Annotated in this window: 47 protein-coding genes (2 of these 47 only partly in view); 18 read left to right on the top strand and 29 right to left on the bottom strand. The window is 49.7% G+C overall.

The annotated features are described in order from the left end of the window. On the bottom strand, positions 1-702 hold the 5' portion of the coding sequence (locus DWW52_RS03480; protein ID WP_148315322.1) for a DUF6340 family protein. It extends 282 nt beyond the left edge of the window; the window shows 702 of its 984 coding nt (coding positions 1-702); its start codon is at positions 700-702; its stop codon lies beyond the left edge, outside the window. A gap of 442 nt (positions 703-1144) precedes the next feature. Here DWW52_RS03480 and DWW52_RS03475 point away from each other — a divergent pair, with 442 nt between their 5' ends. Next, positions 1145-1681: a hypothetical protein gene (locus DWW52_RS03475; protein ID WP_118714060.1), complete on the top strand. Its 537-nt coding sequence runs from the start codon at positions 1145-1147 to the stop codon at positions 1679-1681. Positions 1682-1984: 303 nt separating this feature from the next. Beyond that, a complete protein-coding gene (locus DWW52_RS03470) occupies positions 1985-2902 on the top strand; it encodes an AraC family transcriptional regulator (protein ID WP_118714059.1) in 918 nt (305 codons plus the stop codon). A 155-nt stretch (positions 2903-3057) separates the two neighbouring features. On the opposite strand, the gene fabG is transcribed toward DWW52_RS03470, so the two are convergent. Next, positions 3058-3804 (bottom strand): 3-oxoacyl-[acyl-carrier-protein] reductase, encoded by a 747-nt coding sequence (gene fabG, locus DWW52_RS03465; protein WP_118714058.1) that lies wholly within the window; start codon positions 3802-3804, stop codon positions 3058-3060. A 182-nt stretch (positions 3805-3986) separates the two neighbouring features. On the opposite strand from fabG, the gene DWW52_RS03460 reads away from it, so the two are divergent. The 10 genes from DWW52_RS03460 to DWW52_RS03415 all read left to right on the top strand — a co-directional run bounded on the left by DWW52_RS03460 (position 3987) and on the right by DWW52_RS03415 (position 13636). Then, complete coding sequence (locus DWW52_RS03460; protein ID WP_148315321.1) at positions 3987-4421, top strand: hypothetical protein; 435 nt, start codon at positions 3987-3989, stop codon at positions 4419-4421. A 363-nt stretch (positions 4422-4784) separates the two neighbouring features. After that, on the top strand, positions 4785-5273 hold the full coding sequence (locus tag DWW52_RS03455) for a hypothetical protein (protein WP_118714056.1): 489 nt from the start codon (positions 4785-4787) through the stop codon (positions 5271-5273). A gap of 171 nt (positions 5274-5444) precedes the next feature. Next, positions 5445-6446: a phosphate acetyltransferase gene (gene pta, locus DWW52_RS03450; protein WP_118714055.1), complete on the top strand. Its 1002-nt coding sequence runs from the start codon at positions 5445-5447 to the stop codon at positions 6444-6446. A gap of 35 nt (positions 6447-6481) precedes the next feature. Next, a complete protein-coding gene (locus DWW52_RS03445; RefSeq protein ID WP_118714054.1) occupies positions 6482-7681 on the top strand; it encodes an acetate/propionate family kinase in 1200 nt (399 codons plus the stop codon). 465 nt (positions 7682-8146) lie between these two features. Further along, positions 8147-9574 (top strand): MFS transporter, encoded by a 1428-nt coding sequence (locus DWW52_RS03440; RefSeq protein ID WP_118714053.1) that lies wholly within the window; start codon positions 8147-8149, stop codon positions 9572-9574. A 299-nt stretch (positions 9575-9873) separates the two neighbouring features. Next, entirely contained in the window at positions 9874-10470 is a 597-nt protein-coding gene (locus tag DWW52_RS03435) for a hypothetical protein (RefSeq protein WP_148315320.1), read from the top strand. A gap of 23 nt (positions 10471-10493) precedes the next feature. Beyond that, positions 10494-11198, top strand: a complete 705-nt coding sequence (locus tag DWW52_RS03430) for a hypothetical protein (protein WP_118714051.1) — start codon at positions 10494-10496, stop codon at positions 11196-11198. A 270-nt stretch (positions 11199-11468) separates the two neighbouring features. Further along, positions 11469-12059, top strand: a complete 591-nt coding sequence (locus DWW52_RS03425) for a LemA family protein (RefSeq protein WP_118714050.1) — start codon at positions 11469-11471, stop codon at positions 12057-12059. 245 nt (positions 12060-12304) lie between these two features. After that, positions 12305-12739 (top strand): TPM domain-containing protein, encoded by a 435-nt coding sequence (locus DWW52_RS03420; RefSeq protein ID WP_118714049.1) that lies wholly within the window; start codon positions 12305-12307, stop codon positions 12737-12739. A gap of 114 nt (positions 12740-12853) precedes the next feature. Further along, positions 12854-13636 (top strand): YgcG family protein, encoded by a 783-nt coding sequence (locus DWW52_RS03415; RefSeq protein ID WP_118714048.1) that lies wholly within the window; start codon positions 12854-12856, stop codon positions 13634-13636. Between the two features lie 11 nt (positions 13637-13647). Here DWW52_RS03415 and DWW52_RS03410 read toward each other — a convergent pair whose 3' ends face one another. Together DWW52_RS03410 and DWW52_RS03405 are read right to left on the bottom strand one after the other, a co-directional pair. Next, positions 13648-14112: a YqaA family protein gene (locus DWW52_RS03410; RefSeq protein ID WP_118714047.1), complete on the bottom strand. Its 465-nt coding sequence runs from the start codon at positions 14110-14112 to the stop codon at positions 13648-13650. Continuing rightward, a complete protein-coding gene (locus tag DWW52_RS03405; protein WP_118714046.1) occupies positions 14113-15177 on the bottom strand; it encodes a DUF2157 domain-containing protein in 1065 nt (354 codons plus the stop codon). A gap of 101 nt (positions 15178-15278) precedes the next feature. On the opposite strand from DWW52_RS03405, the gene DWW52_RS03400 reads away from it, so the two are divergent. After that, positions 15279-16415 (top strand): M20 family metallopeptidase, encoded by a 1137-nt coding sequence (locus tag DWW52_RS03400; protein ID WP_118714045.1) that lies wholly within the window; start codon positions 15279-15281, stop codon positions 16413-16415. A 283-nt stretch (positions 16416-16698) separates the two neighbouring features. On the opposite strand, the gene DWW52_RS03395 is transcribed toward DWW52_RS03400, so the two are convergent. Beyond that, a complete protein-coding gene (locus DWW52_RS03395) occupies positions 16699-17883 on the bottom strand; it encodes a clostripain-related cysteine peptidase (RefSeq protein ID WP_158582471.1) in 1185 nt (394 codons plus the stop codon). Between the two features lie 149 nt (positions 17884-18032). Further along, positions 18033-18575 carry a Crp/Fnr family transcriptional regulator gene (locus tag DWW52_RS03390; RefSeq protein ID WP_118714043.1) on the bottom strand — a complete coding sequence of 181 codons (543 nt, stop codon included), beginning with the start codon at positions 18573-18575 and terminating at the stop codon, positions 18033-18035. Between the two features lie 215 nt (positions 18576-18790). On the opposite strand from DWW52_RS03390, the gene DWW52_RS03385 reads away from it, so the two are divergent. After that, positions 18791-19111, top strand: a complete 321-nt coding sequence (locus DWW52_RS03385) for a multidrug efflux SMR transporter (RefSeq protein WP_118714042.1) — start codon at positions 18791-18793, stop codon at positions 19109-19111. A 186-nt stretch (positions 19112-19297) separates the two neighbouring features. On the opposite strand, the gene DWW52_RS03380 is transcribed toward DWW52_RS03385, so the two are convergent. The 8 genes from DWW52_RS03380 to DWW52_RS03345 all read right to left on the bottom strand — a co-directional run bounded on the left by DWW52_RS03380 (position 19298) and on the right by DWW52_RS03345 (position 27777). Further along, entirely contained in the window at positions 19298-21106 is a 1809-nt protein-coding gene (locus DWW52_RS03380; protein ID WP_118714041.1) for a U32 family peptidase, read from the bottom strand. Next, complete coding sequence (bioD, locus tag DWW52_RS03375) at positions 21103-21882, bottom strand: dethiobiotin synthase (protein ID WP_118714040.1); 780 nt, start codon at positions 21880-21882, stop codon at positions 21103-21105. Before bioD ends, DWW52_RS03380 begins: the two co-directional genes overlap by 4 nt. 19 nt (positions 21883-21901) lie before the next feature. Continuing rightward, positions 21902-22666, bottom strand: coding sequence for a malonyl-ACP O-methyltransferase BioC (gene bioC / locus DWW52_RS03370; protein WP_118714039.1), 765 nt, complete (start codon positions 22664-22666; stop codon positions 21902-21904). Between the two features lie 170 nt (positions 22667-22836). Further along, positions 22837-23481 carry a DUF452 family protein gene (locus DWW52_RS03365; RefSeq protein WP_118714038.1) on the bottom strand — a complete coding sequence of 215 codons (645 nt, stop codon included), beginning with the start codon at positions 23479-23481 and terminating at the stop codon, positions 22837-22839. Positions 23482-23591: 110 nt separating this feature from the next. Beyond that, positions 23592-24749: an 8-amino-7-oxononanoate synthase gene (locus DWW52_RS03360; protein WP_118714037.1), complete on the bottom strand. Its 1158-nt coding sequence runs from the start codon at positions 24747-24749 to the stop codon at positions 23592-23594. 293 nt (positions 24750-25042) lie between these two features. Next, a complete protein-coding gene (bioA, locus tag DWW52_RS03355; RefSeq protein WP_118714036.1) occupies positions 25043-26326 on the bottom strand; it encodes an adenosylmethionine--8-amino-7-oxononanoate transaminase in 1284 nt (427 codons plus the stop codon). A 28-nt stretch (positions 26327-26354) separates the two neighbouring features. Next, positions 26355-27407, bottom strand: a complete 1053-nt coding sequence (gene bioB, locus DWW52_RS03350; protein ID WP_118714035.1) for a biotin synthase BioB — start codon at positions 27405-27407, stop codon at positions 26355-26357. 70 nt (positions 27408-27477) lie between these two features. Further along, positions 27478-27777 carry a hypothetical protein gene (locus tag DWW52_RS03345; protein WP_118714034.1) on the bottom strand — a complete coding sequence of 100 codons (300 nt, stop codon included), beginning with the start codon at positions 27775-27777 and terminating at the stop codon, positions 27478-27480. 282 nt (positions 27778-28059) lie between these two features. On the opposite strand from DWW52_RS03345, the gene DWW52_RS03340 reads away from it, so the two are divergent. The 3 genes from DWW52_RS03340 (at position 28060) to DWW52_RS03330 (ending at position 32151) form a co-directional block, all read left to right on the top strand. Continuing rightward, complete coding sequence (locus DWW52_RS03340) at positions 28060-31023, top strand: PEP/pyruvate-binding domain-containing protein (RefSeq protein WP_118714033.1); 2964 nt, start codon at positions 28060-28062, stop codon at positions 31021-31023. Between the two features lie 96 nt (positions 31024-31119). After that, positions 31120-31650 (top strand): Crp/Fnr family transcriptional regulator, encoded by a 531-nt coding sequence (locus DWW52_RS03335; RefSeq protein WP_118714032.1) that lies wholly within the window; start codon positions 31120-31122, stop codon positions 31648-31650. Between the two features lie 78 nt (positions 31651-31728). Continuing rightward, a complete protein-coding gene (locus tag DWW52_RS03330) occupies positions 31729-32151 on the top strand; it encodes a DUF4405 domain-containing protein (RefSeq protein WP_118714031.1) in 423 nt (140 codons plus the stop codon). Between the two features lie 11 nt (positions 32152-32162). Here DWW52_RS03330 and DWW52_RS03325 read toward each other — a convergent pair whose 3' ends face one another. Continuing rightward, positions 32163-33419, bottom strand: coding sequence for a M43 family zinc metalloprotease (locus DWW52_RS03325; RefSeq protein ID WP_118714030.1), 1257 nt, complete (start codon positions 33417-33419; stop codon positions 32163-32165). Positions 33420-33625: 206 nt separating this feature from the next. Between DWW52_RS03325 and DWW52_RS03320 the strand changes: the two genes are divergently transcribed. Beyond that, on the top strand, positions 33626-34858 hold the full coding sequence (locus tag DWW52_RS03320; RefSeq protein WP_118714029.1) for a mechanosensitive ion channel family protein: 1233 nt from the start codon (positions 33626-33628) through the stop codon (positions 34856-34858). Between the two features lie 150 nt (positions 34859-35008). Here DWW52_RS03320 and DWW52_RS03315 read toward each other — a convergent pair whose 3' ends face one another. The 14 genes from DWW52_RS03315 to DWW52_RS03245 all read right to left on the bottom strand — a co-directional run. Continuing rightward, positions 35009-36058, bottom strand: a complete 1050-nt coding sequence (locus DWW52_RS03315) for a YwqG family protein (RefSeq protein ID WP_118714028.1) — start codon at positions 36056-36058, stop codon at positions 35009-35011. Between the two features lie 58 nt (positions 36059-36116). After that, positions 36117-38825: a DEAD/DEAH box helicase family protein gene (locus tag DWW52_RS03310; RefSeq protein ID WP_233556676.1), complete on the bottom strand. Its 2709-nt coding sequence runs from the start codon at positions 38823-38825 to the stop codon at positions 36117-36119. A gap of 362 nt (positions 38826-39187) precedes the next feature. After that, positions 39188-40609 carry an RtcB family protein gene (locus DWW52_RS03305; RefSeq protein WP_118714027.1) on the bottom strand — a complete coding sequence of 474 codons (1422 nt, stop codon included), beginning with the start codon at positions 40607-40609 and terminating at the stop codon, positions 39188-39190. 475 nt (positions 40610-41084) lie between these two features. Further along, entirely contained in the window at positions 41085-41954 is an 870-nt protein-coding gene (locus DWW52_RS21105; RefSeq protein WP_199691945.1) for a GNAT family N-acetyltransferase, read from the bottom strand. Further along, a complete protein-coding gene (locus DWW52_RS03290; RefSeq protein ID WP_118714026.1) occupies positions 41951-43075 on the bottom strand; it encodes a VWA domain-containing protein in 1125 nt (374 codons plus the stop codon). The genes DWW52_RS21105 and DWW52_RS03290 overlap by 4 nt, the downstream gene beginning before the upstream one ends. A 216-nt stretch (positions 43076-43291) precedes the next feature. Next, complete coding sequence (locus DWW52_RS03285; RefSeq protein WP_118714025.1) at positions 43292-45583, bottom strand: DUF5682 family protein; 2292 nt, start codon at positions 45581-45583, stop codon at positions 43292-43294. Positions 45584-45897: 314 nt separating this feature from the next. After that, on the bottom strand, positions 45898-46977 hold the full coding sequence (locus DWW52_RS03280; protein ID WP_118714024.1) for an AAA family ATPase: 1080 nt from the start codon (positions 46975-46977) through the stop codon (positions 45898-45900). A gap of 133 nt (positions 46978-47110) precedes the next feature. Continuing rightward, on the bottom strand, positions 47111-48589 hold the full coding sequence (locus tag DWW52_RS03275) for a DUF5691 domain-containing protein (RefSeq protein WP_118714023.1): 1479 nt from the start codon (positions 48587-48589) through the stop codon (positions 47111-47113). Further along, on the bottom strand, positions 48573-49904 hold the full coding sequence (locus DWW52_RS03270) for an SWIM zinc finger domain-containing protein (RefSeq protein ID WP_118714022.1): 1332 nt from the start codon (positions 49902-49904) through the stop codon (positions 48573-48575). Before DWW52_RS03270 ends, DWW52_RS03275 begins: the two co-directional genes overlap by 17 nt. A 443-nt stretch (positions 49905-50347) precedes the next feature. Continuing rightward, positions 50348-52636: a Gldg family protein gene (locus tag DWW52_RS03265; RefSeq protein ID WP_158582470.1), complete on the bottom strand. Its 2289-nt coding sequence runs from the start codon at positions 52634-52636 to the stop codon at positions 50348-50350. An 8-nt stretch (positions 52637-52644) separates the two neighbouring features. Continuing rightward, the gene (locus DWW52_RS03260; RefSeq protein ID WP_118714020.1) at positions 52645-53583 is read right to left on the bottom strand and encodes an ABC transporter ATP-binding protein; all 939 of its coding nucleotides are present in this window, start codon (positions 53581-53583) and stop codon (positions 52645-52647) included. 21 nt (positions 53584-53604) lie between these two features. Continuing rightward, the gene (locus DWW52_RS03255) at positions 53605-55902 is read right to left on the bottom strand and encodes a Gldg family protein (RefSeq protein ID WP_118714019.1); all 2298 of its coding nucleotides are present in this window, start codon (positions 55900-55902) and stop codon (positions 53605-53607) included. 11 nt (positions 55903-55913) lie between these two features. Then, complete coding sequence (locus DWW52_RS03250; protein WP_118714018.1) at positions 55914-56852, bottom strand: ABC transporter ATP-binding protein; 939 nt, start codon at positions 56850-56852, stop codon at positions 55914-55916. Positions 56853-57154: 302 nt separating this feature from the next. Continuing rightward, positions 57155-57671, bottom strand: the 3' end of a protein-coding gene (locus DWW52_RS03245; RefSeq protein WP_118714017.1) for a PKD-like family lipoprotein. The gene runs 992 nt beyond the window's last position; 517 of the gene's 1509 nt are visible here — the last part of the coding sequence; its start codon lies beyond the right edge, outside the window — the gene reads right to left on this strand; its stop codon occupies positions 57155-57157.

Here is a 57671-nt window from a genome sequence, read left to right as displayed (position 1 = left end):
AAGGTCAAGTACCCGGTTGCCCGTGTACAGGCGGCGTTCCTCGGGTTTCCACGTGGGTGTCATGCGCTCGGCATAGTCCACGCCACAGTCGTAGAAGAAATTACAGATCGTCGCGTAATCGTCGGTCCCCACTCGCATGTGTTCGAGGGCATCCAACTTGTCACTCCGCACGGAATCGACCACGTTCCCTTCCACGTCGTAAAGACGCACGAGGAGGTTGCTGTCAAGCGTCAGGCGAGACGAAGCGTCGATCCCGAACTTGCAGTATTCCACGGCAAGCACATGTGTCAGCCCGGTAATCTTTTTCAACTCGTTGATGCCCGCGGGAGAAATCGGCTTAGGTTCGTAGCCATCCGGCACGTAAGTCGGGGTTAACCCAAGTCCCTTGACCATTAATATCGGCCGCACGCCACTACGCAAGGCTGCACGCAGACCATCATAGAAACAGTTAACAATGTCGTCCCGTCTCAAGCGTAACGCCGTGTAGAGTTGTAATGCCGAAAGAGAATCGGCCTCGTGAATGATCTTCCGGTCGACAAAGAGGACTTGCACGTTGCCCGGCCCGAGATTCATCTCTCCCGGTTGCAACACGTCGATATTCAACACTTTATAACTACCGCAGGAAGCAAAGCAACACAACAACAGAAACGCCCCGGCTATCTTAAGCCCGGCTTTCATCCTATATTTAACATGCCTTTCCATGATTACTTGTTTATTTGTTAATGTGGTTACAAAAAGCGAGCCACAATCGCGGACATGACTTTCCGGCAACCGGTGAAATATGGTGTTTTAAAAGTAGGTATATTCCGGGAAATAACCAAAAAAACCGGGTAGAAATCGTTTCTTTGATTTCTACCCGGTTTTTGAGTTTATAAAGTTCATAAGGTTTATAAAGTTATAAGGTACATGGACCCCTGCGGGGCGCTTTGTCTACGGCAGCTCGGGCTGCCGATAAACTCCGTCCGGAGGACACCCGTAACTTTATAAACTTTATAAACTTTATAAACCTTATGAACTTTATAAACTTATTTCCGGCTTAATTGAACGAAAACATTGTCACGAATTCATTATCTATTAATGAATTAAAGTTACGGTGTATTCAAATATTCCGTATATTTGTAAATAAACTTAATAATCGTTAGCTATGATGACAGAACAACAAATCCGGAAATCCGCCGCCAGTCACGTGTTACAACTAAACGCCAACGACGCGTTCGTTCATTACTGTTACACCATTTGCCTGCTGCTGATCATACTTATTTTCACGCCGTGGTATTATTTTAATAATAATCAAGTATTTACTACTCTCACGCCGTGGGTATTCCTGATTTGCGGGATCGCTCTCGCGGGTGTACTCTACGGGTGGAAACGCAAGAAACTGGCCATGCAGGTTGTCCCTGTCTCGCTTACCCCGGAGGAAACCGAACGGGTCGTGAAACAAACGATCAACGAGATCGGCGGGATTGTGTGTGCTCAAGGAAAGAATTACATCGTGGCGAAAACGCCCACCCCTCTCGGTATCGGGTCCGGATGGGGAAGCAAGATATTCGTGTTGCTGGATGATAAACAAGTATTGATCAAATCGATATCGGGAGCGCTTCCCGGAGGTGGTACCCCGTTCTTTCATCAAGAGCTCACGAACAATATCAACAAGCTCACGAATGCCCGAGACGAAGCCTAATCCGCAAGGTCCATAAGGTCTGTTGCCCCCACGAGCGCTTAGACTATGGCAGCTTGAGCAACCAATCGGAAATAGAGTTCGTAAAACAATAATTCCAAGGATTTTATGAACTTTAGATGCCGAAGGCATGACTTTATGGACCAAAAGAAGTTGTCGAAGACAAGTAATTATTCAATATATTCACTATATAGCATCATTAAATTATTAATTTCCTTTAGGACGGTATAAATACTCTAAACGTCGATCCCTCATTGTATATATAGCGGATAATTCATTCCTTTGCTTAACAATTCAGAGGGAAGGATGAAAGAATTCAGGACGATCAGTATAGAAGAACTAAAACAGAACACGAAACCGGACTATGTTTCAGAGGGGTTCATCATTTATAATAATATTGCCAAGGAGAAAGAATTTCTTCGTCAACAGGTGGAACTTCAACAAATCTATGTCACGGGAACATTTTCTTTCTCCCTGTGCCGGCGAGGAACAACGGAGTTTATGATCGGTGACCAAAAGTACCGGATCAAGAAAAACCACCTGATCATCGTGCTACCGAAACAGCTTGTCGGCTTCAGCCAGACATCACCAGATTACGAGGCCGGATTGATCTGTATTTCGGGCGATTATTTCAGGGAAAGATTCAAGGGAATAATCCCCCTGTTCCTGACAATGAAATACCAACCGATAATCGAGCTGAACGAGGAAGAGGTCAACCGGTTGGAATGGTATCAACTGCTACTATCCAAGAGAACCGGTAATCCGAACTCGCAATTCTTCTATACCGCCGTGCACAACCTGATACATGCCCTGTTTTACGAGCTCTACGGGTTTATCGTGAATCAGTCGCGTAGCACCGAGTTTAAATTATCGCACCAGATGAACATTTTCAACCAGTTCATCATGCTAGTTGAGGAGTACCACATGGAAGAACGCAGCGTCATGTTCTATGCCGACAAACTTTGTCTCACGCCCAAGTATCTCTCGGCAATCGTCCGCAAGGCAAGTGGGAAATTCGCCGGGGAATGGATTGATCATTACGTGATCACGCTAGCCAAATCCTTGCTCGCGTCAAGCTCCAAAACAGTACAGGAAATCGGTTACGAGCTGAATTTCTCGACCCCTTCCTCGTTTATCAAATATTTCAAGCGGATCATGAAGGTTCCCCCCAGGGAATACAGGAACAGGCAAGGCTACAATTACAAGGAATCCCCTGACTTATAATTTTATAATGTAAAATAAAAATACTTCATTTTTCCCGGACAAGAAACAAGCTTCTCGATGAATTAAACGTGAAGAAAATGGAAAATGGAAAACCGAAAATCAAATTCCTACACGAATTCTCTCATTTCCAATTTTCCATTTTCAAATTACAATTGTTACATGTTCATCCCGCCACAAACATGGATGGTCTGTCCCGTCACGTAAGCCGACAAGTCAGATCCGAGGAACACGCACACTTTCGCGATGTCTTCCGGGGTACCGCCTCTTCTCAACGGAATTTTGGCAGCCCACTCCTTGCGAACGTCTTCTGGCAATTGGGCGGTCATATCGGTGATGATAAATCCCGGGGCCACGGCGTTGGCGCGGATGTTACGAGAACCGAGTTCTTTTGCCACGCTCTTCGTGAAACCGATGATACCGGCCTTGGAAGCGGCATAGTTAGCCTGTCCGGCGTTACCGCTCACTCCTACCACGGAGCTCATGCTGATAATAGAACCTGATTTTTGACGTAACATAATAGCAGAAACGGCCTTCGTGTAATTGAACACGGATTTCAGGTTGACGTTGATCACGGCATCCCATTGTTCCTCGCTCATGCGCATCAACAAGGTATCTTTCGTGATCCCGGCATTGTTTACAAGTATATCTACACGTCCGAATTCTTTGACGATCTCATCCACGGTAGCACTCGTGGCGGCAAAATCTGCCGCGTTGGAAGCGTACATTTTAGCTTTCACGCCTAATGCGGCAATCTCTTTTTCGGTCTCTTGTGCTATTTCATCGTATCTTAAATCGGTAAAAGCGATGTTCGCTCCCTGGCGAGCAAATTCCAATGCCACGGCCTTTCCGATTCCTCTTGACGCCCCCGTGATAATGGCGGTCTTTCCTTCTAATAACTTCATAATTACAGTTTTATTTAAACCTAAATTTAAACCGGAACCACCTGTCAAGTGATCCCGCGGCGGTAAAATACCGCCCGATCGAGGGACAAAGTTAGTTAATTAATTGAAAACAGGAAATGAATTGTTTATTTGAATGATAAACATTATCTTGCATTCCAAAATCCATAGATATGTCGTGCAAAATGAAAAAAATTCTTCTCCCTTTGTTAGCCGCGATCGTGGCCGGGGGATGTGATTACTGGTGTCAGGACAAATACCGGGTTATCAACAACACGGACGACACGATAAGATTCGTCATGTACAGGGACTCGCTCGGATGGTTCAAAGATGGGGTAAACGACAAAGAAAACAACCTGACGAAAGAGAACGATTCCACCCATATCGTCTTCCCTCGTTCACAAATCACGCTGGAAACGGGTGCGGAACTCTGTGGAAAGTATTATAAACCCGATGACCGACGATACGAGGATGATGGGGACTATTTCTGGGGAAAATGGATAAAAGCCACGTACGCCAATTCCCAACCCGTGGACTCGGCCTACTGGAACACGGAAAAATGGGAATTCCAATCCAAACGACGAATGCGACTTTACCAGCTCGTGTTTGACGGTCAGTAGGAATTTCTCAAACAAAACCTGTCATGTTTTCAACGAGGAAAGGAAACAACAACGCTCTTCCTCCAGTACAACAACACTTCAACAATACTCGCAAGCGTCGATGAACTGGAAGAATACCGAAGGGAAAAAAAAGGGGGTACCCTACTTTTTTTCTATATCATGGAATCATTTCACAAGCTACCTTTAAATCGCTTAAAGACATTTGCCGTATTATTTCTTTACCTACTTTCATGCCACGAGCATTCAGTTTTACGACAAATAAAAATAATACTAAACAGGAATGTTTTCATCCTATCGTGAAATATATTTTATTCTCTTCCTAATATTCCTTATATTTGTATCGTTAACATTCAATATTCACGTATGGAACAAGAAATTCAACTCAACGCGCATAACAAGCAAGAATATCCCCCGATGCACACGGCAGAACACCTGTTAAACTCTCAAATGGTAAAATATTTCCATTGCGAACGCTCTTTTTCCGCCCACATCGAGAAAAAGAAGTCCAAATGTGATTACCATTTCAAGACCGCTCCCGCGGCCGAGGATATCGCCATGGTCGAACAAGCGGTAAATGACATCATACAACAAAATATCAACGTGGAAGAAATCTTCTACCCGATCGAACAAGTGCCCGCGAGTATCAACTTGACACGTCTCCCCGAACCGGGCATCAAAACGATCCGGGTGATCCGCATCGGCGATTACGACCAATGCGCCTGTATCGGACAGCACGTGACAAACACGGCCGAGATCGGAACTTTTCGCGTGATCTCGTTTGATTTTAACGACGGGGTCCTACGCATCCGCTTCAAATTACAAACAGAAGAACAAAAGAACAAAAGGGAATAAACTTTCACCCCGTGAAAGTGAAAGCTTCTAAAATAACCGTGATTTTTCTTTCTTTTGCCCTTCTGTTCTTTTGTCTAACACTTTTTTGTAACGTCTGCATTACAATTTGATTAATTATTCATACTTTCGCGCTAACGATTGCAAGTACTATTATATAAAAATAAAATTATCATGAATCTCCTTGAACAAATCAAAGAAAACGCGAAGAAGTACAACAAGCGAATTGTACTTCCGGAGGGAACAGAAGAACGCACGTTGAAAGCAGCCGATATCCTGTTAGGTGAAGGTATAGCGCAAATTATCCTGATCGGGAACCCGGCAGAGATTAACGCTTTGGCCGAGAAATTCGAATTGAAAAACATCGGACAAGCCACGATCATCGACCCCGAAAATCATGCCAAGAAAGAGGTGTACGCTGATCTTCTGGTTGAACTCCGCAAGAGCAAAGGAATGACCAAAGAACAAGCTTTGAAGCTTGTGATCGACCCGTTGTACCTTGCCACTTTGATGATCAAGAGCGGTGATGCCGACGGAGAAGTTGCCGGAGCCAAGAACGCTACCGGAGACGTGTTGCGTCCCGCGTTACAAATCGTGAAAACATTACCGGGAATGTCTGTCGTATCAGGCGCGTTCCTGTTGTTGACCAACAAACCGGAATACGGAGAAAACGGGTTAATCGTGTGCGCCGACTGTGCAGTACTCCCCAACCCCACCGCCGAGGAACTGGCACAAATCGCCGTGGCTACTGCCGGAACAGCGAGAGCTATCGCCAAGATCGAGCCGAGAGTGGCCATGTTGAGCTTCTCAACCAAGGGATCGGCTAAAAACGAACTGGTTGACAAGGTGGTAAAAGCTACCGAACTAGCCAAACAAATGGCTCCCGACGTGATGATCGACGGAGAAATGCAAGCTGATGCCGCCCTCGTTGCATCCGTGGGTGCAAGCAAAGCCCCGGGCAGCCCCGTGGCTGGTAAAGCTAACGTATTGATATTCCCAAGCCTAGAAGTTGGTAACATCAGTTACAAGCTCGTTCAACGTATCGCCGGAATCGAGGCCGTGGGTCCCGTACTTCAAGGTATGGCAGCCCCGATCAACGACCTGTCAAGAGGTTGTTCCGTGAGCGACATCGTGAACCTCGTGGCTATTACCGTGAACCAAGCTGCGGCAAAATAAATCATAAAATCTAATATCATAAATCATAAATTATAATGAACGTACTAGTATTAAACTGCGGTAGCTCCTCCATTAAATACCAACTACTTGACATGGCCGGAGAACCAACGTTACTCGCTAAAGGATTAGTGGAAAAGATCGGTTTACCCGTTGGAAGTTTCACGCACAAACCGGAAGGAAAAGATAAATACGTGGTAGAAGAACCTATCGCCGATCATACCGCCGGAATTGACCTGATCCTGAAAGCATTGGTAGACCCGAAACATGGCGTGATCAAGACTTTGACCGACATCAACGCCGTTGGTCACCGCGTGGCTCACGGGGGTGAATTCTTCGCCAAAAGCGCACGTGTTGACGAGGATGCCAAGAAAAAGATCGCCGCTTGCTGCGAGCTAGCACCGCTACACAACCCGGCAAACCTGACGGGAATCGAGACCATGGAAAAACTGTTGCCGGGAATCCCGCAAGTAGCAGTATTCGATACTTCGTTCCACCAGACCTTACCGAAAGAAGCGTACATCTATGGTATCCCATACAAATACTACGAGGATTATCGTATCCGTCGCTACGGTTTCCACGGGACATCCCACAAGTTTGTGGCCGAAAAAGCATGTAAAATACTAGGCTGGAACATCGAGGAGAAAAAGATTATCACTTGCCACCTCGGAAACGGCTCGTCCATAACCGCTATTAATAAAGGTAAATCCGTGGATACTTCCATGGGCTTCACTCCCAACGCCGGGGTGATCATGGGAACCCGCACGGGCGACCTTGACCTGGGTGCATTATTATATATCTGCGAGAAAGAAGGATTAACCACGGCACAGGCTAACGACTTGGTAAACAAGAAATCAGGATTACAAGGAGTATCCGAGGTTTCTTCCGACTGTCGTGACCTGCAAGCCGCTGCCGAAGCCGGAAATGACAAGGCTCGTTTGGCCCTTGATATCCTCGCTTACGACGTGAAGAAATACGTGGGTAGTTACGCTGCCGTGTTGAACGGGGCCGACTTGATCGTCTTCACGGGTGGTATCGGGGAGAACGACTGCGAGGTTCGTGAACAAGTATGTACCAACATGGAATACATGGGCATACATTTCGACCTTGCCGCTAACAAAGGCGTACGCGGACAGGACAAAGTGTTATCCACTGCTGACTCTAAAGTAATGGTAATGAGCATCACGACTGACGAAGAACTGGTGATCGCTACCGACACGATGAATCTCGTGAAATAAGAAATCAGTATTTCCAACATAGAATAATGCATCCCTTCCCGGGATGCATTATTTTTTACTTCCCAAAGGTCGAAAATATAGATTAATTCGTGACATTTTATTCAAAATCGAATGTTTCAACTGAACCGCACCCCCAAATATCGCCTTGAGCATGACCGCTCCGGGAAAAAGTAACGTGAGTGTTTATCTTGACGAACAATGCACGAAACTGATCGATAAACTTCCGGTTTATCCCAAGGAAACAAGCTACGATCTGGAAGTTAGTACAACTCCCCAAGTAAAGAAAAAACATGATTATCAATCATACCCAACACTAACAATCATCTAAATAGTGTTAAATCCTTGCAAACCTGACGAGAACGTCCCCCCCTCGTCAGGTTTCTTTTTTTTAGAAATATCCACATTTCTTTCCTTTCATGGCCTGAATTCGTTATATTTGCGAATCAATCACTAAAAAACAAGTAAATGGGCGTGTTCAGTAAATTTCCCCGCACCTTCTGGGTGGCTAATACTCTTGAGTTATTCGAACGTTGGGCATGGTATGGTTTCTTCATGCTTTTTGCCAATTACCTCACGGGATCATCCGATGTCGGCGGGCTAGAATTCACGCAAAGCCAGAAAGGTATACTTATGGGCGTGGGCACGGGGATTCTTTACTTCCTACCCGTGCTAACCGGAGCGATCGCCGACCGTTACGGGTATAAAAAAGTGCTGGCTCTAGCGTTCACGATCTACACGTCTGCCTTTATCCTGTTGCCCATGTTTTCCACGTTCACGGGTGTCTTCCTCATGTATCTCTACCTGGCACTTGGAGCGGCCCTGTTCAAACCGATCATATCCGCCACGGTTGCCAAAACGACAACGAACGAAACGGCTTCCATCGGCTTCGGAATTTACTACATGATGGTAAACATCGGGGCTTTCTTCGGTCCCATGGTCACCTTATTGTTCAAGGGATCGTCAAATCTTGTATTCTACGTTTCGGCGGGAATTATAGCGCTGAACTTTATTTTACTCCTTTTCTACAAGGAACCGAACCGGGAAACCGTGCAACAGACCTCTCTCGCCCGGACATTCAAAGAGATATTCCGCAACATGTTCAGTATCGTGAAAGACTTGAAATTCGTGATCTTCCTCCTTATCGTAGCGGGGTTCTGGACCATGTACAACCAATTGTTCTTCACCCTGCCCGTCTTTATCTCGCAATGGATCGACACGAGCGTGCTTTACCACTTCTTCGAACGCTACATACCTTTCATCAGCACGAATTACAGTCCCGCACCGGGAGTCATAGATGCCGAATTCGTGGCAAATTTCGATGCCCTTTACATCATTATCTTCCAGATCATTGTTTCGAGCATCGTGATGCGCATGAAACCCCTGAAATCCATGATGTCGGGTTTCCTCGTGTGTTCAATCGGGATGGCGCTCACCCTTTTCTCGCAAAACGTGCTGTTCACTCTGGTAGCCATACTCATCTTCTCACTGGGGGAAATGGCTGGTTCCCCGAAGATCACGGAATACATCGGCCGTATCGCCCCGCATGACAAAAAAGCCCTCTACATGGGATATTCCTTTATCCCCGTCTTCATCGGTAACGTCTTCGCCGGAATTATCGCCGGGGTTGTTTACCAGAATATGTCCGACAAGGTGATCATCACCCGACAATTTGCCACCGACAAAGGACTGGTTGTTCCCGAAGGATTATCCAATAACGCCTACTTCGACAACGTGGCACAACAACTTCAATTAAGCCACAAGGAACTCACCGACCTCCTCTGGCAACAATACTCCCCATCCGACATCTGGATGGTCATTCTGGCCATAGGCCTGGGCACCACCCTGTTACTTTATATTTACGACCGTGTGATAAAGATCGAAATTACCCGGTAATCGTTTTTTGCTCGCAATAAATTATGGAATCATGAAATTCCATTGCCATTAGTGATATATTTAATAAAAAATACTAAACTATTTTTTTTATTAAATATTATTCGTATCTTGTGATTCATATACATACATAAATAATTAAATTGTAATTTATTGGAAATATAAATCTCATAAAAATAATAATACTCAATTCTATTTTACAAAGAATCATACTTACCAATAAAACAACAATTTATGATAACTAAAATTATGAATGCTAAAAGAGATTAATAATATAATTAATAAATTTTATAGAATTAGTTATGAAAAAATACATGCGAATGACAGTTTTATTTTTTTTAATAATCATATTTTGTAGTTATAATCAGATTACCGAGATAGGCGTTCAAAGCTTCGACGTGAATGTTGCTAGACAAGAAAACCCCACATGGTGCTTGTTTGCGACTTTACAAATGGCTCTTGGTGGAGAACAATGTCTATATGCTGGACAATATATTAAATGGAGTGATGAGCAAGCTGGGATTATTTCTCCACCAAATTGGGATTGTTGTCAAGTAGGTATAGGTTGTGGAGGTGTAGAATTTGACGAATGCATTGAATATTGGAATCACAAAACATCTAGTTCATACTTTAAATGGGAGATTATTCCATTTACTTTTTACAAGAATTCACCCACGCACCGAACTCTACCTACTGCTGGATTGTTGGACTTGAGATCAGCAGGAGCAGAGTATCATGCTATATGGGTGTATCATGTGACAATAACATATAATAGTGTTTGGGATATGACAACTTATAAAGTGGAATATATCGACCCTTGGACCGGAGATTATGATTTTGTTGAAAGTCAATCATCCGGTAGTGGTAATCTTTGGAGTAGAGTCTATATCATGGTATAATAACTTTTAAATACATACACACGATGAAGAAGTATACATTAATATATTTAGCATTGATTACATTTTCTTGTTCAGAACCAAAACAAGTAGCAGTAAATCAATATTCTCTTCAAGATATTTCTACAAATCTTGAAGACGAAAAATACAAAATAATAGTAAATAACTTAAAAGCTTTTTATATCACAGGAAATGAAACCAGATCATTTGGTCAGGGGCATACTAACCTTACCGAAAAATTTGTCAGTGAAATAGACAAGTACGAATTGGCAACTTTTTCTTATTATCAATTCGACAATAAAAAATTTTACGATAACCCTTCCGAAGAAAATTTGCAGGCATGTATGTTCCCCTTGGACAAATTGAACATTATCGCATTTCGAGACGGGAAACCCGAATTACGGGTTATTGTAGAGCAAGAAAAGAATACAAAGTTATGGCTTATAAATCGATTAACTCCACGATATGGTAAAACTATATCTTGGTTAAGTGATTCTCTTTCAAACGCCGGGACAAAGACATGCAAAATATTTCTACATGGTTCGACACGAGAATTTGTAACTTACGAGAAAGATGGTACTCCTTTGTATTTTAGAATTACTGGAGAACCCATTTCAGCAGCACATCTATGTGAGTATTTTATTGAAAACTATAAAAAATGGTTAACACAGGAAAAATACATCAAGGAACATTCGGAATTATTTGGAGATGATCCCACTCTCAACGAGTGAGTTGCAAAGTGAAGTGTACCCAAAAAATTACAGTAGCGTTAGTCATCTTCCTGTATTTCTGTATACATACAGTAGTGTCCCTAGTGTAAGTTGCCGATAAGTTAACGATAAGTTACCGATAAGTTGCCGATGCGCATCGGTAACTTGTCCTCGATCTTACTTTGACGTATAATCAACATACGAGCGAGACTCCGGAGAGAATCCGCTTGGTAGTCGGAAGATTTTATTGTATATTTGCGTGACACATGTATCATTAAATAAAAGCAAAACATGAAAAAGAGTTATATTGTAATTGGAATAATTATCGTCATCGTGATCGGAATCTTCATGTGGTTCAAAGGAAGCTACAATCAAATGGTGACCCGAAGCGAAAGCGTTTCTTCACAATGGTCTAACGTCGAAAACCAATACCAACGTCGTCTGGACCTGATCCCAAACCTCGTGAACACGGTGAAAGGTTACGCAGAACACGAGCAGAACACGCTGACCCAAGTCGTCGAAGCACGCGCGAAAGCCACGCAGATGCGAGTAAACTTCGATCAACTGGACGAGAAGACGATCCAAAAGTTCAATAGCATGCAAGGAGAACTTTCCTCTGCCCTCTCCCGTTTAATGGCTATTTCCGAGCAATATCCCGACTTGAAAGCCAACGAAAACTTCCGGGATTTACAGGCTCAACTGGAAGGCACGGAAAACCGTATCGCCGTGGAAAGACGCAAATTCAACGAGGAAGTGAAGAGCTACAACGCTTACATCCGTTCATTCCCAAAGAACTTCATCGCCGGGATGTTCGGTTTCACCCCGAAACCTTACTTCGAAGCTACCGCTGGAGCCGAGAAAGCACCGGAAGTGAAATTCTAAGCAATTGAAAATTGAAAGTGTAAAAACTACCACCCACCCCCTCCTTACACGGGAGGGGAGACGAATACAAGAAAATGCTTCAACCTGGTACCGTGGTACACACGCCCCCCCGTATAAGGGAGAGCTGGAAGGGGTAGTTAGAAAGTTAAAAGCTAAAAGTTTAATAACCTGTAACCTGCCAATAGCGATCTTTTGTGCGGCTGGAATCTAAACTTTAAAATTAAAATCATAAATCCAAAACTAGCATGTCTCCCGAGAAAGCCTTTACCCAAGAACAAAAAGATGCCATGGTGGCCGCAATACGGCAGGCAGAGAAAGACACGTCCGGGGAAATCCGGATACATATCGAGAACCATAGTAAAATAAACGTGCTAGACCGGGCGGCAGACGTATTCGCCGAGTTGAAAATGCACAAGACAGCATTGAGAAACGGGGTGTTGGTCTACGTGGCCTTGCTCGACCATAAATCCGCCATTCTCGGTGATGCCGGAATTAATGCCAAAGTACCCGCCGATTTCTGGGATTCAATCATGAAAAACATGGTCGAGAAATTCAGAGCCGGCAACATCACGGAAGGCATTTGTGAAGCGGTCATCACGGCCGGGGAACAGCTAAAGCAATATTTCCCCTATCAAGCCGATGACGAGAACGAACTCCCGGATGAGATATCATTCCGGTAAACACGTTTACCGGAAGTTGCAGGTTACAAGTTTATAGTAACCCATCATGACCTTTAACCTGTAACCTGCCAACTTGTAACCTGTAACTCGCCGAAGGCGAAATAACTTAACAACATGATCAAGAAACTATTCATATTACTCGCCGTTATCACCGGAATTACCGTAACCTCCGCAAGGGCTCAGGATATCCCGGAACCGATGACACCCAAACGTATCGTGAACGACTTCACCGGGCTGTTCAGCAAGCAGGAACAAGCCGCCTTGGAGAAGAAACTCACGGAATTCAACAACAACTCTTCGACCCAGATAGCGGTAGTTACCGTACCCACGTTAAACGGGTATGACATCAACGACTACGCGGCCCGTTTGGGAGAGAAATGGGGAATCGGACAAAAAGGTAAAGATAACGGAATTGTCATCCTGATAAAACCAAAAACGGGACGGGAAAAAGGTGAGGTTGCCATTTCCGTCGGATACGGGCTGGAAGGCGTCGTGCCCGACGTGATCGCCTCTCGCATCATCCGTAACGAAATCATCCCCGCTTTCCAACAGAACGCGTACTACAAGGGCATTGACAAAGCTACATCCGTGCTGATCGACCTGTCGAAGGGAGAATACACGGCGGACGAATACAAAAATAAAGACAACGGGGGTGCTTTTGACATCGTTATCGGCTTCATCATCCTCCTTATTCTCGTATCCCTGATATTCCGTCGTAGAGGTGGTAATGGCGGTTATACCCCCGGTCACAGATCAGGCGGTGGCGGTTTCTTTATCTTCCCCATGGGCGGCGGTAGCAGTAGCGGCGGTTTCGGGGGATTCAGCAGCGGTGGTGGGTCGTTCGGCGGATTTGGCGGTGGATCATTCGGTGGTGGCGGGTCTAGCGGAAGCTGGTAACAACCACCGGATCAACTGATCCACTCTATGAAACGATCGGCGTATTTGATATACAGCAACACCCACACCAGAAAGCGGGCGAAACGGCCGACAAGCATGTAGAAAGCGGACATCTTAGGACGGACACGATAGAATCCGAGGGCTATGGCAAACAAATCTCCCACGACAGGCAACCACGTGAAAAGAGCCAGCCACACGCCATAGCGATCCACGTGTCCTTTCTGTTGCTCCAGTTTTTCCCGCTTCACCTTAAACCAACGCTCGATCCAATCCCAACGTCCTAACCAGCCGATCCAGTACGAGGTAAGGCCTCCCAACCAGTTCCCCACGGTGGCAATCGCCAGACAACCCCAGACATTCCCCCCTAACGCCAACACTCCCACCAACAACACGTCTGCGCTCATCGGAATAATTGTCGAGGCCAGAAATGAACCGATAAATAATCCCCAATACCCGAAACTTACCAGTGTATCCATTTATTCTATATCTTCATTCGTTTTCTTCGAGTCACGTAGGAACTCCAGATTCCATACCTTCTCCGCTTTACGTCCCAGCAGCCAAAAAGATACGGCCAATATAAAAAAGAACAGTCCCGCGTGCATGACATCCCACAACAAAGAGAAATACAGCGTGTAAATCCCTAGCAGGAAAAAAGTAATCCCGAATCCCCGTGCCACGCAGTCATCCCGTTTCAGACCAATATACACCGCTATAACCGAGGCAAAAAGAATCAGCAAATTCCAATACCACAACTCCACCTGTTTCGTCGAATACCAGCGAATCCAACTCTCCGAATTTCCAAACACGGAAAGAATCCATAAAGATATAAACAAGTAAAGCATCCCGACGACATAAGTAGAATGATCCAGAGGAACGAACCATTTCCGTTTGGACAGTAAGAAACGACAACCAAGCAACACGGCCCCGAAAGCCACGTAGCGCTGCGGGTAATTCATCCCCCAGAAATGAGAACCCCAATCCGTCAGGTACCCCGTTTCCGCCCCATACCACGCCCCAAGCGACAGAAGGGCGAATACCCACACCTGCACCGAAGAGAAATAAAAACCCAGGAAAGCATAAATCACTGCCGCCAACAAGAAAAGCAACGAGAAATGCCCGCTCCCGTTATCCAGAGCCGCCCCGAGATACCCGACTGAGACCGCCGTCAGTATAACTCCGAGAAAAAGAATCGTCTCGTTACTGAATACCTTGTACGGCATCTTCTGCCGCCGTTTCCATCCCCAGTAATACACGAGAACTGCCAGCACGGCAAAAACCCCGCTCGCCAGCATATAAGAGGAAAGGAACAATTTTTCCAATATATCCATGATCAAATGATCGGCCAACACGGAAATCACGGCAATTACGCCGCATGCGATAGCGATCCAGAACGAGTACCTCGCCAACTCTTTCCACTCGAAAGGGCGCACCGTGTAGGTCGTTTTCAACCGTTCGGCCGTCTCCTTATCCAGACACCCCTCCGCTTCCCAACGCCCGATCACCCGTTCTAAAAAGTCTCCCTGTGATTTATTTAACTTCATCTTTCACGGTTTTACAATTCGTTGTAAAGATAATACAATTTAAGGCCCATAAAGTTTATGGACTAATTTTTCTAACTTTGCAGAGCTAAAAGATAAACACCATGCAGGAAAATATATTTAACCACATACGCCGGGAACTGCACCAGCACCCGGAATTATCGGGGCACGAGAAAAAAACCGCCCGCTTCGTGGAAGAACAACTACAAGCGTTCACCCCGACCAAGATCATCCGCCACGTCGGGGGAAACGGCCTGTTAGCCGAATACCTTTTCTCGAAAGACGGCCCCACATTACTGTTCCGGGCGGATATGGACGCGGTGGCCGTTCAGGAAGCGGACACGCTCCCCCACCATTCCCTCAATCCCGGTGTTGCCCACAAGTGCGGGCATGACGGGCACACGACAATCTTGTTGCGTTTCGCCCAAATGCTACACGACCGACCGTTAAAAGCCGGACGGGTATTACTCCTCTTCCAGCCTGCCGAGGAAAACGGGAGCGGATCGAAGGCCGTGCTTGACACGAAAGTACTGGATTACTACAAGATCGATCAGGCATTTGCCTTGCATAACATCCCCGGATTTAAATCCTCGACCGTGCTCTGCAAGGAAGATTCTTTCACCTGTGCAGTGATCAGCGTGTCGATCACCCTCTCCGGGAAAACCTCCCATGCGGCAGAACCCCAGAAAGGGATCAGCCCCATCCCGACCACCCTACACGTGATAGAAGAGCTTCAACGATGGAATAACACGGACATACAAAGCGATGATTACTTCCTTGCCACGATCGTCGAAATACACGTGGGCGAAGAAGCATATGGCGTGTCTGCCGGGAACGGTGTCATTCGGGCTACTCTCCGGGCAAAAACCGATCGGCAACTCCATGAACACGCCCAAAGATTAAAGAGCCTGATCGCCTCCGCCTGTGAAAAGACACCGGGGCTGCAACACGAGATCGAGTGGCTGGAACCTTTCTCAGCTAACGAGAACGATGAGCAGGCCGTCACCATGATCAGAAATGCCGCCATTCGCAATCATTTCGAATACATCAAACTGGAAACCCCGTTTAGCTGGGGTGAAGATTTCGGGTTATTCACCCAACGATACAAGGGAGCCATATTCGGACTCGGTGCCGGCGAAAATTGTGCCCCGCTTCACTCCCCACAATACGACTTCCCGGACGAGCTAATCGAAACGGGTGCCACGATGTTCTACTCGATCGCGGAGGAGGGAAACCAATAAAACATTTAGAATGGAAGACGAAAACGTTCCTCCTTTCCCTTACACGAAGCTACCGAAAAAGACGGCTTGGAGAAAAACAACTACCCCCTCCGACTCCCCCTTACACAGGGGGAGAGTTGATTACCAAGCGTTTTTTCCTCTCGTGTAAGAAGAAATTCAAGATAATGAACTTTTTTCTATAGTCTCCTAACGAGGGGAGACAAATGCGAGAAGATGCTTCAACTTGGTACTGCGGTACACTCTCCCCCTGTGTAAGGGGGAGAGTTAGATGGTGGAATTCCTTTCAATCCTTGTCATACACGAACTTCGCCCAATCAAAACCCCAGTAGGCATCCGTGTAACTAGACCAGCTAGGAACAACGAGAGGAATATAAGTAGATATCCCGCTGAACTTATCTTGCTGAACTTCATTTTTCCGACCATAGAAAGGCTGGGTCGCGGCCTTGTACAGCACAACCTTATCCAACTGTTTCAAATAAGCATCATATAAATCGGGATCTTCACTCGTCATGAATTTCATAAATTGTCCCAAGTCAAAAAACATATAATGTCTACTATAGGCAGCTTTCGGATAATAATAAACATCCGCACGTCCCATTTGAGCCACGGTCTCGGCTTTTCCCTGTAACACCTGACGGGTAAGATCACGCAAATGATTCAATTCTGCCGGGTTAATCAAAGCGATCGTGCCGAATCCCATATCGTAATTACTATAATATTCATAGAATATCCTACACACCTCCTGTAAATCCTTTTTCAGATTTTCACCTGTCCCCCAGAAATACGACATCAACTCCTCGTAAGGGAACCCCGGAGCGGGCGATTCTGCCGCCGAGGCTATAATATACTTTGCTTTATCCCGCAACTCGTACAATGCCTCAATAGAAGACATAAAACAAGCGTCAAACAGGATAAAATCCAATCCTCCCGGCATATCTTTTGCCATATCCCGGATATCCATTTCCACCCCTCCATCAGAACCGAAACTTCTTGATATAGGAGTTGTCATCATTCGTTGACTCTCACCACGTCCCCCTAGTCCCGGCAATATCCACCCGGTTGCGTGAGATCCAAGAATCAGACCATAAGATTCTGCCGGGTATAACTCCTGCATTTCCTTGATCACGTCTCTCAAAGTCTCCGATGAAGCGGAATTCATCTCCTCGTACGTCTTGATTTCCCGCTTTTCAAAGACTCCCTTTTTACCTTCAACAAAGGTCAGAAGTTTAGGAGCGGCACCACTGGCATCATAATAGATAACAATATTACCATTAAACCCTTTCTCCCAGCCTTTCAACATATCATTAATATTCTTCTGCAACGAACTTGAAAGATCGTTATCCCCCGCCAAGTAAACCATTAGCGTTCTTGTCTTCTTCGGTTCAACGTCATCTTTCTCGCAGGACACGAGGCAAAAAAGAAGCAACACGCTGATATATCGAATAAAATGATAGTTCCGTATTTTCATATTTCCCTTCTTTACAATAAACTTGCGCAAGATAGTAAAAATAGCCGACAATGAAACACGTTTGTAACGTCTTTGTTTCATGATTTACAAAATCATACACGCCTCAGGCGAACCTGTTTCGGTTACAGCAACTTTATCAAACCCGTTGTTTATTTTGCTCGTTTTTTGTTACCGGCACGTACGCGGCTCAGGTGCTCCGGAGAAATCCCAAGATAGGAAGCGATATATTGCAACTGGACACGTTGCAGTACTTCCGGCTTCTCCTGCAAGAGACGGGCATACCTGTCCGCCGCGGGTTCCGACAGATTGCCTATCAAATGATGTTCCGTTCTCACGAACTCCCGCTCGATCAATCGTCTTGCCCAGTTACATACCTCGATATCCGTGTGGTACAAAGCCTGTAAATCGGTCATGCTTATCTTGTACAACACCGAGTCCTCCAGGAGTTCCATCGTCTCGTACCCTTTCTCACCGTACACGTATCCCTTGGCCGAGATAACGGCATCACCCTCCATCCCCAACCAGATCGTGACATCCCTCCCGTCGACCTCCACGTAAGCCCTTGCCATACCCTTTTTAATGAAATAGATATTTCTTTCCAGTTTATCACTACTAAACAGGATATACCCCTTCGGGTAGTTCACCTCCGTCACGAAAGGCATCAACCGATCTCGTATTTTCTCGTCTATCATAAGGTCGCCTTCGGCGAGTTACAGGTTTGCAGGTTATTTTCACCTGCAAGATAACTCTTTTTTCATTCTAAACTCTAAACTAAACTCCAAATTTCTCCTCTCGTGCATTCAATAACCTGCAATTTGCAACTCGCCGAAGGCGATTCTTGATAAATATCAAGTATTTTCCCGTCCCCCGTCCCTACCTTTGCCCGGTAACATTAACAATAACGACTATGCAATGGATTCTATTAATCTGTGCCGGACTATTAGAAATAGGCTGGCCCCTCGGTTTTAAACTGGCGAGTGTTCACGAGAAATATTTCTACCTGTTCATCGGCCTCTCCGTGATCTCCATGGGATTGAGCGGTTTCCTACTCTACCTCGCACAGAAGAGCATCCCCATCGGCACGGCGTACGTGATATGGACTGGGATCGGGGCTGTCGGTACGGTATTGCTGGGAATACTGTTCTTTCACGATTCCACAAACCTTTACAGGCTCCTGTTCGTGTTCCTGATCCTCACGGGTGTAGTCGGGCTAAAACTCGTTCACTAAACGGAACGTTACGGGAAATATAAAGGCGTGTCAAAAATCTGTTTTCTTCTAAAAACTCCTCCGGCTCCCCCCCTTACACAGGGGGAAAGTTAATAATCAATAGGTTTCCCCGCCTGTGCAAGGAGGGAACAGGGATGGTAGTTCAAATGCAAATAAAACAAGACTTGTTAGGCCTTCGCTGTCCTGTTAAACGGAAATCACCTTCATGAAACAATTCTTGCAATCGAAATCGAGGCGGAACCTCCCCAGCTTGTTCGAGAGGTAGAGCGGGAATTTCAATACCTTGTCTTTCCCGGTTTTACGGCACATGCCCAGCTCGAACAACAGGCAGTAACGGGTCGTCATCACCTCCTTGCCCGCCGACCTCTCCTCCTTCTCGAAGCCGGGTTCCACCGTCTCCACCCCGTGTTCCCGGTAAAACTCGGCCGAAAGACGATTCACCACGTTCAGCCGCCAGTCGGCAATTCCCGTGTACTTCACGTCCGCATTCAAAGGCTCCTGCACCCACGTCACCCGCGACCTTTCCCGTTCCAAGCTCAACTTGTCGAGCAACAGCCGACGATAACCGTTCACCACCGAGGCGGGGATAAAAAGCACCGTGTCACCGTGATACTCGACCTCGCTACAATCGTAATCCGTGTCCCCGCTCTTGCGTAATTGCCCGGTAACCCGCCCCGCCTGTGCTGGATTCGTGGCCGGTTCAAACGTCTCATCGCTCCTGATCGTCACGGAAACCCCATCCTCGTCCGTTGCCACCAGCACTAGGTGCTCCTCTTCCGCATACACGTCAATCTTCACTTCAATCTTACGCGTGGAAGTCGCTTTCGCTAGCCGCATTACAAACTCGTGATCATAATTACGATACAACACGGTTCCCGTCTTCACGCTTAATCTCTCGTTACAATTCAAACGGTTTCCTTCCGCGGAATTCACCTTGATTCCTTGCAACTCCCGACCGTCGAAGTAGCAGAGCCCGTCGGCATTATGCACGGGTTCCAACAGGTCAACCCACATCTGGTTCCCCTTCACTTGCTTCACCACGGCCACTTTCTTACCAGTCGATTTCGGCGTGTCCATGTTCACCAGGCCCGGTTGGCGGCGCACCAGGAAATAATCCGTGTATCCCCGGTTAAAACTCCGTTCCGGGTCGGCCTCGAAGCCTGCCACCACGTGTCCTGAACCGACACGTGCCAACTCCGGCTCACGCCCCACAATCTCGTCTAGGCGGGAAGAGTAGTAATTTGTGACATTCGCCACGTAATCCGCCTCTTTCAGCCGTCCCTCGATCTTGAAAGAATCAATCCCGATCTCCACCAGTTCCGACAGGTGGGCCGACAGGTTCAAGTCCTTCAATGAAAGCACGTACTTGTCTTTCACCACCACCTTTCCCGCATCATCCTCCACCGTCCACTGCATCCGGCAAGCTTGGGCACACTCGCCCCTGTTGGCAGACCTTTGCATCAGGTAATGAGACATGTAGCATTGTCCGCTTAAACTCACGCATAAAGCCCCGTGCACGAAATACTCCAGCTCTGCCCGCACCTCCCGCCGGATCTCTTTCAACTGTTCCACCGCCAACTCCCGTGCGAGAACAATCCGCTGGAACCCCAACCGATCGAGAAACTTGATCCGTTCCAGATCGTAATTATGCATCTGTGTGCTGGCGTGAAGTGCTATCGGTGGCAAGTCCAGCTTCAAAATAGCGGGATCCTGCACGATGATCGCATCCACACCGATCCGGTAAAGGTCGTGAATTAACCGTTCCACCTCCGGCAACTCCTCGTCATACAGGATCGTGTTCAGCGTCACGAACACCCGGCAGTAAAACCGGTGAGCGTGCCGCACCGTCCGCTCGATATCTTCCAACGTGTTTCCCGCCATCTTACGGGCACCGAAAGCCGGACCACCCATGTATACGGCATCCGCACCGTTATTGATCGCCACGATCGCCACCCCGGCATTCTTCGACGGGGAAAGCAATTCAACCCGTCTCATACCCGTCCCTCCAACGCACTGATATCCAAGTCCGGGTAATCCGTCTCCCGCACCACGGGTACCTCGATCAACGCTGTCCCGGGAAAATGCTGTTCCAAATATTGCCGGAATATCGTGATTGAATCGTTCGTGATCCACTCGCTATCATTCGGAAAACGATTGTACACGAGACAAACTATCTCTATCCCCCGTGCCCGGCACACTTCAAGACTCATCAGCGTGTGGTTAATACTCCCCAGCTTCGAAGAAGCCACGAGAATCAACGGCAAACGGTGATCGGCGATATAATCAATAGTGAAATACTCCCGCGTAACGGGCACGTACAGCCCCCCGGCCCCTTCGAGCAACACCATGTCGTACATCGACTCCAATCGCCGCGTTGACTCCTCGATCCTGCCCGTGTCCAGCGTCACCTTGTCAATCTCGGCTGCCAAATGCGGCGAGGCCGGATAAGTCATCACGTAAGGGCAGGTCGTGCCGTCCACGTCCACGGGTTGCGGCTCGATCCCCATGATCTTCCGGTGTTTCTGTATATCCTCCGAAACACCGACCCATCCCGTCTGGATAAACTTCTGGGTGATCACGTTCACCCCCCTCTTTCTCAACGACCGAGCCAGCAACCCCGTCACGACCGACTTCCCGGCATCCGTGTCAATCCCGCTGACGAAAATCGTCTTCGACGAGTTACAAGTTAAGTTTGCCTTCGGCAAGTTACAAGTTACAGGTTTACAAGTTACAGGTTGCTTTCCTGTTGTTTTCTGTAATATTTCTTCCATCTTTTTATCTTTTGTTCTTCTACGATTCTGTCTTCCTGCAAACGAAATAAAGCGGGTGGTAAGTCAGCGTCACCTTCCCGTTAACGGCGAACCGGGTATTATAGTCGTTGATAAAAGCATCGACACGCCCTTTCGTCCATATTGTCGGGTTACCGGAGACATTCACCCCCGTCCGTTTCAAGTGTTGCAACACTTCCAGCGGGCTATCGAACTCGATCACGTGCAACTCTTCCGCCACCTCCTCGACTTCAAAACAAGGCGACAGCAACTCGCTCATCTCCTCCTTGCAACGATAATCCAGCCCCCCGCCCGTCGTCAGACGAATCTCCCGCAAGTTGTGTTTCCCGAAAGTGCTAAACACCATCAAGCCGCCAGTCTTCAGGCATCCCGCCAGTTTACGGAACGTCTCCCCCGGGGTCGTGAACCACTGAAACGTGGAAGCCGACACGATCAGGTCGAAACATGAGGGAAAGGCTATCTTCTCGACATCCCCCGGAAAACAACACTCCCCCGGCACACTATTCCCATCCGCGGCGTGATAGCACAAATCCCTTACCAGATCGTTCAAGTATAACCCGGCCTCCGGGAAATCCCGCTTCAACCGCCTCGTCAGCAACCCCGTCCCGCACCCAATCTCTAGGATCTTCCCATCCCGCACCCCGGCCACCGACGTGATCATCGTCTCCAACCGTTCCACCACGAGCTTCTGTACCCGTGCGTTAGCATCGTAACTCAACATGCTCCGCTTGAAACGCTGTCCTACTTCTTCTTTATTTATCTCCATGTATCAAGTCGTTAGGTTCATAAAGTTTGTAAGGTTTATAAGGTTCATAAAGTCCATGGACCCCTCGTGGGGTGCTTTGTCAACGGTAGCTGGTACTGCCGTTAAACCCTGTCCGAAGGACACCCGGAACTTTATAAACTTTACAAACTTTATAAACCTTATAAACTCATTCATATCATATCCCATTTATCCAACACGTAAAACGGGTAATGTCCCCCCGTCAGCGCGATCACCTCGCAACGGTCTTTCCACCAGTCACGCTGGTTCCCGACCGGAAAAATAACATCCTCCCCGGAAACGTACGCCCGGTTCCACCCCCATTCCGGCCTTTGCCGGGCCGATTGCTCACGGATCAACCGCAACTCATCCCGTTGCTCGTCCAACTCCCGGCGAGGCTTGTTTGCCTCGAACCGCCTGACCTCGTCCTCCCCGGAAAGCATACGGGCGAAGAACTTATCCCGCCCCTCTTCCGTCATTCCCCGTTCCGTCAAGAGGTAAATCCTCGGGTGTATCCCGTAACGCTCGTCCACCGGACGCTCGGTCCCGTTGATCGCCACGCTCTCGCTCACGGGAATATTCCAACGGTTCAACAGGACGGATGCTGCCCACACACCCATCGACCAGGCAACCACCCGGACCCGCTCGTAAGTGTCGAGTGCCGGGGCCTCCTCCTCGGAAATATCCCGGTAATCGTTGAAGACAAGCAAATCATCCTCTCCCGTCAGGTGTTGCACGGCCCGTTCGTCCATCCCCCACCCGCAAAAGAACAGGGTCACGCCCCCGCTACCTTTCCTAGTTATCCATACTCTTCGCATAAGTTTCGCCTTTGGCGAGTTACAAGTTACATTTGTCTTCGGCAAGTTACAGGTTAATATCCCACGTGGCCAAACGCTCTTTTCACTTTAAACTCTAAATTCTAAACTCTTCAGAGGCTCACCTCTATAAACTCTAACAAACACTCGTAATCCTCCTCCGGAATGGCAGCGTTCAACGAGAAGCGGATGCGTGCCTCGTTCTTCGGCACCGTGGGATATCTCACGGGAAGCACGAAGAACCCGTTATCCTGGAACGCCCCCGACATGTAAACGCTATTCTCGTTGCTCCCGCACAAGAAAGGCACGATGTGCGAGTCACCCCGAGTCTCGAACCCCCGTTTCGTCAGCGTGGCTCGCAAGCGTTCGGCAATCCCCGTCAATTTCATCCGATAGGAATAGAAATCCGGCATCCGGTTCAGTATAAAGCGCGTCCACGCCACATTCACCGGTGGCAAAGCCGTGGTAAAAATCAGGCTTCGCTGCGTGTTAATCAAGTACTCCCGAAACAACTCGTCACAAACCACGAAAGCCCCGTACGAGGCGAAAGCCTTCCCGAAAGTACCCACGATAAAATCAATGTCGTCCGTGCAACCTTGCTCCTCGCAGCATCCCAGCCCGTTCGTGCCCCGCACCCCCACGGCGTGCGCCTCGTCGACGTACAGGAAAGCGTCATACTCCTTCTTCAAATCGCACAACTCCTGCAAATCCGCCACGTCACCATCCATGCTGAATATAGACTCCGTCACGACAAAAACGTTCTCGTACCGCTCCCGGTGGTTAAAAAGAATCTCCCGCAAATGCTCATAATCCAAGTGGCGATAGCGCAACATCTCCGCATCACTCAACCGCAAACCGTCGATAATACTGGCATGCACCAGCTTGTCGGCCACGATCAAATCCCGTTTCCCGGCCAGCGCCGGCAATATTCCGATGTTAGCGTGATACCCCGAATTGAGAACCAGCGCGGCCTCCTTCCCGTACAAATCACTCAGGTCACTTTCCAGCAAGTCGTAATACTCGTGATTCCCCGACAGCAAGCGCGACGACACTGCACTATACGATAGCAACTTCACGTCATTCTCCCGGCGGAAATCTTCATATAACACCGGGTTCGACGACAACCCCAGGTAATCATTCGACGAGAGATTCAACATCTCCCGCCCATCATGATGAATCAGGAAACCGTTATGCTGCACGTCCCGCAGCATCCGGTAATTTCCCGACTCCTTAATCTTGTTCAATTTATTTATATATCGTTCTCGATTCATCATTTTATTCGCCTTCGGCGAGTTACAGGTTACAAGTTACATTTGCCTCCGGCAAGTTGCAGGTTAATATCCCGCGCGGCCAAACGCTCTTTTCACTTTAAACTCTAAATTCTAAACTCTAAACTAAGTTCAACTTTTATCTTCCCAACAACCACCTCCGGCTCCCCCTACACGAGGGGACAAGGTACCGCGGTTCCAAGTCGAAGCGTTCCCACGCGTCCACCTCCCCTCCCGTGTAGGGAGAGGTCGCGGGTGGTAGTAACTTGCAACCTGCCAACTTGCCGGAGCAACTCTCATTTAAACATCGAAATCACGTGCAACATCGCTGTCGTCAGCCGTTTCAACTCCCACTCTCGGATAATATAAGGCGGCATCACGTACACCAACTTGCCGAACGGGCGAATCCATACCCCTTCCTTCACGCAAGCAGCCTGCACGAGCGCCATGTTAACGGGCTCCTTCAACTCGACCACGCCGATCGTCCCCAACACCCGCACGTCGGCCACGTTCGAGAACTCCCTCGCGGGCAGTAACTCCGCTCTCAACTGCGCCTCGATCCGTCCCGTCATCTCCGCCAGGTCGTAACTCCTGATCAGGTCCAGCGAGGCGTTTGCCGCGGCACAGGCCAGCGGGTTACCCATAAACGTTGGGCCGTGCATGAACACGCCAGGATCTTTCGAGCAAATCCGGGTAGCCACCTTCCCTGTCGTCATCGTGGCGGCGAAACTCATGTATCCGCCCGTCAGCGCCTTCCCGATACACATGATATCCGGTACGATCCCCGCGTGATCGCCCCCCCACATCTTCCCCGTCCGGCCAAACCCGGTGGCAATCTCGTCGCAAATCAATAACACGTCGTACTGGCTACACAATTCCCGTACCTGCCGCAAATAATCGGCCGAGTAAAACCACATCCCCCCGGCCCCTTGCACGATAGGTTCCAAGATCACGGCAGCGATACGATTATGATTATTACGCAAGCACTGTTTAAATTCCCCTATATGTTCCTCCATACACACCTCGCCGTAACGCGCCTCCGGGCGATGCACGAAATATTGCATGGGCAACGATCCCCGAAAAATAGAGTGCATCCCCGTCACCGGATCACACACCGACATGGCATTCCACGTGTCGCCGTGGTACCCCTTCGTGATCGTCATGAAATGGCGTTTCTCCTCCCGCCCACTGGCGTACCAGTACTGCAAAGCCATCTTCATCGCCACCTCCACCGCCACCGAACCCGAATCGCAGTAAAATATCTTCTCGATACCCGCCGGGAGCATCTCCACCAGCTTCCCCGCCAGCTCCACCGCCGGGCGATGCGTCAGTCCCCCGAACATCACGTGCGACATGCTCCTCACTTGCTCCTCGATTGCAGCGTTCATCGCCGGGTGATTATACCCGTGTACCATACACCACCACGACGACATCCCGTCGATCAGCCGGGTACCGTCCTCCAGCTCGATATACACCCCCTCCGCTCTCTTCACCGGATAAACCGGAAGCGGGTCAATCGTTGACGTGTACGGGTGCCACAAGTGCTCCCTGTCAAACTTCAATAATTCTGCCGTGTTCATTATAAAACTAAAAGTTATAAGTTAAAAACTAAAACTCCCGTACCCCTCGTTCTCCATTATCGATCGTCGTGAACCCCAGTCGTTTCACCTTCTCCATGTCCTCCACCACCTTCGAGCCCACCGTTGTCAGCATGTCGCCCAGGATAGCCGAGTTAATCCCCGCCCGAATCGCCTCCTCCTCGATATGAGCGATCAACATCCGCCCCCCGGCGAAACGCAGGAAAGCGTCGGGATTGATAAAGCGGAAGACGGCCACGGTCGTCAGCACCTCCTCGTCCGCCAGTGGCGGCGTGCCTTCCAGCGGCGTCCCCGGTATGGGATTCAACACGTTCACCGGGATCGACTTCACGCCCAGCCCGCGCACCGTCAGCGCCAGGTCTACGCGATCCTCCATCGCCTCGCCCATGCCGATAATCCCGCCCGAGCAAACCTCCATCCCCACCTCCTGTGCGGCGCGGATCGTCTCGATCTTCTCGTCCATCGTGTGTGACGTGCAAAGCGTCGGGAAGAAACGGCGCGAAGACTCCAGGTTACAATGGTAACGCGTTATACCCGCCTCCTTCAACCGGAGCAACTGCTCCCGCCCGAGCAAACCCATCGAGGCGCACAACTTGATACCCAACTCCGCACGAATCTTCCGTGCGTAATCGCACAGGCGATCAATATTCTTGTCCGAGAGCGACCGGCCACTTGTCACGAACGAGAACTTGTCAATCCCGTACCTCGCGTTCAGCCGGGCCAGTTCCAGACAACTTCCCTCGTCAATCAGCTCGTACTCCCGCACGTGAGTCTTGAACACCACCGACTGGGAACACCACTTGCAATTCTCCGAGCAACGTCCCGACCGCGCATTCACGATCGAGCAAGTATCGAAATACCTCCCTGCGAACCGGTCACGTATCTCCCCGGCCGCCTCGTACAGCACCGCCTTATCCGTCACCGCAGCCAGAGCCAACGCCTCTTCCCTCGTCACCTCACCCCCCTCGAACACCTTCTTCTTTAACACTTCGACCACGTTCGCCCCCGGCGAGTCACAAGTCACGGACCCTTCCTCGGCCCTCTCGTGTAATGTCTCTTCCATTTTCAATTTTCCTTTTTCAATTTTCAAATAAAAAAGGCACGCCCGTAAACCGACAGACGTACCTTTCCCGTTATATCTTCAACCGGCCACCCGTGCCATCTGCATCCACCCGTGCCGGATACGAGACGAGACACGCCCGCGCCACTTTCTCCTCACACGCCTCGAACGCACGTGTCAACCACCCGAACACCTCCGACAAGTTCACGATCACGCCCTTTCTCGATGACTTGCGCAACGACATCTCGCAAATATGAATCGCCAGCGTGCCGATCCGCACCTCCCGCCCCAGCGAGGCGAAGATGGCAAACCCTTTCCTGTTCCAACGAGAAAAGCGTAACAAGGTAGCAAACCGGGTAGCACGTACTTTCATAACTCTCGATAATATCACTGTTTCATAAAACGTCGCAAGTTAATAAAAATCTTCCAACTTTCACCTTCAATCTTTTAACTTTTATCGCAAGATCACCTTCGGCGAGTTACAAGTTACAGGTTACATTTGCCTCTGGCAAGTTACAGGTAAATGCCCCGCACAATCAAACGCTCTTTTATTCTAAACTTTCATCTCTCACTTTCCCCCGAAAAACTTCACCACTCCCTTCCATTTCTCGACGGATAAAGTTATATTCGCGTAAGAACGTAAACACGCGCAATCATGAAGAAAATAGACCTGAACAAAATATACAAACGCAAGAAAAGCGACCGCGACATATTCCAGGAACTCATGCCTTTTAAGGTAAAGGAGATACTACTCGTCGCCAACTACTACGACTCGTACACCATCGAGCGAGAGGGACAATTCTCCGGGAAAATATTCGGCGAGTACCTGCAACTTAACCTCTTCATGGCCCCCCGCTTCACGTCGGTAGCCAACGAGGAAGCCGCCTTGCAGGAACTGGCAAACAAGCACTTCGACCTCGTCATCATCATGGCAGGCCTCGACAAGGAAACCCCCATCGCCACCAGTCGCCGCATCAAGGAACTCTACCCCGACATCTACCAGCTCATGCTCGTCAACAACAACGCCGACCTCTCGTACCTCACCCGCGTCGAGCCGGAAATCCGGCAATCCATCGAGCGCGTGTTCGTGTGGAACGGGTCGACCAAGGTATTCCTAGCCATGGCCAAGTACCTGGAGGACAAAATCAACCTCCAACCCGACACCCGGCTCGGCGACGTGCGGGTGATCCTCGTGGTCGAGGACTCGATCAAGTACTATTCCCGCTACCTCCCCCTCCTCTACACCGAGATCATGACCCAGACACAGGCCATCATCGACGGCGAACCCCGCGACGACGAGACCACCTTGATCCTGAGGATGCGTGCGCGGCCGAAACTGATACTCGTCAGCACCTACGAGGACGCCGTGGCCATCATCGACAAGTATCGCGACAACATCATCGGCGTTATCTCCGACGTCCGCTACGCCCGAAACGGGGTGGAAGACGAGGATGCGGGCGTCAGCCTGATCCGTCACGTGCAATCGCTCGACGACCGTATCCCCTGCCTGTTGCAAAGTCACGAGATCGAGAACAAGAAACGGGCCGAGGAAATCAACGCCCGCTTCATCGACAAGAACTCCCTCACGCTGGCGCGGGAGATACAGGATTTCATCAAGAACCAGCTCGGTTTCGGTGACTTTATCTTCCGCGACCGGGAGGGCCGACCGATCGACCGGGCCACCTGCATCGAGGAATTTCGCCGGAAACTGGCCACCATCCCCGACGAGTCGCTCGAATACCACGCCATTCGCAACGGAATCTCTACGTGGCTCATGGCACGCGGGGAGATCAACCTCGCCAAGAAACTGCGGCGATACAGCTTCAGCTACTTCAAAAGCCCTGCAGAAACCCGCCGCTTTATCGCCACCGTCTTCGAGGCCTCGGAATTAAAAAAATTGCGGGGACGAATCATCAACTTCGACCCGCGGCTCGTCAACTCGAATCGCTACATTTCCCTGCTCGGTGAGGGCTCGCTGGGCGGCAAGGGACGGGGATTAGCCTTTCTCTCCAACTTCATCGAGAACGTCTACCTCAAACGACTGATCCCCGAATTACGCATAGCCATCCCGAAAACGTCCGTCATCGGTGTCGAGGAGTTCGACAATTTCCTCGAAACCAACGACCTCTACGATGTCATCTTCACGGACAAGGCGTACGATCACATCCTTGCGGCCTTCCGCCGGGCCCGGTTGTCCGGCAAACTGCGGACTCGCCTGCGGGAATACCTCCGGGTAATGACCAAACCGCTGGCCGTGCGCTCTTCCGGATTGTTCGAGGACTCGCTCAACCAGCCCTTCGCCGGGGTCTACTCCACCTACCTCCTTCCCAACAATCACCCCGATCTCGAACACCGATTGGAAGAAGTAGAGGATGCCATCAAGCTGGTTTTCGCCTCCATCTACTCGCCCGAATCAAGGGCCTACTTCAACGCTATTGACTACATGATCGAGGAGGAGAAAATGGCCGTCATCATACAGGAAGTCATCGGCAACGAACATAACGGCCGCTACTACCCCGAGATCAGTGGCGTGGCACAATCCTACAACTTCTACCCCTTTTCCTACATCCAGCCGGAGGACGGGTTCGCTGTCACGGCCATCGGCCTGGGAGCGTACGTCGTCGGCGGCGAGCGGACACACCGTTTCAGCCCCGCCTACCCGAAGTTGCAACTGGCCTCCACGCAGGACAAGATCAAATCGTCACAGCGCTATTTCTATGCGATCAACATGCTCGACCACGACTACGACCTGTACCGCGACGGCGAGAACGCCGCAATCAAGGCCCACGACATCTCGGAAGCCGAGCGCGACGGCACGCTGGAATACACTGCTTCCGTGTACGACTTCATGAACGACCGGATCACGTACGACTTCTCGACCCGCGGCCCCCGGATCGTCGACTTCTCGAAAATACTGCAATACGACTATTTCCCGCTGGCCCCCACGCTGCAAATCCTGCTCGACATCTTCTCGCAGGCCATGGGTTCGCCCGTCGAGATCGAGTTCTCCGTGAACTTCGAGAACGGTACCCCCGTCTTCTACCTGCTACAAATCAAACCCCTGATCAAAAACGAGTACAATATCGACATCGAGGAAGCGCTCGTTGACCCGGAACGCATCCTGTTGAAAGCCGACAAGGGCATGGGCAACGGGAAGTTGCAATATATACGGGACGTCGTTTATGTCGACCCGGAGAAGTTCGACCGCCTCAAAACCGAGGAAATTGCCGAGGAAATCAAACACCACAACGCACGGATCGCACGGGAAGGCGAAAAGTACTTGCTGATCGGCCCCGGACGCTGGGGCACACGCGACCCGCTGACCGGGATTCCCGTGCAATGGTCCGACATCGCCAACGCCAAGATCATCGTCGAGCAGGGCCTGCCCGACTTCCCGCTCGACGCCTCGCTAGGTTCCCACTTCTTCCACAACGTTACCTCCATGAAAGTGGGATACTTCGCCATCCCCTTCCAGTCGAACGACGCCTTTATCAACTTCGACATCCTCGCCGGGCAAGAAGTCATCGAGGAGGGCAAGTACACCCGCCACGTACGCTTTAAAGCCCCGCTAACAGCGTGGATGGACGGGAAGAAACAGGAGGCAGTAATAACTTATTAATCGCCTACGGTGATTAATAAGTTCGTTACAGGTAGCGATAGAAAAACAGAAAGGCCAAGTTCGAAGATTTTCATACTTTTTCCTACCTTTACACGCATGATCAATAACCGCCCCGACAACCTGTCGGACTATCTCGAAGGAGAAAACCTGTCCGTCCCTCCAAAAACTAAATTATTGGAAGAAGGCAGGATTGCCGACAAATTATATCTCGTTAAAAAAGGATGCTTGCGTCTTTTCTTTCATGACGAAGGGAAAGACATAACCTTCCAATTCTTCTTCGAAGGGGATTTTGTAGCCTCATTCGACAGCTTGTACAAACGCCAGCCGAGCCTTTTTTCGTTAGAAAGTATCGAGCCCACAGAAATTCTGGCCGTGAAAAGAGATGACTTCTTTAATCTCGTTGAACAAAACCCCTTGATAAGAAGAATGTATGAAGAAAAGCTCGTCGACCGTTTCCGTGTCTACCAGCAACTATTCCTCTCCCGTATAAAGAACTCGCCACGACAGCGGTACGAAGAAATATTGAAAGAGCATCCCGGTATCATACAACGGGTCCCGCAACATTACATCGCCTCTTATCTCGGTATCACTCCCGTGTCCTTATCCCGAATCCGCAACCGGCGCTAATCATTTCTTTACAATTGTTATCGTCTTGTTTCCTTCGAAATGGTGTATTTTGTATCATCAATGTAAAACAGGAAACCGATGAAAAAGATTTTTGTAATAGATTGGATTTTGATTCCCACGTTTATCTTTTCCGTGTATACCGGAATAGAATTGCACGTTGCCGGACACGGGTATGCCCACGAAACATGGCATAATTGGGCCGTATTTCATGTCCTGACAAGTTTTCTATTTCTTATAACCATGATATTCCACGTAACAACACACCGGGGCTGGTACAGGAGTATCATAAAGAACGGAATAAGAAAAAAGAGTAAAATCACCGTGGGATTATCGGCGGTGTTCGTGCTTGTTATTATCACGGGGATTATCTTACTAGGAGTGGACGGGGCGAATTCCGATATCGGGAAATGGCATTACAGGACTGGGATTATCGCGAGTCTCCTTTCCATCGGACATATACTCAAACGTATCCCGATATTGCGCCAATCTGTGAAAAAGTAGAGAATCGCCAATCAAGAGACCGGCTTCGGCTTGTCCGGTTTTACCATGTCCTCGGAACGTGCCCCGGGGAGGTCTATCTTCGGCCCCGGTATCATCCAGGCGTTCTCCAACACCGTCCTGACCCTCGCCCGCTGGTCGGGGGTACTGCTCCACATGTAACCAATGTCATAATCCATGAAGTTCTCAGACACGAAACGGGTCCCGTCAAGCGCCACCCGTTTCACGGCTTCCCGGTAAAACTCCCCGGGGGAAGTCGTCGTCTCGTCAAGCATTACGAGATAACTCTCGTACTCATCCCAATCATAGTCGGGCGTGTCATCACAGTAATCCCCCACTTCCCCTTTACCGTTCGTGAAAGGATGCAACAACCCCAGGTAATGCCCCAGCTCGTGGGCCAGGGTTATGTATCCCCCAGCCTCGATCACGACCCCCTCCCCGGCAATCGTGTACGTGTAATCAATCAGGGTGGTATTCCATGCCATGCAATAAACAAAATCATCAGGCAGGCGCGTGGCGTACCAGTCCGTTTGAGTCAATCCCGGCACGGCAATACCTTGCGGCATGAAAGGCGTGTAAGCTACCCCGAACAGGTCTTCCGTGAACGGGAAAACCACGACGTTAATGTACTCCCTCTGGTTCCACATCATGGCGACATCGCCGAAAGCATTATCCACGAATTTCTTCCCACTCATCGGGAGGCCCGCTCTCCGCACGCGGTGTATCCCCGGCTCGTCGAGAAGCTTCCCATCGGGATCGCGTGTCGCCAGAACGAAACGGAATCCCATATCCACGCCTTTCCCGGAGGCATTCGCGTACAAGGCGTTCACCTTGTCAAGACAACTCGTTAACTTTCCAGCCGGGATGTTATTCCCGGGGGAATCATGCAGCACGTGAAAGACGATCGGCAACTCGAAAAAATAATCCCCCGTGGCGGCCGCCTGTCGTACCTCGATTCCCAACGTCCCGGCATCACTCGCCAGTTGCAGGTTAACCCCGCGTCCCTGCCGGGCGATGTTCACGGTCAAGTCCAACACCAGCGTGTCGACCTTCTCTCCTTTCACCTGCCGGAACCGGTACCACTTCCCCGCTTTTCCGGTCACTTCCCACGTCGAACTGCTCCGCACCGGCACGCGTACCTGTTGCGCATCACTCGTGATCTCGAACAGGGTTCCCGACGGGGATTCCAAACCCTCCCACTCGTCTTTACCACACCCGGAAAGGATCATTATCCCCAGGAATAAAAAATATATTACTCCACTTCTTGCCATTCTTACAGTCCTATTTAAAGTGAATAATCGGTATTGAATCTCTCGCCACGCCTCCTTATAGCCTTACATCAACGTTTACAGAAAACGGTATGCCCTCACGAACGTGAAACATGAATATTCCCTGTAAAAATAAGGAAAATAAACATGATTCCAATGATAATTATTACCTTTGTCAACGTGCATTAAACTAACTAAAAATTGTTAACATGAATATTGAACAGTATATCCAGGCCGGATTGCAGCATTTTGGTATCTATTCGGAAAGTTTGACAAATTTCATCTACGCCCTGATCTTGATTGTTATCATGGTCGTTATCGGCTCGATCGTTTATATCATTGCCAAAAAATGGCTGGCAAAAATCGTGATGAAAATTGCCGGACACACGGCAACGAACTGGGACGACCTCATGTTCGATCACCGTTTCTTCCACCGGTTGGGCCTCTTTATCGCCCCGATCGTCGTAATGACCGTGTACAAGCAAAGCAACTGGAGCGAGATCACGTTTATCGCCAAAACGCTCAATATCTGTATCTCGATCTTTTCCATGCTCATGATCTTTACCGTGCTGGACGGGATCAACCGGATTTACGAGAGTTACCCGGTGTCCAAGAACCGGCCGATCAAGGTGTTTATCCAGGTGATCAAGATATTCCTCTACTGCGCCGTTATCATTATCATCATCAGTATCCTGATAGAGAAAAGCCCGATGGCATTGCTCGCCGGACTGGGAGCCGTGTCGGCCGTGCTGATGCTGGTGTTCAAGGACTCGATCCTCGGGTTCGTGGCCGGGATACAGTTGATATCCAACCGCATGGTAAATATCGGCGATTGGATCGTCATGCCGAGCAGTAATGCCGACGGAGACGTGATCGAGATCAACTTGACCACGGTGAAAGTACAGAACTGGGACAAAACCATATCGACGATCCCTACCTACAAGCTCGTTTCCGAATCGTTTACCAACTGGCGGGGAATGCAAGAATCCGGCGGGCGGAGGATCAAACGCTCCGTGAATATAGACATCTATTCAGTGCATTATCTCACGGACGAGGATATCGAACGCCTGAAGCAATCTTCCTTGCTGAAAAACTATATCGAGGGTAAACTGAACGAGTTGAAAACATATAACTCTAACGTGGAAAATCCGCTCGATAAACGCCGCTTGACGAATATCGGTACTTTCCGGGAATACATGGAGGCATGGCTTGCCGCTAACCCAAGCATCAATCTCGAAATGACTCACATGGTGCGCCAGCTGCAACCCACCCCGACAGGTATCCCGCTAGAAATATACTGTTTCTCGGCCGAAAAACAGTGGGTCATCTACGAACGGGTACAAGCCGATATCTTTGATCACGTGTTTGCTATTCTTCCCCTCTTCAAGCTCAAGGTATTCCAGTACCCCACGAACATGGAGTGGTTAGAGGAAGGGAAATGAGTCTATAAAGTTTATAAAGTTTATAAGGTTTATAAAGTTCATAAAGTGACGGGTGTCCTTCGGACAGAGTTTAACGGCAGCTCAAGCTGCCGTAGATAAAGCGCCCCGCAGGGGTCCACGAACCTTATGAACCTTATAAACTTTATGAACTTAATAGCAATCCCAATTGTATAACACGTTACTGAAATCCCGTTTTGCCAGGTCTTCCGGGCGGATGAAGAAGTTGCACACCCCGGAATCACCCCACAGGATCGAGTAATCGTCACCGTCTTCCGAGTCGAGTTGGAAGAGCAACACGGTATGTCCCTTCAAATCCTCGTGATACTCCCGCGGGTCAAGTTGGGTAAATATCGGGTATCCCCCGACGCGGTGTCCCCCCATTTCCAGAGGACCGTACACGTCATCCAGATTGTCTTCCGGGATACGGTCCAGAGAAGGCACCGGGTTGTCGGCATGTACCTCGTTGTAAGCCTCCAGTAATATCTTGTCGAAACGGTAATCCCCGGCCATCACGGGCATCGTGGATTTCTCGAATGTCAGTCGTAACTCGTCCTCCACGGGAAAGGCGTCTTTCCATTCCACGGCATCCGTCGGTAAAGTGGAAAACAACACCGACTCGTCCTCCACCACATCCTCGTGGTAAATGACCCGGAAACCGTGCTGTCCCACCCGGTTTTCGAAATTCAAACCGTAGGAACTTTCCCCGCTGATGTAAAACTGCAATATACCTTTCGTCGGGAATCCCTCCAAGGGCGGCATCTCGCTAAAATTCAACTGTGCAAGAAAACGCAACGGCATCTTCTCGTGTTCCTCCACCTTTCCTCCGGCTTGCTCTTCAATCTCGTCCGGTTGTAAAGCGGCTTCCCGCTCGCCCGTTACCCCCGGTTTTACCGCGGGCTCGATGGGGCTATCTCCGCCCAACCCGGCAAACACGCTAGCCGTGGCTCCCGGTTTCACCGCTGGTTGCTGTCCTTCCAGCACAACCGTCAAGTCGGTCTCGTCAAGAGGATACTCGAATCCTTGCGGCATGTAAGGCATCCCGCCGATCTTGCTGTTCCACGGCTTCGTCCCCTCCTTCACCGGTACAAGTGTCACGCATTCCACCGTGGTCTTTTCCTTGATCACGTTCACGATCCTGCTCGCCGAAGTCTCTTTCTTCACTTCAGTCCCGCCACCGAATATTTTATTAAAGAATCCCATATTATCGTGTATTAATTAATTCCGGGTCAAAAATACAAAAAAATATAAATAAAGATCGTTATCTCCAAATATTTACACGTTCCACGTCATCCGATAACCGGGTTGCTAACGAATTCATCCGGCAATGCAGCAAGAACTTGCGCCCTTCCAGCGTGCGGGTGAATACCAGACGGCAAGGGCCGACCTTCTTCTCCCAATTCCACTTGAAACTCTCCGCGCTCGACTTTTTCCGTCCTAATACTTCCGGCACGGCATGAAAATCTTCCTGCTTGAAGTGATGCCACAACACGCTCTCGCGTATCATCACGTAACGGGGATTGTCCACCGGACCGATGATCTCTTGCATGGCGTTTATAAACACGGACTTCTCGTAAGTCGAACCACCCTGCAAGTGACAATAGACCGCCCCGCTGCCATCGTTGAATGTCTGCACGCTCAACAGGTTCCTGTCGGTGGTAACAATCCTTTCGCCTGCCAACGTGTCGAGCAAAGCCACGCCGATCTGGCGAACATCCTTGGATATATCCCGGTATTTTAAGTAAAGCCGGAAAGCTTTTATGCCCTTGTACCCGAAAGTACAAAAACCGACCACGGAAACGGTCAGTAGCGCAAGCCACCAGTCGCTCGACGTGCGAAGATGACGGAATTGTCCTCGTATTATGGCTTCCCACAGGCCATTCCAGAAGATAGAGGCGGCAAAAGCGATCTCCGCAAACAAATAAGCCAGCGTGTGACGCAAATAGAGTCTCTTCAACGGTCGATACTCCCTTTCCTCCCCGAACGGAACTTTTATCTCCTCCACGAGGTTTACTCCTTGTTTCAGGCCATTCTCCCAACGCCTACGCAGGGAATCGCGGGAGGCCGCTTCTTTCAACGTGTCGTCGTTCTTCCGGTCGATCGTTTCCCGGTCGCACAATGATGCCGGGATATCCAAACGCCTCACGCCGTTCTCGATTGTCCCGTCCGCCCGGCTCGGAATCCCGATAAATCCCCGGAAACGACGCCGCAACAACTCCAGATCATCGCCCCCTGTCGGGGAAGTCGAATCCACGCAAACCAAGTGCCAGATATTTCCCGTTTTCTCGTCATTCCCTTTCTCCACCCGGATCGCCCGACCACGCATTTGGTTGGATGACACGAACGAACCCACGAAACTCGCCAGCACGAGGGTATTGATACACGGGGCATCCCACCCCTCGCCCAGTAAGGATTTCGTGCCTATCAGTATCCGGATCGCCCCGGCCTCGAACACGCGTGTCACGATCCGGGTGATCTCGTCTTTTAACGCACCCGATAACCCGATCTCCACGTAAGCGGCATCGTAGGGCAACGGTCGGGTTGACACCTTGTCCAGTCCCGTATCCCGCACGCTCCCTTCCAACACGCTCAAGGCCGCCACGGGAACGATTACGACGGAACCTGTCAATATCCCGATCTGTCCCTCCCCGATCTTCTCCCGCCGCAACTTCTCGAACACGGAGAACACGCCCATCCGGTCCAACGGCATATCGTTTACCGCGGTACTCGTCATGTACTCCTTCCGGATATAATCCGTCAGGATCACCAAGCGCAGACGATCTTCCAACCGGGAGGACTCGAAACGGACGATCTCGGCGATACTGTTCAGCTTGCTCACGCTGGCCGTCAGCGTCTTCATCAAACGACTGTTATAACGGAAATTGATTTGCTTCCTCTCCGTCGCACCCCGGCGGGCCAGTTTATTCTCCAACGCCTCTTGGTGTTCCTCTCGGCCAGGGAAAAACGCCTTGTCACCATGCAGGTAGAAATCAAGCAATACCTCCATCCACGCGTAATCCAACGGGGGAACCCGCACGGTCTTGCTCCCGATCACCTCGAAATGTACCGGAAGTACCTCCTTACCCACGCCGTGCATGAAAATCAACATGGCCGAGTAAAATGACATATTCCCGAATATCCATTCCAAATGACTCAAAGGATCAACCCAAACCGGGGTGGTCGAAATCGCTTCCACGAAAACGGGGTCTTCCTTGATCTCCCGAAACAACTTGTCAATATCCGCTCGAAAGGCGTTGATCCGGTCGTACTCCTCCGGGGAAGGTAACGAGAAATAAACGTAGTCCTGGTGAGGACACAGGTCGCCTTCCAGTATCAATTCGGGAACGGTAATCTCCGTGTCGACCGTCCCGTTGAGTTCTATATAACGCTGCCACTCGGCAATCGTCACGTCATAAGGAGGAGTGGCTGTCAGACCGACGATTGTCGGGGATAATTGCCGTTTCAACCAATCGAGCGTGTTCCACCACTCGTTCTTTAAATGATGTGCCTCGTCGAGTATAACGGTCTTCACGCCCAGACTTTTCAACTCGTTGGCAATCTTCCGGGGAGTTAACATTACTCCCTTTTTAGCGATCGTCCCCTCCTCGTCATCATCCAAATTATTACAAGCCGCGTGCAATCCCTGGTAGGTGCATACCGTCATGAAAGCGGGGCGCCTCACGTCACACGATATCCATTCCGGTTTCCGGTTCACCTGTAAAAACAACTCGCAGAAACGATCAATCCACTGGTCACGGATCGCCAACGAGGGAGCCAGTATCAGCGTCGGACGATTCAACCGAAGCATCACTTCCAACCCCAACACGGTCTTCCCCGAACCGGGCGGGGCTACCACATGAAGAGAACCGTTAGACAAGTAATTATCCAGTTCCTTGAGTACCCTGGCCTGGTATTTCCGCCACCCGTACTTGAATTTGATCCCGACCGGGAACGTCATCATTATTTCCATTCACCACACAAATTATTTACACACCTTCATTATCTTCACAAAGATACATTTCAAAGCCTAATCACGCAATGCTTTGTCATATTTCTTGACAAAACATGATTTCCACAAGAAAGAATCGCCTCCGGCGAGTTACAAGTTATTGCCCCCGCGCGAACTAACGCTCTTTCCTCTTTAAACTTTTAGCTTTTAGTTCTTAACTTTTAGCTTTCTAAACTACCTCCTCCGCCTCCCCTTTACACAGGGGGAGAGGGTTGTGCGGTACTAAGTTGAAACATCTTTCCACGCTTGTCTCCCCTCCTGTGTAAGAAGGGTCGGGGGTGGTAGTTCCCCACTTTAAACTCTAAACTTTTTCAAACTCCCCTTCACTCCCTGTTCATCCGGACAATAGCGGGTTGGAAACATCCCTCGATATCCACCAGGGTTTGCTGCGCTCTCATCACCATCTCGATATCCTTGTAAGCGGCGGGCGATTCCTCCGTGCTTCCACCAATCAGTGTGACCCCGGCATGACGCAATCGTTTCTTCAACTCGGACACGGTGACGCTATTCTTGGCCTGTTGCCGGGACATGGCCCTTCCGGCCCCGTGAGAAGCTGAAAACAAAGCCCCCGGATTTCCTTTTCCCCTTACCAAGTACCCGGCCGCAGTCATACTTCCCGGAATGATCCCGGCTTCCCCGGCGTGAGCGGGGGTTGCTCCCTTGCGGTGTATCACAACCTCCCGTCCGTCTTCCAAACGATCCTGCCAGGCGAAGTTATGATGATTCTCCACCCGTGCCAGCACGTTTAATCCCAATGATTTAGCCATGATCCCGTGTATACAGTCATGGCACGCCCGGGCATAATCCCCTGCCAGGTTCATGCTCATCCAGTACTCCTGCCCGACCCCCGATGCCAGATCCAGCCACGCGAGATTCTTGGCCTCCTTGGGCAAGCGGCAAGTATCCATGGCCACACCCGTGAAATACTTGGCAATGGCCGCCCCGACACCTCTGGAACCGGAATGGGACAGCAAAGCCGTGTAGTTTCCCGCCGGAAGACCGTAACCATTTCCCTCGAACAACTCGATCTGCCCGAATTCCACAAAGTGGTTACCACCGCCGGAACTTCCCAACTGGCGAACCGCTTTTCCTCTCAAAGACCGTAATAAAGGCGTATAACCGAATTCTGCCCGGTCTATCACCTCGTGTTCCGCCTTGTAGGACACACTCCCGTCCATACCGAAATGAGTGTACTCCCGCAACGCTTTTTCCAGCTGGTAAGCATAACGTTGCAGATATTTCCCGTTCTCGTCAAAGATACTCAGACTCATCCGGCAACCGATATCCATCCCCACAGCATAAGGTATCACGGCATTCTCCGTGGCAAGCACGCCACCGATGGGAAGCCCGAAGCCGCCATGTGCGTCCGGCATCAACGCACCCCCGACCGTCACGGGCAGACGCATAGCGATGTCCATTTGTGCACGTGCCACATCCTCGACAAATGCGTTCCCGTAAACCATATACCCCGGCACGCTCTTCGCCAACTCGTAAGCGACAAAAGGTGTCTCCTCCACGTCAGGACTGAAACAGGTAGCCAACTTACCCCAGACCGGATTAGTCTTCCACGTTTCGGGTTCTCGCAAAATATGTTCTAAAATATTCGTTAACTCCTCTTTAGGAGTGAATTTACAATGTTTTGATATAATATTAACGGCAAGACTTTTGGCCACGTTGGAAGTATAGCCCAGCTTACCGAGTTCTTTTAACGACATACTCGTTTTCTTACTTGTATGATTGTCCATAAACAATATTTATCCGTGCATGACACGACAGGACACGCCCTCGCTGCACGTGTTAATAAAAATAAACGTAAAGAAATGAAGTCAGTTGAAAGTACACGAAAGATTATCGGGTCTATTTACCCGGCAATCCATGCCTGACTCCTCAGATGATATGTAAGTTTTGTTCAATCATAACCCAATCCTCCTCTATATTTACGGGTTAATACTATAATTCCGGGAGCAAAGATAGGCATTATTTCTTAATGACGCTCCCGGAAGGTGTATTTTATTTAGGGACGAAAGAGTGTCTAGCAAGCTTCTTTAGCTTGAACTACCACCCCTAACCCCTCCTTACACAGGAGGGGAAAACGCTTGGTAATCAACTCACCCTCTATGTAATGGAGCTTCACCCACAAACTAACTCTCCCCCTGTGTAAGGGGGAGCCGGAGGGGGTAGTTGTTTTATAGAAAAAGAACTTATTAGACTTCTTAATATCTATTCTTCCCGGATTTGCCAATAGAGGTAGGTCATGTCCACGCAAGGACGCCCGTTATCGATAATGGGCTCCGGGTAATTGTCCGTGAAAAAGTTCTTGATCACGTGATCCTGCACGAAGCCATAACGCTCGTAATACCCCACACCGGACTCACTGGTTCCTACCCACAGGCGAGAGAACCGGTCTTTATAATAGTTCGCAAGGCTCGACAAGATGTACATGCCGTACAGTTTGCCCTGCCATTCCGGTTTCACGGCAAGGTTTTTGATCTCCCCTTTCCCGTCTACCACGGCCTCGCCGATCACCTCCCCGTCTCTTTCCAACACGAACATGTCGCTCTCTTCAAGATAACGGTCGATCATCGCCTCGCACGGGTCGGCATCCAGCAACAAGGGCAGGTAAGCCTTCTTATCCCCCGTGACTTTCACCATTCGCTGGCGGGGATTTCGCAATCGCAAGTACAGGATCGGATAAGGTTTCCCGCACCCGTCCACGTCAGTACGATGTTCTACCTCGAAACCGAGTTTGTCGTAAAAACCGACGGCTTGCCCGTTCTGCTCGTTGACAGCCAAACGCTCGACGTGTATATCCTCTATTGCCCATTCGATCAACGCCCGCCCGATACCCTGTCCCCGGTAGTCCGGGTCCACGAAAAGCATTTCCACGTAGGTCATGTCATAGCCCAAGAAAGCCACGATATCGTCTCCCTCGTAGTGTAGTAGCAAGGGCAACTTCTCGCAGTTCTCTTTCACTAAAGGCTTGTAAAAAGCGATATCCTCTTCCCGCACGAAGTCATGGGTCGCCCTCACGGACGCTTCCCATACCTCCACGCAACGTTCTACTATTTCAGATCTGTTCTTTTCTCTCATTCTATGTTCTTTGATAACCACGTTCCAATATCTTGTTTGGCCAATGCCGTGGCCATTAAATCGGGGAACTTGTCCGGGGTACAGGCAAAGGCCGGAACTCCCAGCTCGGCCAGAAATTGCGCGTTCTCCTTGTCGTAAAAAGGCGCCCCGTCGTCGTTCAGCGCTAAAAGGACAATCAATTGTACCCCACTTTGTACCAACGAAATCATTTTCTTACGCATCTCCCGCTCGTTTCCTCCCTCGTACAAGTCGGTCACGAGTACCAGCACCGTGTCCGTGGGACGGGTAATCACCGTCTGACAATATCCCAGGGCCCGGTCGATATCGGTACCGCCACCCAGTTGCACGCCGAATAATAAATCCACGGGGTCCTGCAAATCGTCCGTCAAGTCGACCACCGAGGTATCGAATACCACCATGCGGGTCTGAACCGCGGGAATAGACGCCAGTACCGAACCGAAGATTCCCGAATAAACCACGGAAGACCCCATGGAACCACTCTGATCGAGACAAAGCACGATATCTTTCAACGCCCGGCGTTTCCGGCCAAAACCGATACGTACTTCCGGGATAATGGTCTTATATTCGGGCTGGTAGTTACGCAGGTTCTTCTCGATCGTCGTCTTCCAGTCAATCTCGTTATAGCGAGGATTACGCCGCCTGCTGGAACGATTCAACGCCCCGGTCACGGCTTGTTGCATGGGCGACGATAGTTTCTTCATCAACTCGTCCACCACTTTCCGCACGACTTCCCGGGCAATCGCCTTGTTCTTTTCGGGAATCACCCGGCTCAACGACATGAGCGTGGCCACCAGATGTACGTCCGGCACGACCGATTCGAGCATCTCTTTTTCGGTCAATAACGAGGTGAGGTTCAGACGCTTGATTGCATCCTTCTGAATGACTTGTACCACCGTCTGCGGGAAGAATTCCCGGATATCCCCCAACCAACGGCTCACTTTCGGGGCTGAACCACCCAATCCTCCCTTTCGTTCGCTATCGTACAAAGCGTTCAAAGCATCGTCCACCCGACGTTCCTCGGGCGACAAGGAGACTCCTGTTCCATCTGCCTCGTTTCCCCCTAGTATCATTCGCCATCTCTTTAAAAGAGCTTCATCCATAATAATAAGTTTTATTCGCCTTCGGCGAGTTACAGGTTACAAGTTACATTTGCCTGCAGCAAGTTGCAAGTTATTCCCCCCGCACAAGGCCATTCCCATTTCTTGATTTATGATTTCCGATTAGGTGATTCCATCCGCACAATTCTCACGTTTTTTCATAATCACAGAATCATTAAATCGGCAATCACAAAATCATTTCATTCTAAACTCTAAATTCTAAACTTTTTCAATTGTTCCGATTCCCAAAAGTCGCTCGATCAACGGGATCACTTTCACGGCATCCTCCCGGTTAAAGGCTTCGCTTCCGGTGTTCACCCGTTTCACGGTAGACGTTCCCTTGGCTTTCTCACCTAACTTACGTCGTTCGGGCACGCTGTACTCGCTGAACGTACGCCTTAGAATAGGCAACAATTCCATGAAACTCTCGTCACCTAACGAAGCCAACCAAGCGTTTACCAAATCCCATAACTGATCGTCTAACAAGAGAATCGTTCCCGATGATTTAAGGAATCCTTCAAACCAAAAAGCCGTGTCGGAAGCCCCGTTCCCGTGCGACGTGTAGTAGCTCAGGGTTTGCGCCGTCTCCTCATATCCCAGTAAGTTTTTATCCCGCAGTAAACGGGTGGCATAACCAGACAACAAGGGATGGACACCCCGGGCTTCCCGTATCTTCTGCACCAACTCGATCCACATTTCCGTCAATCCCGGCTGGTTGGCCGTGGCCACGGCGTAATCGACCGCCATGAAACGTTCCATGATCTCCGCGGCGGCATCCTCGTCAATATTGGTACAAGCCAGCACTCCACCGGCCAATACGCGGGCCATCATGGCATGCAGCATGTCGTTGACTTTCCCGTAATCGAGGTTACGTACACTCCCGTAGCGTACCACGTTTACCATTCCCGGTATTGTCTTCATCATTTCCAGCACATCCGTGGTCGAGGCCGACAACGTGTCCAGACGGGAAGTCATTTCCTCGACCAAAACAGGCAAATCGGCAGGTATCACACGCTCCAATAAATCCACCAACCGGGATATGGAGTCTATCTCTTTCGACAAACTGGCGTTATACGCCACGACAGCCTCGGCCAAGGTATTACCCCACACCGCTTTCTCGATCACGGCGAGCGTCTGTTCCGGTTCGTAATAAACGGACCAAGCTTCTTTGAAGGTACCCTTCCCGTCAATACTTAGCGGACGAGCCATTTTTATAGCGAGAAGATTCAGGCGATGGAAGAATATACTCCGTTCCAAATCCGTCGGTTTCCGTAAATCCAACTGGAATTCCTTTACCTCCGTGGAAAGCGGTAAGCGCAAGCGTTTCAATGACTTCTCTACATCCACGAGAAGAGGCACTTTAGGTACATCATCGGGAACACTTCCCATTCGATCGCTAATGACCAAAGCCTCCCGGATAACTTGCAACAGGATCGGGTCACCGAATCCCATAACCGTCGTCACGGCATCATTGAATTCTTCCAGAGAAGGCCGGGGTAAACCTCGCAAAGCCGCCGACACCTGTGCCAACCGCACGGTTTCGATGACGTGGGCCACGGAGATATCCATTCCCTTCGTCCGGAATAGAGCGGCCACCTTGCTCATCCAACGAGTCCCGTCATCATCCGGGTAGTTCCACAAATGGTCATACCAGCCCGGGGATATGATTCCAGCCCCGTACCCGCTACGATAAGACAAGCGATCGTAAGTCCACGGTATCCACGTGCATTCGATCTTTATTTTCGGCAAGCCTTTTAATAACTCGTTATCCTCTTTCCGCGTGGGCATCTTCTCCAAACCGGGAACGTGCCAGGCCCCACAAACGACAGCGATACGCTTGAATCCCTCCTTTTGAGCGGCCCGGATCATCTTGCGCATCCACGCTTCCCGCAACAAAGTCTCCCGATCAGTCTTCGGGAAATACTCCCGTAAAGCCGACACCGCCTCTTTGACGGCCGCAAATATCTCCTCGTTGTTCCGGCGACTCTCGAAGTTTACTTCCCACCACAATTCCGGATCGTCATACCCGGCGGCCTTGGCCAGATGGGCAAAAGGATCAACGGGAAGTATTTCGGGAACGTCCTCTTCCGGTGTTTGATTTTGGATCTCCGGTTCGACTGTCTCCCCCTCCTCGTTCTCACGGGTGGTGTCTTCGCTGGCTTCCGCTTGTTCCTCCCGCTCTTTCCACAAAGCCAGATGATGCACTAAAGGCAAGTCAAAAAAGCGAAGCGGCAGATCTCGTCCCGTCGCGTAACGCAAGGTTTGCCATTCGGGAGAAAACTCTGCAAAAGGGTAAAATACCGCCCGCCGGGGTTCATCCGGCTGGTAAGCCAACAGGGCCACGGGCGGTTTCATTTGCTCGTGGCGTACTCCCGCTACCAGAGGTTCTGCTTCCGGAGGCCCCTCCAGTAAAATGATATCCGGTTCCAGTTCTTCCAAGTACGCTTTCACGTTCTTGGCGGAACCGGGTCCATGATGTCGTATGCCTAAAAAATGTATTCCGTCAACCATTGTATAAGATACAAGATAAAAGATAAAAACTAAAAGATAAAAGTTATGCTACCTTATCGGGTACATATCTTTATTCCTAGAGAGTATTCTACCTCCTCCTCTGTTTATAAGGCCGCTGAAAAAGTCCCATAATCTTGAACTACCACCCCTGTCCCCTCCTTACACAGGCGGGAAAACCGCTTGGTAATCAACCCTCCCCCTGTGTAAGGGGGAGCCGGAGGGGGTAGTCGTTGCTCGCGAATCCGACTTTTCCTGTGCCCTCTATAAACAGAGGGAAAGCTAGATTACTCTTTTTAATCGAGTAAAAATAGCCGTTACAGCATTTCACGAGAGGCACGGTAGATATCTTTCCAACCGTCACGTCCTTTTACCACCGTTTCAAGGTATTCTTGCCAGATTACATGATCCTGTACCGGGTCTTTTACCACGGCTCCGATAATACCGGACACCAGATCAGTCGCGTTCAACCGGCCGTCACCGAAGTAACCGGACATGGCCAAACCGCTATTCACGACGGAAATCGCCTCGGCCGTACTCAACGTTCCACTTGGAGTTTTCAGTTTCGTTTTCCCGTCTTCCGTGGCCCCCTGGCGCAATTCCCGAAAGATTGTCACCACCCGGCGAATCTCTTCCAACGCGGGTTTCTCTGCCGGAAGGTCCATAACGGCCTCGAAGCTTTCCACCCGACGGCGCACGATGTCTATCTCCTCGTCAATGGTGTCGGGCAAAGGCAGGATCACCGTGTTAAAACGACGCTTCAAAGCGCTCGATAACTCGTTAACCCCTTTATCCCGGTTGTTGGCCGTGGCGATCACGTTAAAGCCCCGTATGGCCTGAATCTCGCGGTCCAATTCGGGGATAGGCAGGGTCTTCTCGGAAAGGATCGTGATCAACGTGTCCTGCACGTCCGAACCTACACGAGTCAACTCCTCGATACGGGCCAGTTTACCGTCCCGCATGGCCCGCATGACAGGAGTTTGTACCAATGCCCCTTCACTCGGCCCTTCCGCCAGTAACTTGGCGTAGTTCCAACCGTAGCGAATGGCTTCTTCCCCCGTCCCGGCCGTTCCCTGCACGATCAAGGTCGAATCACCGGAGATAGCGGCTGCCAGATGCTCGCTCACCCAGCTTTTGGCCGTTCCCGGCAAACCGTACAACAACAAAGCTCGATCGGTTACCAGTGTGGCCACGGCAATCTCGATCAACCGACGATGCCCGATATATTTGGGTGTTACTTCAAAACCGTTAGCCAGTTTCCCTCCCATCAGGTAGGTCACCACCGATTGAGGGGATAGTTGCCAGTTTTCCGGTACTTTATTCGTCTCGTTTTTCTTTAGCTCGTGCAATTCTTCCTCGAACTGCTGTTCCGCGTGTTGTCTTAATAATAAACTCATATCTTATTTACTTTAATTACTTATCAATTTAGAACGCAATAATTCTGTGATTGTCGATTTAATGATTCCGTTATAGTAAAAAAGCATTAGGGTTGTGCGGCAGGAATCACCTAATCGAAAATCATCAAATCGCTTAATCATTAAAGGCTTCCACTATATCTTTTTTCATTAATAATAACTGCTGCAGGCGAACCGTGAATTCCCAGTGACTCGCGCTGTTCGCCTTGGCCGATCCCAATCCCGTGATGTAATCGTATAGCGAAACGGGAAGCCGGAGGGCCAACGCTTCACAGGTCGGACGGTCGTAATAACAGTAGTCCATGCCGTAAATCATACCCAGCACACCCCGCGAGAACTTCTCGCCCCACTCACCGTCATCTTCCCCAAACCATTGGCCGATGTAGAAATTCCGATCGGCTTTCCCACTCAGGTTCAACTGTTCACGTTGTTCCATCGAGAGTAAAGGAACCAACTGCATCAAGTCCGGAGCTTGCACGACCCGCTCGTCTTTCAAGATGTGGAAAGCCCATTCCCGATCCTTGAAGTTCAATATCGTCCCGGTCAGGTAAATATGCTTCGGGAAAGGCGGTGATTTCCGCAATCGCCGAGCTGCCGTCTCCGCGTCACAATCCAATAACTCGCACCAGAAGGACAACGGCATGTACTGTGCCATTTGCCGCAAGATATAATCGCTATCGCTCTCGCCTTTATTACTGCTAACCTCGTTGATACCCGTTTTCTTGAGTTCTTCCGAGTAAGCGACCGGGTCGATCGACCAGCCGAACAAGCGCCGATAATGCAAGTGTTCTTTCAATATCCCGGCATACATGTTCAGGATGCGGGAACCGGGAATCAAGCGCAACAAGCGCAGGGCCTCGTCTCTCACCGTGCTACTACGATCCCCTCCGCGTACTTCCTCCAAAAACGCCTCGTCGGCTACCGACAAACCGTTTTCCAAGCAGGCCAAGAATTCCGCCCGGTGTTGGGCAGACTCGTTTTTCCATTCCCCCCGCAACATCTCGATCGCCCTGGCGGGTTCCTGCAAACGAACACGTGACAATATCTGTTTACGGTCGGCATGAGTGGCTGTTTCCCACGTTTCATTCCCTTCTTCCTGCAAGGCAGCATAGCCCATGACGGGTAATAACCAACGCCCCCGGTTCCCGATCAATGACGACAACAATTGTCGCTCCCGTTTGGCCGTCTGGCTACCCGGCAGGAACACCCGTCCCAACACGTCCGGCAGGTATTCAGGCGGGATCAGTTTACCGCTCTCGGCGGCTTTCCGATACCAGAAGAGCAACATGTTAGCATACTTTTCTCCCAGTAGGATACTCAAAAGCGTGGCCGCTTTCTGTCCCGCGTAGGGTTTCATCTCCGGTTCGGCCTCCGAGACCGGAACGGCCTCTTTCAGTTGCAAGGGTTCCAATCCCGAACGGTAGTAAGCGAAGAAGGCAGCCGCCCCCTTGTAAAATGCTTCTTCCCCGTCCGCTGCACCGACTTTCGCCCGCTCCAGCGTCCCTGCCAGATCGTCCGGCAATTCCCCCAGAGTTAGTTCCCGGTTGGCCGTTCCCAACAGGGCTATATTTATCACGTTATCCGTTATACTCATTACTCAAGGTGTAATATTTATCATCTATCCATAAAGACAACACTCTCCATTCGCGCTCTCCTGCCAAGAAGAAACCAGTGAATTCCCGTCCACCGGTCACCGCGAATCCCTTCAACCTGCTCGCCTCACCCATGCTTACCGGCACGAGGCGTTCGTCCCGGTCTTTGATCCACAATTGCTTTTCATGTACCACCAGACGCACATCCCTCACCAACAGGGGAACCTCGTAGGCAAAAGGATTCCGGGTCATGTACGAGCGGTACGCCTGCATGGCTCCCGTCAAGTTCCCGTGACTTCCCTCTCCCGTGATGTCGAACATTTCCCCGGTTCCTTTCTGCTCCCGGATCAACACCCGAAAAGGGGCAATCCCCTTGTAAAACGCCACGTCTGCCACGACCACGCTCCCCGGTAATAAAGTGGTTTCCGGTAAAGAACCCTGTACCACGAATTGCAGGAAAAGGGCAAAACGTCGAGTCTGTCGTCCGTACAACCAATTGTATTCCACGGTCAATCGATCCTGCGCCCGACTTTCCGAGGCCACCACCAGCCAATCGTCCGCCACCTGCTCCCCGTTTGCCAGCACATCCTCCTTGGCCTGAGGATAGCCAATCAAGGTGCGCACCTCATCCCGCTCGTCTTCCGTCAACTGTTCCAAGCGCTTGTAACTTTCCGCCACAAGATAAGCCCGGCTTATCCCCGCCGTCAGCTCGTACTTCCAGTCTTCCCCGAAATAGTTTATCTCTTGCAACTGGCGCATCATTCCCGCCAGACCGGGAGCCTGAGCATCGACCATACGTTTGGATATTTCGGCAAACAAAGCCTGTGCCCGCTCCGGCACGTTCAATAGGCCGTTCCTCACCAGGTCCTTCAACCACCCCTGCAAATCCTCGATACCATTCAACACCTTCTTATGGCGGGCCTCCTGTCTTTTGGCTTGCGCCTCGGCATCCACGGGTTTATCACTCTTCTCCTTTTTCTCGGCAGCTTTCCCTGCCCGTTTTTCCAGCCATTCGGTCACCCACTCGGGCTCTTCCCCGGTCGAAAACAACTCGGGTTGCGAGGCGTATAAAAACAGCAGTCCCAAGCCATGTTTACAAGGAAACTTATGACTGGGACACGAACACTTGAAAGCTATATTTTGCAAATCCACCTGTGTCTGGTAAGGATTTTTCCCACTTCCCTGACAATGCCCCCACAACGCTCGTTCACTCGCTCCCCGCAACACCCACTTCGCCGCCGAGGCTAAGCCTTTCCCCGCTTTCACGGATGCCGCATCTGGAGCTAACTTTATAATCTGATCTTCTGATAATTGCATGTAATCAATATTTCAATATCCACGTACGACAAATTTAACGTTTAATCCGGGATTCAAAGCAGATTGTATATAAAAGTTGTAAAAAGACTATCCCATGAAGTTAATATGTGTATAAAGTTACATGGGAAGATTCACCTGTATCTCGGGACAGTTTCACTAGTATCTCTCCAGTATCTCACTAGTAAGTTAATTGAAAGTTAACTGAAAGTTGATTGAAAGTTAATTGAGCGAGAGGTTAATTTGTACTTGATTTTACCCTAACTTATCATGAATAAACTAGTGAGTCACTGGCGAGATAACGAAGTAAGTATCTGGCAGCACTCCACGGCAATTACTTTTATAATCACGCACGATTAATTGGGGCTGTCAAGCCAGAACATGAATACCTAATCAATCTAAAAAGGCGAAGTCCCGTAAGACCTCGCCTTTTGCACGAACAAACACTATTTCATTTGTCTGGAGAACCAGAGTAAACATCCCAGCAAGACAAGGATCGCCGGGCAAATCCAACGCAGGAATATCTTTACCCAGGCAAATGCCGCCGGGGTGAGGTAAACATCATCATCCATAGGAGCCGGGCGACTGATGTCAATGGGATACTCATCGTTCACAAGCCACTGGAACATCCCGAAAACCAAGGAGTAATTGGCCGCACGGATGGAACGTTCCACGGCGAGTTCCCCGTTACTGATACAATCGGCATCTCCGAGAACAAACACACGCTGTTCTTTGCCATTCACCTCGCGGCGCATGGCGAAAGCGGTCGTGTAGGCTTTTTCCTCTTCCCCTATTGCTTTATTCAACACGGGTTCTTCGATCGTGAAATTCCTCGTTTCCAACTCATTCCAGCACCCGACAGGATCGGTTTCAAGCAAAGGAATAACTTCAAATCCTTTATCCTCCACGACTTGAATCGCCGCCGCGGAAGGCATGGAAACCCGGCCTCCCAACTCGGTCATGCGTCTGAAACGGGGTTCAAGCTGGCTACCTTGCGGGGTGAAAGCCGAGAAAAGTAAATCGGCAGCATACCCGTCCCGCGGTTGAACCAGCACTCCCGGCACGAAAGCCAGTCCCAAGCGGGCGATAACCGGAGCGACTAAATCTTGACGGCGAGCTTCCCCGGTAACGAGCAAGTTCCCTCCCCGGTCAATAAAACGATCAATCTGTCTCAACTCATCATCGGTCAAGACTTTCTTGGGATCAGCAATCACGAGCACGTCAACTTCATCGGGGATGTTTCCCCCTTCTTCGAGGGTCAAGGGGTAAGGCTTGTATCCTTGGTTAATAATGGCTTCCCGGGAATTGAGAACAGTCGAGAACGTGGAGTAATCGAACCCGCTTCCCCGGTGAATATTCCTTTCATCATGCCCAGTCAAGAAGGCCACGTGCGGGCTTTTGTCGATCATGCTCTTCAAGGCGACCGAGATTTCCGCTTCCGAGGGATAGCGATTCTGATCGGCGAACATGCGCAAGGGTACTTTCTGACCGTTCTCCCGTTCCAGTATCCGGACGAAACGATACTCCTCGGACGACAGGTCTATTTTCTCGCGTATCTGTTCCGGCGTCAGTATTTTCTTGGGATTAATATCGGAGGTAATGACAAGCCGCTCGATGTGCTGCTCCATCTCCTTCCGCGTGTATTGCGAACCGGCCACGTTGTCGTAGAAATAGACATACTTCATCTTGATTTCCGGTTTGAAGCGCACGAATTGCTCGAAAGGTCTGAAGTCGTTCGCCCAATTGCCCGGCATCCCGAGATAACCGTTAGGATCAAGCAAGTTTACATAGGACGTGATCGTGAGTCCCCCATCAACTTTCTTAAGAATTTCCTGGCTGTTGGGGGTGATCGTCCTGTCTTTGTTCGCCGTCGCATCATAGAAACATTTCAAGGCGGGACGGGAAGTAATGTATCCCAACGCCATGACGCAAACGACAAGCCCCACGTATTTCCCGACTTTCACGGCCGTAGAGCAACTCCGGCGGGCAAATTGCAGTTTCAACACCGAAAGTCCGATGAACATGCCGGAAACGAGGACGAAATAAAGGATATCCTCACTGCATATCAATCCCCGGACGGACTCGTCCGCCCGACCAACAAGGGAGAACCAGTGCATGATGTCACGCACGCCCTCGACGGATTGCCACAAGTTACCGATAAAGTTCAAGAAGCTGATCAGCGTCAAGGTTCCCAGCGCTGCCACGATCTGGTAAGAAGTCAGGGTTGACATGAATAACCCGATCGCCGCGTAAGTACACATCAAAAGGTATAATCCCAACAACCCGGATAACAAGAAAGGCAAATCCAAGTCCTTGATCGAAAAGTAGGCCACGATGATCAAAACCAACACCGTTCCCATCATGATTAGACCGTAGATCATCATGGAAAGGAATTTTCCCAGTATGATTTGCAGGCTACTGATCGGTGAGGAAAACAACAATTTGATAGAACCGCTGCTATACTCGCGACTCATTAATCCCATGGTCAACAAGGGAATGTAGAGATACAACGTGGATTGTATCGTGGTATAGGGAGCAAATCCCCCCGTCACGAACAAGGTAAAAGTCTGATATCCCCGCACGTAATTCATCACCTTGGAGTCGACGGCCCAGCCTAATATGTTAACAAAACTACCGAATACCTGAAAAACGAATATGATCAGGATTAACCACGCGATCGGGGAATAAAAGAGGGTTCCCAGTTCCGATTTCGCTATTTTATATATTGCTCTCATAACGTTCATTAAAATTTATCAACCATTCTTTTTCCTGATAATTGGGCGAAAATCTCTTCCAACGAGATTCTTTCCAGGGTGATCTCGCTTAATCCCCACCCCTGGCGCACGCAAATCCCGGCCACGATCTCGGTAATATCGTCCCGGCGATCGAATTGCACGCGGAGAGCGTGATTATCGAGATGCTTGAGACGGATCACCCCGGGAATAGCCAACAACTCGTCGTCGGACGGGGGATTATCCAATTTCACGATGAAGGTATCCGGCTTCACGTAATTATCAAACTCCTCGATCGTGCCGGAGAAAACGAGGTGACCGTTCTCGATCATCTTGATATTGTCGCACATGGCCTGCACTTCCGAGAGAATATGCGTGGAAAGCAGCACGGCATGATCGACGGCGATCTCCTTGATCAACTTGCGGATTTCCAGAATCTGGTTCGGGTCCAACCCGTTGGTCGGTTCATCAAGCACCACGAACTTGGGGCTATGCACGATAGCCTGCGCTATCCCCAACCGTTGCTGGTATCCCCCGGAGAGGTTACGGATCAATCGCTTGCTGAAATGAGCGATACCACAACGCTCTTTCGCCATCTCGACCGCCGCCTTGATTTTCTTCGGTTCCATCAATCGTAATTCGGCGCTAAAGGTCAGGTACTCGTCCACCGTGTGATCCGAGTACAAGGGAGGCATCTGCGGCAAAAAACCGATATTCTTTTTAGCCTCCACGGGATTTTTCCGGGAGTCGATGTTATTAATATAAACCGTGCCTCGTGTCTGGTTTAACACCCCGCAGATGATATTCATCGTGGTCGATTTACCGGCCCCGTTAGATCCCAGCAACCCCAGGATTCCCTTCTGGTTCACCTCGAAGTTTATATCTTGAATTGCCCAATTCACCGTGTAACGATGTGACAAATGTTCCACTCTTACAATAGATTCTTCCATATTTTCAATGATTAATAATTATTATTTACCCCTTCTCTTGAACCATACCAGGAAATACAACAACAGGATCACGGCCGGGAACAGAACGACAAAAATCAAATTTAACGTCCCTTTCGACTGGTAAGTAAGATAAATCTGATTATCCGGTTGCGCCGGGCGGGGGAAGTAAGTCGGGTACTTATAGTCGGCCATCCAACTGCACATGATCGTGGTCAACGCCCCGTTGGCAACCCCGAAAGTCCTCCTTTGCCCGAACTCACCGGAAGTCATCCAATCGGCATCACCGAAGATCATGACACGTTGTTCCTTACCATTCACCTGACGGGTCAGGGCCAGAGCCACTGGCAGTTGCCGGTTGATCTCTCCCGCCTTCTCGTTAAAGACCGGGGTTTCCCCGTCAAAGTCCGTTGTCTCCAACTCTAACCAGCCATCCACGGGCGAAACGACAAGGGGACACACATTATATCCCTTGTCCGTCGTGTAGTTCAAGGCCACGGCCCCGCTCATGCTCAAGGGAAGACGACGGTTTGCCCAATTCTCGAAAGTCGGGCTGATCGCACCGCCTTCCGGCGTGAAATTGGCATAAATATTCGTGGGAACGAAATCCTTGTGAGCCTGTACCAGCGTGCCGGGCAGGGCTTTTACCCCGAAATCGGCCAGTAACTCGTCCATCACGACCGAGCGGTTGACGTCGGTCGCAATGATCAGGTTTCTACCACTGGCCACGTACTCCCGAATCTTTTCCAACTCCACGGCAGAGAATGGCGTTTTGGGATCTATAATTAAAAGAATCTGCACATCTCCGGGAATTTCCAAGTCCTCGGTTAACGGCACGCTTACCGGGTCAAACCCCTGGTTGATAAGCGCCCCCCGGCTGGAACCATTCGTGAAAAGCCCACCCAGTTCCCGGTCACCATCCTTATTCATCTCGCGTTCACCATGACCGTAGAGGGAACCGATCTTCACCGCTCCCTCCTTCATACGCATCAAGGCCACAGAGATTTCCTGCTCGCCAGGATAAGGATTCAAATCGTTGAACATCCTGAGGTAAGTCCAGTTCCCCTCGCTATCCTCCAGCACCCGGACCACTTGATTGTTCTCTTCACTCAAATCCCGGATACGACGCATCTCTTCCGGGGAAAGAATGTCATCGAAATCCATCCCTTTTACTTTGGCCTGCTTCCTCGCTTCCTCTTCCAAAGCCTCATGCTCGCAACAGGCGTGACCGTTCAGCACGTGGTCATAGTAATAAATATACTTAAACTTCATGTCCGGTTTAAAACGATAATACCGGCTGAACGCAGACATATCACCAATCCGGTTGGCCGGAAACGTCTTTTCGGCCATGTGCTCGTCCAGGATATTGACGTAAGTGGTTAACGTCAATTCCTCCCCCTTGAAGCGATCCAGGATTTCCCGGCTCTTGGGAGTCAATGTCAGTTGCTCGTAACGAGAAAGATCGGTGATACAAACGGTTGTCCGGCGAGACGTAGCGTATCCCACGGCCACGACCACGACGATCAAGGCAAGGTATTTTCCCGCATTCACGTACCAAGGCTTGCTCTGCCGGGCAAATTGCAGCTTCATGATAGACAGTCCGATGAACAATCCCGGCATTAACAAGTAGTACAAGACATCACCGCTATTGATAAGCCCCGCGATCGGGCCATGCGGTCCCGTGCAAATCCAATAGGAGATATCCCTCCAGAAGTCCACGCCTTGGAACACCCCGTCAATCACCTGAAGAATCGTCAAGGCTGCGAAAGTCCCGATTGCCGCCACGACTTGATAAGAAGTCAGACAAGAAATAAATAATCCCACGGCGGAATAAAGACACATGATCAGGTATATCCCGATCAACCCGGTAATCGCTATCGCGTAATCAAAGTCCTTCAACACGAACATGTAGAAGACGACGTAGACCGAGACGATCGCTATCATGATCAACCCGTAGAGCATCATGGAAAAGAATTTTCCCAGAACGATCTGCGTGCTAGTAATCGGGGATGAGTACAACAACTTGATCGAACCGCTGCTGAATTCCCGGCTCATCAATCCCATGGTCAGCAAGGGGAAATAAAGATACAAATAGGAAAGCACCCCCGGAAATAAAGGGTTTCCGAACCCCGTGAGTAAGAAATAGGCTGTTAGCCCCTCGCTCGTACGGTTGTTCAACAAAAGGTCTTTTAAATGCCATGTAATCCGATCGGAAAATGCCATGCTGACCTGAAAGGTGAATATCACCAATACCAACCAGGCGATCGGCGAACAAAACAAGGAATTCAGTTCCGATTTTGCTATTCTATATATTGTTTTCATATATTGTCACATTAAAATTTATCAACTACTCTTTTCCCGGATAATTGGGCAAAGATTTCATCCATAGATACTTTTTCCATCTGAATCTCGCTTAGCCTCCATCCCCGGTTCACACTGATCTCCGCTATCCGGTTCGTTACCGGAATTCCCTGTTCGAATTGCACGCGGAAGGTATGTTCATCCAGCTTCTTTACCTTGGTGACTCCCGGTATATTTCTCAACTCCTCTTCCGCGGGGGCATTCTCCAGCTTGACGATGCAATTATTGGATTTGACACTATCGTGAAACTCGTCGATCGTGCCGGAAAAGATTAACTTCCCTTGCTCGATCATCTTGATCGACTGGCATATCGCCTCAACTTCCGAAAGGATGTGGGTAGAAAGTAAAACGGAATGGTCTTGGGCTATCTCCCGGATCAGGTCACGTATTTCAAGAATCTGATTCGGATCCAACCCGTTGGTCGGTTCATCCAACACGACGAATTTCGGGTTGTGAACAATCGCCTGAGCGATTCCCAAGCGTTGCTGGTATCCCCCCGAAAGATTCTTCACCAAACGCTTGCTGAAATGAGATATCCCGCAACGAGCCTTGGCCACCTCGACAGCTTCCTTGATCTTACTGTCCTCCATCAGTCGCAACCCGGCACAATAGGTCAGGTATTCGTCCACGTTATGATCCGTGTACAAAGGTGGTTTTTGCGGTAGAAAACCGATGTGTTTCTTGGCTTCCACGGGGTTTTTACGGGTATCTATACCATTGATATAGACCGTACCCTCCGTCTGGTTTAACACGCCACAGATAATATTCATCGTGGTAGACTTCCCCGCACCGTTCGACCCGAGAAGTCCTAGAATTCCCTTTTGATTGATCTCGAAGTTTATATCCCGTATCGCCCATTGTACGCTGTAGCGATGAGACAAATGTTCCACTCTTACAATTGGTTCTTCCATAAATTTCTTTTTACAATGACTCATTTTTTTACACAAACACTCCCTGTACAGATCGTTTTTACGACCTGTTAATTATTTGATTATTAACATTATTTATTACGAAATCGTTCGTATTAAACTACCACCCCTGCCCTCTCCTTACACAAGAGGGGCAACCGCTTGGTTATCATCCCTTCTCCTCCTTCCATGGGAGTGGGAAACAATTGGTAATCACCCCTCCCCCCCGTATAAGGGGGAGGCGGAGGGGGTAGTAGCTTTCCATAAAATAACTTTCAGGATTACCTCACGATAAAAACCGGCAATTATTGTCTCGACTCACTATTAAATTTAGAGGAGTTTCCATACTTGTATTGAACATCCACTATTCGCCCCAGACCTTCTGTACGGAACAATACCTTCTCTTTCTGGCCGCTAATGGCCTCGTAAGAAGCATCCAAGATATAAAATTCCCCGTTCTCCAAGCCAACAGCGATTTCCTCCCGATTATCCCCATTAGCATAACGTTCGATATCAACAATCTTACTTTGAAACGTGTAGAGTGGTTCTACCCGATTTACCCGGTTCCAATAATAGAGAACGTTATCCGCCGTGAAATAAAAATAGGAGGAGCCGTCCATACAATATTTAGACTCACTATTTACATAGTCATTCCCAACAAACAACTCTTCCTCTCCGTCAAAGGCATACATCAAAGATGAACCGTTCCCGTGATAAACTTTATACGTTTGGAAATAATGATCTGCTCCTTTTTTAATAACTTGCACGAAATCCCGGCCCTCTGCTCCTTCCACGCTATACGAGCCGATAAACAGAACTTGG

Origin of the sequence: Odoribacter sp. AF15-53 (genome assembly GCF_003479425.1) — a bacterium.
GTDB lineage: Bacteria > Bacteroidota > Bacteroidia > Bacteroidales > Marinifilaceae > Butyricimonas.
This window is presented reverse-complemented; position numbering and strand designations above follow the sequence as displayed.

Excerpts from the sequence above, each read along its gene's own strand:
- DWW52_RS03475 (WP_118714060.1), top strand. The coding sequence starts at position 1,145 with ATGATGACAGAACAACAAATCCGGAAATCCGCCGCCAGTCACGTGTTA.
- DWW52_RS03470 (WP_118714059.1), top strand. The coding sequence starts at position 1,985 with ATGAAAGAATTCAGGACGATCAGTATAGAAGAACTAAAACAGAACACG.
- fabG (WP_118714058.1), bottom strand. The coding sequence starts at position 3,804 with ATGAAGTTATTAGAAGGAAAGACCGCCATTATCACGGGGGCGTCAAGA.
- DWW52_RS03460 (WP_148315321.1), top strand. The coding sequence starts at position 3,987 with ATGAAAAAAATTCTTCTCCCTTTGTTAGCCGCGATCGTGGCCGGGGGA.
- DWW52_RS03455 (WP_118714056.1), top strand. The coding sequence starts at position 4,785 with ATGGAACAAGAAATTCAACTCAACGCGCATAACAAGCAAGAATATCCC.
- pta (WP_118714055.1), top strand. The coding sequence starts at position 5,445 with ATGAATCTCCTTGAACAAATCAAAGAAAACGCGAAGAAGTACAACAAG.
- DWW52_RS03445 (WP_118714054.1), top strand. The coding sequence starts at position 6,482 with ATGAACGTACTAGTATTAAACTGCGGTAGCTCCTCCATTAAATACCAA.
- DWW52_RS03440 (WP_118714053.1), top strand. The coding sequence starts at position 8,147 with ATGGGCGTGTTCAGTAAATTTCCCCGCACCTTCTGGGTGGCTAATACT.
- DWW52_RS03435 (WP_148315320.1), top strand. The coding sequence starts at position 9,874 with ATGAAAAAATACATGCGAATGACAGTTTTATTTTTTTTAATAATCATA.
- DWW52_RS03430 (WP_118714051.1), top strand. The coding sequence starts at position 10,494 with ATGAAGAAGTATACATTAATATATTTAGCATTGATTACATTTTCTTGT.
- DWW52_RS03425 (WP_118714050.1), top strand. The coding sequence starts at position 11,469 with ATGAAAAAGAGTTATATTGTAATTGGAATAATTATCGTCATCGTGATC.
- DWW52_RS03420 (WP_118714049.1), top strand. The coding sequence starts at position 12,305 with ATGTCTCCCGAGAAAGCCTTTACCCAAGAACAAAAAGATGCCATGGTG.
- DWW52_RS03415 (WP_118714048.1), top strand. The coding sequence starts at position 12,854 with ATGATCAAGAAACTATTCATATTACTCGCCGTTATCACCGGAATTACC.
- DWW52_RS03410 (WP_118714047.1), bottom strand. The coding sequence starts at position 14,112 with ATGGATACACTGGTAAGTTTCGGGTATTGGGGATTATTTATCGGTTCA.
- DWW52_RS03405 (WP_118714046.1), bottom strand. The coding sequence starts at position 15,177 with ATGAAGTTAAATAAATCACAGGGAGACTTTTTAGAACGGGTGATCGGG.
- DWW52_RS03400 (WP_118714045.1), top strand. The coding sequence starts at position 15,279 with ATGCAGGAAAATATATTTAACCACATACGCCGGGAACTGCACCAGCAC.
- DWW52_RS03395 (WP_158582471.1), bottom strand. The coding sequence starts at position 17,883 with ATGAAAATACGGAACTATCATTTTATTCGATATATCAGCGTGTTGCTT.
- DWW52_RS03390 (WP_118714043.1), bottom strand. The coding sequence starts at position 18,575 with ATGATAGACGAGAAAATACGAGATCGGTTGATGCCTTTCGTGACGGAG.
- DWW52_RS03385 (WP_118714042.1), top strand. The coding sequence starts at position 18,791 with ATGCAATGGATTCTATTAATCTGTGCCGGACTATTAGAAATAGGCTGG.
- DWW52_RS03380 (WP_118714041.1), bottom strand. The coding sequence starts at position 21,106 with ATGAGACGGGTTGAATTGCTTTCCCCGTCGAAGAATGCCGGGGTGGCG.
- bioD (WP_118714040.1), bottom strand. The coding sequence starts at position 21,882 with ATGGAAGAAATATTACAGAAAACAACAGGAAAGCAACCTGTAACTTGT.
- bioC (WP_118714039.1), bottom strand. The coding sequence starts at position 22,666 with ATGGAGATAAATAAAGAAGAAGTAGGACAGCGTTTCAAGCGGAGCATG.
- DWW52_RS03365 (WP_118714038.1), bottom strand. The coding sequence starts at position 23,481 with ATGCGAAGAGTATGGATAACTAGGAAAGGTAGCGGGGGCGTGACCCTG.
- DWW52_RS03360 (WP_118714037.1), bottom strand. The coding sequence starts at position 24,749 with ATGAATCGAGAACGATATATAAATAAATTGAACAAGATTAAGGAGTCG.
- bioA (WP_118714036.1), bottom strand. The coding sequence starts at position 26,326 with ATGAACACGGCAGAATTATTGAAGTTTGACAGGGAGCACTTGTGGCAC.
- bioB (WP_118714035.1), bottom strand. The coding sequence starts at position 27,407 with ATGGAAGAGACATTACACGAGAGGGCCGAGGAAGGGTCCGTGACTTGT.
- DWW52_RS03345 (WP_118714034.1), bottom strand. The coding sequence starts at position 27,777 with ATGAAAGTACGTGCTACCCGGTTTGCTACCTTGTTACGCTTTTCTCGT.
- DWW52_RS03340 (WP_118714033.1), top strand. The coding sequence starts at position 28,060 with ATGAAGAAAATAGACCTGAACAAAATATACAAACGCAAGAAAAGCGAC.
- DWW52_RS03335 (WP_118714032.1), top strand. The coding sequence starts at position 31,120 with ATGATCAATAACCGCCCCGACAACCTGTCGGACTATCTCGAAGGAGAA.
- DWW52_RS03330 (WP_118714031.1), top strand. The coding sequence starts at position 31,729 with ATGAAAAAGATTTTTGTAATAGATTGGATTTTGATTCCCACGTTTATC.
- DWW52_RS03325 (WP_118714030.1), bottom strand. The coding sequence starts at position 33,419 with ATGGCAAGAAGTGGAGTAATATATTTTTTATTCCTGGGGATAATGATC.
- DWW52_RS03320 (WP_118714029.1), top strand. The coding sequence starts at position 33,626 with ATGAATATTGAACAGTATATCCAGGCCGGATTGCAGCATTTTGGTATC.
- DWW52_RS03315 (WP_118714028.1), bottom strand. The coding sequence starts at position 36,058 with ATGGGATTCTTTAATAAAATATTCGGTGGCGGGACTGAAGTGAAGAAA.
- DWW52_RS03310 (WP_233556676.1), bottom strand. The coding sequence starts at position 38,825 with ATGGAAATAATGATGACGTTCCCGGTCGGGATCAAATTCAAGTACGGG.
- DWW52_RS03305 (WP_118714027.1), bottom strand. The coding sequence starts at position 40,609 with ATGGACAATCATACAAGTAAGAAAACGAGTATGTCGTTAAAAGAACTC.
- DWW52_RS21105 (WP_199691945.1), bottom strand. The coding sequence starts at position 41,954 with ATGAGAGAAAAGAACAGATCTGAAATAGTAGAACGTTGCGTGGAGGTA.
- DWW52_RS03290 (WP_118714026.1), bottom strand. The coding sequence starts at position 43,075 with ATGGATGAAGCTCTTTTAAAGAGATGGCGAATGATACTAGGGGGAAAC.
- DWW52_RS03285 (WP_118714025.1), bottom strand. The coding sequence starts at position 45,583 with ATGGTTGACGGAATACATTTTTTAGGCATACGACATCATGGACCCGGT.
- DWW52_RS03280 (WP_118714024.1), bottom strand. The coding sequence starts at position 46,977 with ATGAGTTTATTATTAAGACAACACGCGGAACAGCAGTTCGAGGAAGAA.
- DWW52_RS03275 (WP_118714023.1), bottom strand. The coding sequence starts at position 48,589 with ATGAGTATAACGGATAACGTGATAAATATAGCCCTGTTGGGAACGGCC.
- DWW52_RS03270 (WP_118714022.1), bottom strand. The coding sequence starts at position 49,904 with ATGCAATTATCAGAAGATCAGATTATAAAGTTAGCTCCAGATGCGGCA.
- DWW52_RS03265 (WP_158582470.1), bottom strand. The coding sequence starts at position 52,636 with ATGAGAGCAATATATAAAATAGCGAAATCGGAACTGGGAACCCTCTTT.
- DWW52_RS03260 (WP_118714020.1), bottom strand. The coding sequence starts at position 53,583 with ATGGAAGAATCTATTGTAAGAGTGGAACATTTGTCACATCGTTACACG.
- DWW52_RS03255 (WP_118714019.1), bottom strand. The coding sequence starts at position 55,902 with ATGAAAACAATATATAGAATAGCAAAATCGGAACTGAATTCCTTGTTT.
- DWW52_RS03250 (WP_118714018.1), bottom strand. The coding sequence starts at position 56,852 with ATGGAAGAACCAATTGTAAGAGTGGAACATTTGTCTCATCGCTACAGC.